General features: G+C 34.8%; 37 protein-coding genes (1 of these 37 cut by a window edge). 11 read left to right on the forward strand and 26 right to left on the reverse strand.

The window, feature by feature from the left end:
• The 8 genes from EG849_RS05360 to EG849_RS05395 form a co-directional block, all read right to left on the reverse strand.
• On the reverse strand, nucleotides 1-807 hold the 5' portion of the coding sequence (locus tag EG849_RS05360) for a carboxypeptidase regulatory-like domain-containing protein (protein ID WP_125012060.1). 678 nt of this gene lie to the left of the window's left edge; the window shows 807 of its 1,485 coding nt (coding positions 1-807); it begins with the start codon at nucleotides 805-807; the stop codon falls past the left edge of the window.
• A 7-nt stretch (nucleotides 808-814) separates the two neighbouring features.
• On the reverse strand, nucleotides 815-2,251 hold the full coding sequence (locus EG849_RS05365) for a CsgG/HfaB family protein (protein WP_125012061.1): 1,437 nt from the start codon (nucleotides 2,249-2,251) through the stop codon (nucleotides 815-817).
• A gap of 1 nt (nucleotide 2,252) precedes the next feature.
• Nucleotides 2,253-2,654, reverse strand: a complete 402-nt coding sequence (locus tag EG849_RS05370) for a curli production assembly/transport component CsgF (RefSeq protein WP_125012062.1) — start codon at nucleotides 2,652-2,654, stop codon at nucleotides 2,253-2,255.
• Nucleotides 2,655-2,670: 16 nt separating this feature from the next.
• Nucleotides 2,671-2,970 carry a CsgE family curli-type amyloid fiber assembly protein gene (locus tag EG849_RS05375; protein WP_125012063.1) on the reverse strand — a complete coding sequence of 100 codons (300 nt, stop codon included), beginning with the start codon at nucleotides 2,968-2,970 and terminating at the stop codon, nucleotides 2,671-2,673.
• Between the two features lie 32 nt (nucleotides 2,971-3,002).
• Nucleotides 3,003-3,407, reverse strand: a complete 405-nt coding sequence (csgH, locus tag EG849_RS05380; protein ID WP_125012064.1) for a curli-like amyloid fiber formation chaperone CsgH — start codon at nucleotides 3,405-3,407, stop codon at nucleotides 3,003-3,005.
• A 4-nt stretch (nucleotides 3,408-3,411) separates the two neighbouring features.
• Nucleotides 3,412-3,933 (reverse strand): hypothetical protein, encoded by a 522-nt coding sequence (locus EG849_RS05385; RefSeq protein WP_125012065.1) that lies wholly within the window; start codon nucleotides 3,931-3,933, stop codon nucleotides 3,412-3,414.
• 64 nt (nucleotides 3,934-3,997) lie between these two features.
• Entirely contained in the window at nucleotides 3,998-5,146 is a 1,149-nt protein-coding gene (locus tag EG849_RS05390) for a hypothetical protein (RefSeq protein WP_125012066.1), read from the reverse strand.
• Between the two features lie 456 nt (nucleotides 5,147-5,602).
• The gene (locus EG849_RS05395; protein WP_125012067.1) at nucleotides 5,603-7,792 is read right to left on the reverse strand and encodes a glutamine synthetase III family protein; all 2,190 of its coding nucleotides are present in this window, start codon (nucleotides 7,790-7,792) and stop codon (nucleotides 5,603-5,605) included.
• Nucleotides 7,793-8,100: 308 nt separating this feature from the next.
• Between EG849_RS05395 and EG849_RS05400 the strand changes: the two genes are divergently transcribed.
• A complete protein-coding gene (locus EG849_RS05400; protein WP_125012068.1) occupies nucleotides 8,101-8,364 on the forward strand; it encodes a hypothetical protein in 264 nt (87 codons plus the stop codon).
• A 57-nt stretch (nucleotides 8,365-8,421) separates the two neighbouring features.
• Entirely contained in the window at nucleotides 8,422-10,785 is a 2,364-nt protein-coding gene (locus EG849_RS05405; protein WP_125012069.1) for a glycosyltransferase, read from the forward strand.
• A gap of 115 nt (nucleotides 10,786-10,900) precedes the next feature.
• Here EG849_RS05405 and EG849_RS05410 read toward each other — a convergent pair whose 3' ends face one another.
• Entirely contained in the window at nucleotides 10,901-11,431 is a 531-nt protein-coding gene (locus EG849_RS05410; protein ID WP_125012070.1) for a membrane lipoprotein lipid attachment site-containing protein, read from the reverse strand.
• A gap of 96 nt (nucleotides 11,432-11,527) precedes the next feature.
• Here EG849_RS05410 and EG849_RS05415 point away from each other — a divergent pair, with 96 nt between their 5' ends.
• On the forward strand, nucleotides 11,528-12,088 hold the full coding sequence (locus EG849_RS05415) for a DUF1543 domain-containing protein (RefSeq protein ID WP_199732256.1): 561 nt from the start codon (nucleotides 11,528-11,530) through the stop codon (nucleotides 12,086-12,088).
• A 276-nt stretch (nucleotides 12,089-12,364) separates the two neighbouring features.
• On the opposite strand, the gene EG849_RS05420 is transcribed toward EG849_RS05415, so the two are convergent.
• The 9 genes from EG849_RS05420 to mobA all read right to left on the reverse strand — a co-directional run bounded on the left by EG849_RS05420 (nucleotide 12,365) and on the right by mobA (nucleotide 24,933).
• Nucleotides 12,365-12,952 (reverse strand): hypothetical protein, encoded by a 588-nt coding sequence (locus EG849_RS05420; RefSeq protein ID WP_233581751.1) that lies wholly within the window; start codon nucleotides 12,950-12,952, stop codon nucleotides 12,365-12,367.
• A gap of 309 nt (nucleotides 12,953-13,261) precedes the next feature.
• On the reverse strand, nucleotides 13,262-14,473 hold the full coding sequence (locus EG849_RS05425) for a GIY-YIG nuclease family protein (protein WP_059333868.1): 1,212 nt from the start codon (nucleotides 14,471-14,473) through the stop codon (nucleotides 13,262-13,264).
• Entirely contained in the window at nucleotides 14,466-16,427 is a 1,962-nt protein-coding gene (locus EG849_RS05430; protein ID WP_078720067.1) for a DEAD/DEAH box helicase, read from the reverse strand. The genes EG849_RS05425 and EG849_RS05430 overlap by 8 nt, the downstream gene beginning before the upstream one ends.
• Nucleotides 16,428-16,430: 3 nt before the next feature.
• Nucleotides 16,431-17,456 (reverse strand): virulence RhuM family protein, encoded by a 1,026-nt coding sequence (locus tag EG849_RS05435; protein ID WP_078720068.1) that lies wholly within the window; start codon nucleotides 17,454-17,456, stop codon nucleotides 16,431-16,433.
• 1 nt (nucleotide 17,457) lies between these two features.
• On the reverse strand, nucleotides 17,458-20,079 hold the full coding sequence (locus EG849_RS05440) for an AAA family ATPase (RefSeq protein WP_078720069.1): 2,622 nt from the start codon (nucleotides 20,077-20,079) through the stop codon (nucleotides 17,458-17,460).
• 20 nt (nucleotides 20,080-20,099) lie between these two features.
• Nucleotides 20,100-22,802, reverse strand: a complete 2,703-nt coding sequence (locus EG849_RS05445) for a class I SAM-dependent DNA methyltransferase (RefSeq protein ID WP_078720070.1) — start codon at nucleotides 22,800-22,802, stop codon at nucleotides 20,100-20,102.
• Complete coding sequence (locus tag EG849_RS05450; protein WP_059333863.1) at nucleotides 22,802-23,008, reverse strand: helix-turn-helix domain-containing protein; 207 nt, start codon at nucleotides 23,006-23,008, stop codon at nucleotides 22,802-22,804. The genes EG849_RS05445 and EG849_RS05450 overlap by 1 nt, the downstream gene beginning before the upstream one ends.
• Before the next feature lie 217 nt (nucleotides 23,009-23,225).
• Nucleotides 23,226-24,494 carry a conjugal transfer protein MobB gene (mobB, locus tag EG849_RS05455; protein ID WP_078720071.1) on the reverse strand — a complete coding sequence of 423 codons (1,269 nt, stop codon included), beginning with the start codon at nucleotides 24,492-24,494 and terminating at the stop codon, nucleotides 23,226-23,228.
• Between the two features lie 4 nt (nucleotides 24,495-24,498).
• Entirely contained in the window at nucleotides 24,499-24,933 is a 435-nt protein-coding gene (gene mobA / locus EG849_RS05460) for a conjugal transfer protein MobA (protein ID WP_078720072.1), read from the reverse strand.
• 541 nt (nucleotides 24,934-25,474) lie between these two features.
• On the opposite strand from mobA, the gene EG849_RS05465 reads away from it, so the two are divergent.
• From EG849_RS05465 to EG849_RS05480, 4 genes are all read left to right on the forward strand, one after another.
• A complete protein-coding gene (locus EG849_RS05465; protein WP_078720090.1) occupies nucleotides 25,475-25,969 on the forward strand; it encodes a DUF3408 domain-containing protein in 495 nt (164 codons plus the stop codon).
• Between the two features lie 510 nt (nucleotides 25,970-26,479).
• Complete coding sequence (locus tag EG849_RS05470; RefSeq protein ID WP_078720073.1) at nucleotides 26,480-26,863, forward strand: hypothetical protein; 384 nt, start codon at nucleotides 26,480-26,482, stop codon at nucleotides 26,861-26,863.
• Nucleotides 26,864-26,963: 100 nt separating this feature from the next.
• Nucleotides 26,964-27,260, forward strand: coding sequence for a helix-turn-helix domain-containing protein (locus EG849_RS05475; protein WP_078720091.1), 297 nt, complete (start codon nucleotides 26,964-26,966; stop codon nucleotides 27,258-27,260).
• The gene (locus EG849_RS05480) at nucleotides 27,257-27,538 is read left to right on the forward strand and encodes a helix-turn-helix domain-containing protein (protein ID WP_078720074.1); all 282 of its coding nucleotides are present in this window, start codon (nucleotides 27,257-27,259) and stop codon (nucleotides 27,536-27,538) included. Before EG849_RS05475 ends, EG849_RS05480 begins: the two co-directional genes overlap by 4 nt.
• A gap of 91 nt (nucleotides 27,539-27,629) precedes the next feature.
• On the opposite strand, the gene EG849_RS05485 is transcribed toward EG849_RS05480, so the two are convergent.
• The 3 genes from EG849_RS05485 to EG849_RS05495 all read right to left on the reverse strand — a co-directional run bounded on the left by EG849_RS05485 (nucleotide 27,630) and on the right by EG849_RS05495 (nucleotide 30,565).
• The gene (locus EG849_RS05485) at nucleotides 27,630-28,097 is read right to left on the reverse strand and encodes an immunoglobulin-like domain-containing protein (RefSeq protein ID WP_125012071.1); all 468 of its coding nucleotides are present in this window, start codon (nucleotides 28,095-28,097) and stop codon (nucleotides 27,630-27,632) included.
• A gap of 95 nt (nucleotides 28,098-28,192) precedes the next feature.
• A complete protein-coding gene (locus tag EG849_RS05490) occupies nucleotides 28,193-29,443 on the reverse strand; it encodes a site-specific integrase (protein WP_078720076.1) in 1,251 nt (416 codons plus the stop codon).
• Between the two features lie 267 nt (nucleotides 29,444-29,710).
• Nucleotides 29,711-30,565: an alpha/beta hydrolase gene (locus tag EG849_RS05495; protein WP_125012072.1), complete on the reverse strand. Its 855-nt coding sequence runs from the start codon at nucleotides 30,563-30,565 to the stop codon at nucleotides 29,711-29,713.
• Nucleotides 30,566-30,714: 149 nt separating this feature from the next.
• On the opposite strand from EG849_RS05495, the gene EG849_RS05500 reads away from it, so the two are divergent.
• Nucleotides 30,715-31,656: an alpha/beta fold hydrolase gene (locus EG849_RS05500; protein ID WP_125012073.1), complete on the forward strand. Its 942-nt coding sequence runs from the start codon at nucleotides 30,715-30,717 to the stop codon at nucleotides 31,654-31,656.
• Between the two features lie 449 nt (nucleotides 31,657-32,105).
• Here the strand turns inward: EG849_RS05500 and EG849_RS05505 are convergent, their stop codons facing one another.
• Together EG849_RS05505 and EG849_RS05510 are read right to left on the reverse strand one after the other, a co-directional pair.
• A complete protein-coding gene (locus EG849_RS05505; protein ID WP_125012074.1) occupies nucleotides 32,106-32,609 on the reverse strand; it encodes a hypothetical protein in 504 nt (167 codons plus the stop codon).
• Nucleotides 32,610-32,727: 118 nt separating this feature from the next.
• Entirely contained in the window at nucleotides 32,728-36,168 is a 3,441-nt protein-coding gene (locus EG849_RS05510) for a methylmalonyl-CoA mutase family protein (RefSeq protein ID WP_125012087.1), read from the reverse strand.
• 378 nt (nucleotides 36,169-36,546) lie between these two features.
• Between EG849_RS05510 and EG849_RS05515 the strand changes: the two genes are divergently transcribed.
• Together EG849_RS05515 and EG849_RS16060 are read left to right on the forward strand one after the other, a co-directional pair.
• On the forward strand, nucleotides 36,547-37,140 hold the full coding sequence (locus EG849_RS05515; protein WP_158611921.1) for an acyltransferase family protein: 594 nt from the start codon (nucleotides 36,547-36,549) through the stop codon (nucleotides 37,138-37,140).
• A complete protein-coding gene (locus tag EG849_RS16060) occupies nucleotides 37,128-37,406 on the forward strand; it encodes an acyltransferase family protein (protein WP_394336485.1) in 279 nt (92 codons plus the stop codon). The genes EG849_RS05515 and EG849_RS16060 overlap by 13 nt, the downstream gene beginning before the upstream one ends.
• 70 nt (nucleotides 37,407-37,476) lie before the next feature.
• Here the strand turns inward: EG849_RS16060 and EG849_RS05520 are convergent, their stop codons facing one another.
• Nucleotides 37,477-38,967, reverse strand: a complete 1,491-nt coding sequence (locus tag EG849_RS05520) for a catalase (RefSeq protein WP_125012076.1) — start codon at nucleotides 38,965-38,967, stop codon at nucleotides 37,477-37,479.
• A 164-nt stretch (nucleotides 38,968-39,131) separates the two neighbouring features.
• Here EG849_RS05520 and EG849_RS05525 point away from each other — a divergent pair, with 164 nt between their 5' ends.
• Nucleotides 39,132-39,887: a DUF4197 domain-containing protein gene (locus EG849_RS05525; RefSeq protein ID WP_125012077.1), complete on the forward strand. Its 756-nt coding sequence runs from the start codon at nucleotides 39,132-39,134 to the stop codon at nucleotides 39,885-39,887.
• Between the two features lie 143 nt (nucleotides 39,888-40,030).
• Here the strand turns inward: EG849_RS05525 and EG849_RS05530 are convergent, their stop codons facing one another.
• Together EG849_RS05530 and EG849_RS05535 are read right to left on the reverse strand one after the other, a co-directional pair.
• Complete coding sequence (locus EG849_RS05530) at nucleotides 40,031-41,059, reverse strand: PorP/SprF family type IX secretion system membrane protein (protein ID WP_125012078.1); 1,029 nt, start codon at nucleotides 41,057-41,059, stop codon at nucleotides 40,031-40,033.
• An 11-nt stretch (nucleotides 41,060-41,070) separates the two neighbouring features.
• The coding region (locus EG849_RS05535; protein ID WP_233581752.1) for a PKD-like domain-containing protein at nucleotides 41,071-43,945 on the reverse strand (2,875 nt) is incomplete at its 5' end.

Consider the following 43,945-nt stretch of genomic DNA (forward strand, 5'->3'; position numbering starts at 1 on the left):
TTGGGAACCATTTGATCTGATAAATGCAATTTTATTTGACTGCGTATTTCTTCTTGGTCTCCAACTGTTTGCATCAGAAGCTGTTAATTGCACTTGATTTCCGGATGCGTCTCCTGCATAAATCACATTTTTTTCGCTTAATTTTTTTACAAAAAGAAATCTAGTTAACGGAAAGCTTGTTGTGGTAAAAGTGCGCACAGTGCTTAATACTGGTGGATTAATTCCGTCATTTGACGATACTTGCCAAAAATATTTTGTTCCAAAAGCTAAGCTGTTGAGCGTAAAAGTTTTTGTTTCGATATCTGAGTAAATTACTATATCATCATTGATATCATTTCTTAAAGTCACTTCATATGTTAACGAATCTAAGTCAATATCTTCTGCAGTCCATGTTAAAATCACCTGCATATTTTGATTAATTGCGTTATCGGCCGGCGAAACCAAAACTGGTGTGTCTGGCGGTCTGTTATTTGAAGTAGAAAGTTTCATTTCAAAAACTACTTCGGTGTTGCTTCCTGAATTAACGACCACGGCTTCGAACTTGGTGATGTATCCATCTTTTTGCGACTGAAATGAATAATTTCCAGTGGCAACGCTTGGCATTGTAAATCTTCCATCATTATCGGTAAATACAGTGCTTGAATTTGGGTTTGAAAAAACTTTTGCGTTTGCTACTGGCTCAAAAGTATTTTCTCGAACCACTCGTCCTGTGACAGAACCAAAATCAACTCCATCTACTTTTTCTTCACTGCAGGAAAACAGAAAAATCAAAAATAGAAAACTAAATTTTATGTATATATTTTTCATAATTGCATTATTTTTTTGGGGCTACCTCTTGTTTTGGTGCTTGATTTAACGGATTTTCTTCGATAATAAATTTCTCGTAAATCTTTTCTTTTTTCTTTGAAAAATAATAGGTTAATCCAAATCCAAATTTGAAATAAAAGTCATCTCTAACACCACTTTTTAAATAATCTATGTTATCGCTAAAGTTCAAGTTGTGCTCTGCGTAAGCTTTTATACCGATATTGCTTGTTGCCAAGTACTCAAGTCCGGCGCCATACTGAAATTTTAAATGTTCATTTTCAAAAAGCCTGTTTGCTCCAAAACCCAAACCGCCGAAAACATAAGGACTCAGTCGATCTTTCGGCAGAATTATGGCTTCGGCATTTAAATCAAAAGTTACATATCCAACATCTAATTTTTGTTTATTCGCCAGGTTTATCACATTTGTGGAAGCACTCAAAAACAGGCTTGGTGACATTCTGAATTTTAGTGCGCCTCTGCCAAATGGTCTAAATAACGCTTCGCCATAGTCGCCGTCAATGAGGGTGGCTCCTCCAGAAACTTCCATTGAAAATTTAGATCTTCTTTCTTTTTGTTCTCTATTATATAAAACTCTGGCTTCGGCAGTTTCTTTTTCATGATCGTATTTTGCCATAATAGAATCTACTTCTTCTTTTGGAGCATCGGCTTTCCAGATATTATCTTTAATTCCTTCCATCACTAGTGATTCTACTGCTTTTTCTATGGCCTCAGTAACAGCCAAGTGAACAGGTTCATTGGTTGTATAACCTGTCTCAACTTCTAGTAGTCTTTTAAATTTTACATATCTAAAAAAGCTCTGATCGATGGCTTGAGAAAAGATAGTTTTTGAGACATAAACTGATTTTAAGATTTTTCCATTTGAAGTAGAAATCATTCTTAAATAGATGGTTACTCTATCTTGTCTGTATTTTGTTGAGCCACCTGCAGCAAAATATCTGGCTCCAAAACCGCCTGTTATAATATTAGAATCATAAGAAATGATTCCTCCTTCTAATAAAACTCCGGCGTATAAAAGAGGCGTTAGTTGCGGATCATTTGGGTTTTGACTTTTTGAGTATTCTTGCCTTGTTGACCTTATGAGGTTTCTTTCTTGTAAAAGATTTCCAATGTTTTCACGTTCGATTGGCACAAACCATTTTGAGTCTTCTAATGCTTTAATTAATATTGATGTGGCTCCTTGTGTTACTGCTGTACTGAATGTACTTCCAACTTCTGAAGCTTTGTATTGTCCTGTTTGATCCCTAAATTTATAAATTCCAACAACCACTGGTTCTTTTGGTTTTGGCAATTGTTTTAAAAGTGGGGTTGCTTGTGTATTCTCGCCAAGTATTGCTTTTTCTACACCTGTTGGCTGATTGTAATAAGCGCCACAGCTTGATAAAAGTAATACCAATACTACAATTGAGTAATGATAAATTCGCATGTTATTGATTTGGGATTATGACTTGTGTTTGTTCTCCAGTATTTGTATCTAATATACTTACAACTAATCCTGCATTTGAAGGATATACTTCTACGTTTAAGCTACCAAAGGTGTAGCTTCCTTCAGAAATTCCGTTTGAACCAAATTGTTGTGTAAATAAAGATCTTGATACTTGCGTGAGCAATTGCGAATTTAAATTTTGAGTAAATCTTTCAAGTTCTGAAAGTTCAGTTTTTGCAGGAGCATCTTCTTTTATTGTATTTTGAGATTCGGCTGAGCTTAATAGCCAAGCATAATTAAAAGTGTCTCCGCCAAAGTTTGGGTTTCTCGGCTTGTACACTAAATCTTGTGCATTTGCTGTCATTGCGAGCAAAGTCACTACTGATGTTAGTAAAAGTTTCATGATGATTATTTGTTGATTAGTACTGCGTGATATATTTGCTTTGTTTTTCAAGATTTTTTAAATATAAGAATGTAGCATTTACTGCATCTTTTGCCACGAGTGTCAGATATTCTTCATCTGGCTTGGCTAAAAATTCATAAATTGTGACATTATCTATTGTTATTATTATCTTGGTGTTTCTTGCAAAACTTAATTCTTCACTTACAGTAACAATCTTATTGGCATTTATATCCTTTTCACGATATTCATAATAATATAAATCGTAAAAATCTTTGCCTGCTTTGGTCTTAGTATCGTTTGATACGACACCCGCCATTTCAATGCCGTCAATGGGAATGACTATTGTTTCTACTTTTTTTTTTCGTCTTCGCCAATAACTATTCTATCTTTTCCAACGAGTTCCTTTGCTTCATTATAAAATAAAAGCAAGATAATTACTTCGTCTTCTTTACCCAGATTTACTTGGGTTGTAGATAATTTTTTAGTTTCACTTGGCTCAAGGGTAAACAGTCCTTCTTGGGCATTATTAGATTGGTTATTGCTTTTTTTATTCTTTTTTATAACTGACAATTTATAAGTCATGCTTTGAATTATATCAGTTAAATTTTCGGCAGTGCCTGTAATTTTAATATTTCCTTCAATTTCTTCAATTTCAATTTTTGCCTTCACCTCTTTATTAGACAATTGTCCATATCCAGAAAAGCTTATGATTGAAAGAAAAAGCATAGTGATATGTTTGAAAGAAATATTCATTTTATTATTGATTGATTATAATTACTCCGGTTCCATTTCCTGATTGACTAATTTTCATGTCTTTCGAAAGCGAATTTGTACCGTAATTTTGAATGTTTTGGTTATCACCTTGTTGAATCATCTGCATATTTACATCATAATTTGTGTAATATGTAAAATCTGAAACTGTGTTATTTGATCCGTTTTGTATGATAGCTTGATTGATTGAATTTGCTTCTTTTGAAACTTCAATCAAGTTATTATTTCCATTTTGTGCAACAGAAAAATTTACATTCGATGATTTAAAACTTGCATTAACCGTATTAAAATCACCAATTTGCTGGATCATAATTCCTGAAGGATTATTTGAAAGTGTATTTAATGACTGGTTAACATTCATTTTTGAAACTAAATTCAAAGCATTTTCTTTTGAATCAAAAACAGATGAACTGTATTGATCAAAACCAGGATTTTCACCTTCTTCCTGAGCAAAAATTGCTTGAGAAAAAAGTGTTATGAAAACTAATTTTATAAATAGTGATTTCATGATTTTTAATTTTAAAATATAAAAGATGAGGCGAATAATCGCCCCATCTTTTTATAAAATAATCTTAGTTAGATTGAGATACAAATGATACGTTTGTATTACCAACTTGAGTAACTGTACTCATGTGACCGTCTCCCATTTGGATAGTCAAAGCACCATTTCCTAATCCTAATTGGTCAATAGAAGATGTATTATCTTCACCATTTTGGTAAGTTGCAGCTACGTTGCTGTTACCAACTTGAACGTGGTTAGCATTGTTACCTTCACCCATTTGCAATTGACCAGAGATATTTGAAGTTCCTGATTGTTTTGAGTAAGCGATGTTATCATCACCTAATTGAACTTGGTAAGATTCGTTATCTCCATGAGGGTAAGCATTGTAAGGAGCTCCTAAATAGTTTTCACCTTGGTCGATAGTAGCTGCGTTACTGTCACCTTCTTGGTATTGTACTGCTAAGTCACCACCGTTGATGGTTGGTTGAACCTCATCTTGCCAAACTGTAGCGCTGTTGCTATCCCCAATTTGATATTGGTAAGCCTCATTGTCTTGGTTACTTTGAGAAATCATTGCATTATTAGAATCTCCATCTTGATCTTGCAAAGCATAGTTGTTTAACGCTTGGAAAGAAGAAGGGTTAATTCCTTGAGTTGCTAAAGCAGTGTTTGAGTGACCTTCTTGTCTTTGGTCAACTTCGTTACCATCACCGTGTTGAGTTGCTGTTGCAGTATTTCCAGCTGATCCATCAGGTCCAGAAGTTTGAAATTGAGTAGCAACGTTATCATCTCCTGTTTGAGTCACAGTACCTGTATTGTTGTCAAAACGTTGAGTTTGAGTTGATTTGTTACCATCACCCAATTGTGTAGCATAAGCTTTGTTATTTTCAGCTTGACCACCGCCATTTCCTTGACTTACAGTTGCTTCGTTATTATCACCATCTTGATTTACATCAGAAATGTTGAAATCACCTCTTTGGTCAACATCTGCCATGTTCTCGTCACCTAATTGGTCAACGATTGAGCTGTTTTCTAAACCACTTGCAACACCTGGAGCAACGTTTCCTTGTTGGTTAACTGTAGCTGTGTTTTCTCTACCTACTTGTACTACAGAAGATCCGTTAGAAGTTCCTTCTTGCGAAACTGTAGCTGAATTCTCTTGAGCGAATGCTACTCCCGTAGCTAGCATAAAAGCTACGCTTAAAATCACTTTTTTCATAATAAAAATATTTAATTGGTTATAATTACAATTTAATACTTGGGGCGAAAAAAGTCTTAAGAGGAAAATTACTATAAATCAATATAGACAAAACTACATTTAATGTAGCTTTTTGTGTTTTTGGAGGTAGCAAGAGTGGTATTTTGCTTTTTCAAAGGTATTTCTTTTTTTCAATAAAAAAAGTCGAGAACAAAGAAAAATGTTGATTTTATCTAACTTTTCTACGAATTGCACAAAAAATCGGATGAAATGCACAAAACTTAAACTTTTAAACTATTACGTTTTCGGGAGTTAACTATAATCTTACATCTTCTTAATATACATAATGTGTTCAGATTTATGCTAATAGGAAAATAACTACTAAAACATAAGAGATTTTTATCAATTCTGACCAAAATCAAAAAAGCCCGCTAAATCAGCAGGCTTTTTCTTTGTTGTGGTAGTTTAGTAGATCTATTATTTAGTAAACAATAATTCTCGATATTTAGTTAGTGTCCAGATTTCATCGTCAACCAAAAGCTCTAGCTTATCACAGTGCGCTCTGATTATTTCAAAATAAGGTTTCACAATATCGCAGTAAGCCGCAGCCATTTCTTCTGAATTAGAAAGGTTGTTCGCTTTTTTGCGTTCTTCAGTCATTTCTTCCACTTTCGCGCTGATGCCTTCAATGTGTCCTGAAATTTCTCTGATTAATGAAATTTGCTCTTTAGCAATTGTTTCATATTCACTTCCAAAGATGTCTTTTAATCCTTTTACATTCTCAATCAAAAGATTTTGGTAACGAATTGCCGTGGGAACAACGTGGTTTCTCGCGATGTCGCCTAAAACCCTTCCTTCAATTTGGATTTTCTTAGTGTATTCTTCCAATTCGATTTCATAACGAGCTTCCACCTCAACGTGGTTCATTACTTTCAATTCAGAAAATAAATCCAATGCTTTTTTAGAGATTTTTGCTTTCAAGGCTTTTGGAGTCGTCTTGTGGTTACTCAAACCTCTTTTTCCTGCTTCAATTTCCCAAGCTTCGCTATATCCATCTCCTTCAAAAAGGATATTTTTTGTTTCCTTAATATATTCTCTCAAAACATTGAAGATCGCATCGTCTTTCTTCATGTCTTTTTCATCGATCAAAGTATCAACCTCTTTTTTGAAATCAATCAATTGTTTTGCAACAATTGAATTCAACGTTGTCATTGAATTTGCGCAGTTTGCAGTTGAACCAACAGCTCTAAATTCAAATTTATTTCCGGTGAAAGCAAAGGGTGAAGTTCTGTTTCTGTCAGTATTGTCTAATAAAACGTCTGGAATTTTTCCAACTACGTTCAATTTAAGGTCTGTTTTTTCTTCTGGAGATAATTTTCCTGTAGAAACTCCTTCTAATTCTTCCAATACTTTAGTCAATTGCTGACCAATAAATACTGAAATAATTGCCGGTGGCGCTTCATTTGCTCCCAAACGGTGGTCATTACTTGCTGTTGCAATAGCCGCTCTCATCAATTCTTCATACGTATTAACCGCTTTGATTGTGTTAATGAAGAAAGTCAAGAATTGCAGGTTGCTCATTGGCGTTTTACCTGGCCCAAGTAAGTTTACTCCTGTATCTGTAGCTAATGACCAGTTGTTATGCTTACCAGAACCGTTAACTCCCTTGAATGGTTTCTCATGGAATAATACTTTAAAATCATGACGTTCTGCCACTTTTTGCATTACATCCATCAACAAAGAGTTGTGGTCAACCGCCAAGTTTGTCTCTTCAAAGATCGGAGCCAACTCAAATTGGTTTGGAGCCACTTCGTTATGACGTGTTTTAACCGGAATTCCTAAAAGCATACACTCATATTCCAATTCTCTCATATAAGTAAGAACTCTTGTTGGAATTGAACCAAAATAATGGTCATCCAATTGCTGTCCTTTTGCAGAAGTGTGTCCTAATAATGTTCTTCCTGTCATCAAAATGTCAGGTCTTGAATTCGCTAAAGCTGAATCAATCAAGAAATATTCTTGTTCCCAACCTAAAGTTGCAGTTACCTTTTTTACATTTTTATCAAAATAACGGCAAACATCTACTGCCGCATCGTCGATTGCAGAAAGCGCTCTCAACAATGGTGTTTTATAGTCTAAAGCTTCTCCTGTATAAGAGATGAAAACCGTTGGAATACACAAAGTTGTTCCAAAGATAAACGCTGGAGATGTTGGATCCCAAGCCGTATAACCTCTTGCTTCAAAAGTATTTCTAATTCCTCCATTTGGAAAAGAAGAAGCATCTGGCTCTTGCTGCACCAACTGGCCTCCGCCAAATTTCTCTACTGGATCACTTCCATCATAAGATGTTTCAAAAAACGCATCGTGTTTTTCAGCAGTAGTTCCTGTTAAAGGTTGAAACCAGTGTGTATAATGTGTTACTCCTTTTGACAATGCCCACTCTTTCATTCCCAGGGCAATATAATCAGCAAGCCTTCTATCAATCTTTTTTCCATGCTGCACGGCATCTTTAACCCCTTGATAAGCATCTTCAGTCAGAAACTGACGCATGGTTTTATCATTAAATACATTACTGCCGAAAATTGCAGATTTTCTCTCCAATTCTTCAAATTTTACAGGTTTTCTACCTGCGATTTGTGCCAAAGCCTGAAAACGAAATGTTGCCATATGAAAGATTTTAAAATAAGAATTCATTCTAATTCGTTACAAAGATATATTTTATTTTTTTTTAAAATCAATCTGCCCTATTTTTTTTAGGGGTAAATTTAAATAATATCTCTTTTTATATCAATACACCCTGTTTATTAAGGTAAAATTCACGGTTTCACACATATTCCAAGAACACTAATAACATTGGTAACAATTTCAAATTAATCCTATAACTAATTATTCAAATTCTATAATACAAATCATTGAAGGGATAAGTACTTTTAATTTTTGACAAATAATAAATAACCATATAATAAATACACAGTATGAGCAACAAAAAAGTAGTATTAGGGATTGCAGCAGGAGTTGCAGCTTTAGCCGTAGTAGGTTTGTTAGTAACCAAGAAAAAATCGAAAAAAGAGAAATTCGCTGACGCAGCCAAAGATGCAAAAGATAATTTCAGAAGCAAACTACAAGAATTGCAGCGCAAAGCAAAAAAAGAATTCAACAGCGCACTAGAAGACAATGGAAGTATTGCCAATAAAGCAAAAGAGAGAGCGAACGAATGGATCGGAAAGACTTCGAATTAATTTCGAAACCAACTGATGAATGAGTAAGGAATTGAGAATTGCAAAAAAAGATTTAAAATGAAAAAGACCAATCAAACCACAAACATTGAGAATTTAAACTCCACAACAAGCATTTTTCCTTCAAGGATTAATTCCTCTTTTTCTGACGAAGATTCTTTGCCAGAAATTTTATTCATTACATCATTCCCGCCCAGAGAATGTGGTATTGCAACTTATTCTCAAGATTTGATGAAGGCTTTGAATAAGCAATTTGTCAGTTCTTTTAAATTGACCGTTTGCGCTTTAGAAAACAATAACGAAAGACATTTATATTCAGAGGAAGAAGTAAAATACACTTTAAATACGTCTGATATCAATTCTTTTGCTTCAGTAGCAGATGCAATAAATAATGATCCAGCTATTAAGGTTGTGGTCTTGCAACACGAATTTGGCTTGTTTGCTGAAAATGTTGCCACTTTCAATAAATTCATTACCGACATTCAAAAACCATTGTCCGTGGTATTTCATACGGTTCTTCCAAGACCTGACGAAGTTTTTAAAGCAAATGTGCAACACATTCTTGACAGAGCCGATTCTTTAATTGTGATGACTGAAAATTCTTCAAATATTCTTTTGGAAGATTATCAAGTCGAAAAAGAAAAAATTACGGTAATTCCACACGGAACACATTTGGTTCCGCATACCGACAAAAATATCCTGAAAGCTAAATATGGCGTAAAAGGCAGAAGAATCCTTTCTACTTTTGGCTTGTTAAGTTCCGGAAAAAGCATTGAAACCACTCTTGATGCATTGCCAAGTATTATCAATAAAAGTCCAGATGTATTATTTTTGATCATCGGAAAAACGCATCCTGGCGTTGTTGTCAATGAAGGCGAAATATATCGAGAGTCTCTTATTAAAAAAATTCAAGAACTTGGACTTGAAAACCACGTTCAGTTTGTCAACAAATATTTGCCATTGAACGAACTGCTCGATTACCTTCAAATGACTGATATTTATCTTTTTGCTTCAAAAGATCCGAATCAAGCCGTCAGCGGTACTTTTTCGTATGCCATGAGTTGCGGTTGTGCGATTGTTTCGACACCAATTCCTCACGCAAAAGAAATGGTTGCTGACAATTGCGGTTTGACTTTTGATTTTGGAGATTCAAAAAAACTGTCAGAAGCCGTAAACTTATTGATTTATGATATCGGACTTCGAAAAAATATCGTGATGAATGGTTTGCATAAAATCATTCACACCGCTTGGGAAAATTCAGCAGTGGCTCATGCGGTTTTGTTCCAAAAAGTTTCTGGAAATCAAATCGAATTGCATTATAGAAATCCAGAATTGAACTTGGATCACGTTAAAAAAATGACGGATGATTTTGCGATGTTCCAATTTTCCAAACTAAATCGTCCTGATCCCAATTCAGGTTATACTTTAGACGACAACGCCCGAGCGATGATTGCGGTTTGCCAAGATTATAAATTGACACGAGACATTGATGATTTGAAATACATCAGCATTTACTTAAATTTCTTGGAATTCTGCCAAAATAATGAAGGAAAATTCTTGAACTACGTTGATGTAAACAAAAACTTTACGCCACAAAATAATGCTGTAAATTTAGAAGACAGCTCAGGCCGTGCGATTTGGGCATTAGGATATTTGATTTCATTAACGCCTCTCCTACCTTCAAATTTTATAAAAAAAGCCGAAAATGTTTTCAGAAAAGCAATGCTTCAAACCGAAAACATGCATTCTCCAAGAGCAATGGCATTTGTAATCAAGGGAGCGTATTATTTCAACCGACAAATAAAAGAACTGGACAATCAAGCTTCTATTAAAACGTTTGCTGACCGATTGGTTCAAATGTACAAGCATGAAACAAAAGACGGTTGGAACTGGTTTGAAAGTTATTTGACTTATGCCAATAGCGTTCTTCCGGAAGCTTTGCTTTGCGCTTTCGCTGTAACCAAAGATGAAAAGTACAGTACGATTGCCAAAGAATCTTTTGATTTTCTGTTAGACAATACTTTTACAGATAACGGAATTAAAGTGATTTCAAATCGTTCTTGGCACATTAAAGGTCAAGAAAAACAAGAGTTTGGCGAACAGCCAATTGATGTGGCGTACACGATTCTTGCGTTGCGAAAATTCCATGATATTTATAAAGACGAAGACTATTTGAATAAAATGGAAATGGCTTTCAATTGGTTTTTAGGAAACAATCACTTGAAACAAATCATATACAATCCTTGCACTGGTGGCTGTTTTGACGGCTTAGAAGAAACGCACGTAAATTTAAACCAAGGCGCCGAATCAACCGTGAGTTATTTAATGGCGCGTTTGACCATTGCCAAATATTTTGGAAACGCAAACACCATTTATTTTCGAAAAAAATTAAAAGCAGCAAAACTATTGCTTTTGAAAGCTTAATTACTAATTCCCAAAAAAGCCAGACTGAAATTGTAGTCTGGCTTTTTTTTATTTAAATATTAGGCATAAAAAAAGAGACTCGAAAGTCTCTTTAGATTATTATTGAAAATTGATATTATCTTTCTCCGATTGTTCTAACGTTTGAAGAATTTAATTTGTAAGCTTGCATAACTGCGTTATAATCTGTTAAATCAACTGAAGCTGTATTAGTTGCCGATTTATTACTTAAAAAACCTGGAATAACTACAACTCTAAATACTTGGTTTACAGAAAAAGCTGGAGCATCTTCTGCTGGAAAAGTACTATCAATGTAAATATTGATGTCATTAACAGAAAAATCAAATGTATACAGCAAATCATCAGCACCATTATTGAAATAATAAGTTTGAGGTAAAGCTTCCCAAACGTCGTTTCCAGCATTTGTCCCTGATAATCTATATACCAAAATCATATCAGAAGAGAAAATTTGTGGACTCAAAGTGTAATTAATTGTGTAACCATTAGCAGCTGTAAAAGTTGTATTTCCGTTAATTTCAAAAACCTCAGCAATCGTATCATTATCGCTATAAATACGATCATCATTGTTTGAACAACCAGTTAGCGCCGTCATTGCGACAACTGTCAATAGTAAAAATATTCTTTTCATAACTTATTTTTTTATTTGTTTATAAATATATTCCAAAAATAAAGCCAAAAAAATATTTTTAGAGAATTTTAGCAAAAATATTTTAATTTTGAACTTATGAAACAAAAACTTTTTATGGTAATCATTGGCTGTACGCCAGAAGGACGACTTACTGAACAACACGATGCTTTTTTTGGAATTGCAAACTCTTTAAAAGATTTGGTTCCAGAAATGATTGCTTTTTGGCCTGAAGCCAAAGGAATTATCCACATCGATTCTTGGAGAGAAGTAACCAATGTTGACGGATATTCTATTGAAGTGATTCAAAAACAACAAACTGCCACAGCTGAAAAATTATTTTTTTTAAACTTGGGAGGTTACAAACCTGGCGAACTTGAAGAATTTCATTATAAACTGCTAACCGTTTCTGAAACGCTTTCTGGTGCTACAAAACGTTCTAAAGAAACTGCGTTTTACAAACATTATGGCTTTAAAGGAGCAACATCACATGTTGATGAGAAATACGGAATTGACATTGATGACGCTCACAAAGTAGAAGATATATTGCCTAAAAATACGAAAGACCAATTTCAATTAAAAATCACGAAACAAGAGATTTTAACAGAAGACGAATTGCATATTGGTTATTTAAAAATCTCCAAGCTTTTAAAATTGTAAATTATTCCAAAATGATCTTATGGATTTGTTGTTTCTTCGTCACAAAAGGTTTTTTTGCAAAATATTCATTGGTTAAAAAAAACGTTTTTCCGTCTTCAGAAGCTATTCCTTCTACTTGATGGAAAGGCAATTTGAGTTTTATTTTTTCACTTTTACCTGAGAAAAAATCATTTTCTTGAAAATCAGAAAACTTATAAATAAACGGTTTCAGTTTTTTGGAATATCCGGATAGAACCAATTTATGGTCTACAAAAATAGCATCTGTAATTAATCCATTTACTTTAAATTTCGTTTTGAACTTTGCTGTATAATTTCCCGGAAGTTTCGACAGGAATATAAATTGGTCTGTTTTGAAGTCCACTGTTTGGTAAAAATATAAATACTGTCGTTGGAAACTATAAAAGCTTCGCCATCGAAATCGGTTGTGTTTGATTTTTTTGGAGTAAAATCTAGTTGATCAGAATACTTAAAATGGATCGTGTCCAATTTTTGAATTCCTGATAAAAGTGCTTCTTTTTCAATTCTTAAGATATTTAAATTAGTTCTGTTTCCTGTAATATTATTTCCAAAATCACCTATGTAAATATAATTTTCATCTTGTGAAATAGATTCCCAATCGTTATTTTTTACATTTTCTAAATGAATGGTTTGAGTGATTTCTCCCGAAAATGGATCCAAAGCATACAAATTGGTATCTCCATCATCATTGTGCGTCCACAATTTGTTGCTCCAAAATAACAAACCTGAAGTTTCCCTACTATTTTCATCTAAAACTTTAGAATATTCCGGCTTCAACTTTTGAGCATTGGCAGTCAAAAGTAAGCTTGAGAAAAAGAAAAAAAGGATATGATATTTTATTTTCATTTGGATAAAAATAAGAAAAGCTACAGACAACTGCAGCTTCTCCTTCTTATTTATTTTAAAGTTTTCAGGAAAAAGCTGTATCGGTTGAATACAAGCCTTTTATAGAGATTATCAAAGAAGTCAGGTAACGATTTGGTAACGGTGCTTATTGCTTTGCTTTTCAACGTGTTTCCGTTAGCTCATAGCAAATATAAATAATTTTAAGTGTTATTTCACAATATCTAAATTCAGATTGCTTTAACAACGTCAGTTTGTGTACTGAACTGACGTTGCATAATTAATAGAAAGCACTGTCCTTGTCTTTTTACTTTATTTCAATTTAATCTTTTTCTCAGCAGGGTCGTATTCGTAGTTTACTATGTTTTCATTTAAAATCAACTGAATTGCCTCTTCAATAACTTCAAAAGGAACTACAAACCATTCTCTCGGATTTAGTCTTTGTCCTTTTTCATTAAACAAGTCAATGTCTAAACAAGCATTGGCGAAAAATCTATGTAAAAGACCTTCTAATTTGTCAGCATTTCTATTATAAACTTTGTAAGTCGCTACTTTCTGTACGTCCGCAAATAAATAGGTCGCTTCATTCTTTGCATTTTTTATTCGCTCATCTACTGAATTTCTGGCAAAACCAACTTTATATAAGTCTTTAATGTTTGCTATTTGAGTGTTGCTTGATTTTGATTTCAGTACATAAATCCAACCTAATTGTATATCTTCTTCCTTTAAAAGTCCCGTATTAACAAATAAGTCTTGTTCGATTTTCTCATAAGTATTGGTAATCAATTTTCCGTTTTTTTGGATTTGTTTACCTAAGGAACGAAAAAGCATATTGCTGTAAGTTCCATTTTCAAAAATTGTTCTCGTACGTCCTTCTGTGCGAACTCTGTTTCCTGAACCTAATTCTTTTTCTTCTGTTTTCAAATTCGCAGATTCCAAGTACAAAAGGATGCCATCCATTAAATAAAAATCACCTACGTGAAGATTTTTTTCAATGTTTTTGAACGGCTTTATCTTCCTTTTTCCCTCTTTAATTTCTTTATGTACTTTTTGAAACAGTACTTCATATTTTTCAAACTCTTTTTCTTTAATTGGCTTTCTTTGTGCAACAAAATCTGTCTCAGCTCTGTCTTCTGGTTTTGGTGTGTGTTTGAATTTGAAAATGTCCAAATCCTTATCCGAATCTAATAAACCAAGTTCATCCTCTTCATTCAGAATATCATCAATTGTTGCTTTTTCCAATTCAACGTAGCCCAATAAGTTATACCTGTCAAATGGTTTTAGAATCTTCTTTTGAGCTTCATTTTCTCTAAAGTTTTTCAATTTTGCCATCAAACCATATTCAGACATACTCGACTTATTTGGCTCTCTATTGTTTTTAACAAAGAATGAATTTATTTCCTCAAAGGAATCAATAAGTCTTTCTTCATCTGTTTTCACAGAGGAAGCTTTGGCTTTAGAATCTAACAAGCCAAAATCGTCATCATCAAAGATATCGTCTATTGTTAGTTTCTTCTTAGCCATTTGCCAATGCTTTTTTACGTTTTAGTTCTCTCAAAAAAACTAGTGCTTCCGCCATTCTTTTTTCCTTATGGTCAAACGATTGAATGTTTGGCTGTTCTCCATTATTATTCTTGACCCATTCTTTGATTTTTGGCCATAACAAAATCGCTTCTTCTTCGGTCATTTCAAATTTAGTAGACTGAATATGCTCGTCAATCAATTTTAGAACTTGAGTAGTTACCGATTTTGATAAAATTTCAAAAGCTTTTTGAAAAGGATTTACTTGGTCTATCAAGTCAATATGAATATCATCAATGTTTACGAAACTACCTGCCATTCTTATAAATTTCTTGTCGCCTTGTTCTTCAATAGTACTATTTTTTATAACAGAATCAACAACCACGTGTTGTCTAACGGCTTCAATATCATCATCACTTAAGTCAGGATAAATTTCGCGGATTATTTTAGGAATTAGAACTGTATTAATAACCTCTGGTTCAACATTGCCCGGCATTGCTTTAAGCATCTGAGGGTCTTGTAATAACTTTGCTTTTAAGTCATTTAGATCTGTTTCAATGATGTCTTTAGCTCTTTGTGAAGTGGGTAATTTAAAACCCCTAATTTTGATAGTTTTCTCATCATCTTCGTCTTCATCATCCTCATCTTTTTTTAGTTTGAACTTGAAGTTTGGGGCTAAAACTTGTTCCATAAGCAGAGACGCGGTAATGGCTTTTAACATATTGTTTACAGACAATTTCACATCATCATCTTGAGCATCAGGCTGAGCAATGAGGTTGGTAAATTGTGCGTGAGATTTGTTATTACTGTCTCTCGTAGCTCTACCTATAATCTGAATAATTTCTGTCAACGAACCTCTATAACCTATTGTTAGAGCGTGTTGACAATAAGGCCAATCAAAGCCTTCTTTTGCCATTCCTAAAGCGATAATAATATCAATATCATCTACCGATTTCACTTCACGTAAATATCCACTTATTTTATCCCTTGATTTTGGATTGTCTTGAACTAAGTCTGCAACTTTCAAAATCTTGCCTGTTTTGTGACTTTTTATGTGAATCACTCCCGTGATTTCGTCTTGATATTCTATTGTTCCCAAAACATCAATAATATGGTCAACTTCATCGTGTTTAAGCTTTGAAGATTCGGCAGAGTTTACACTCGGAATATGAATAATGGTTTTTTGATTCTCATCTAATATTTCTGCTAAAGCAGAAATTCCTGTTTCAGGATTTTTTTTGAAATATCTGCCTGTATAAAAGTGATAGCCAATACCTAACGACTTTAAAAATTCATAGCCGTTTAATTGTTGATAATAAGTATAGGTTACTTTCGTAAATTTCGCTTCATCTTCTGGCATTAAAACTGGTACACTATCACCTCTAAAGTATGAACCTGTCATAGCAACTATATGAGCACTGGAATTTGCCATAATGCTTTTTAACACTTGTCCCAAGATATTGTCACCTTCTGCTGATACGTGATGAAATTCATCAATAGCAACCAAAGTATCATCCAACTTTTTTACGTCTAAACCATCAAATGCAAAACGCAAAGTGGCGTGTGTACACACTAAAATTTGTTCGTCAGATTCTAAAAAGTTTAAGAATGCCGTTACTTTGCTTTTCTCTTCGCCTGGCGTACATAGATTATATCTTGGATTGGGATTCCAATCGGCAAAAAAGCCATACTTTTTCAATTCTGTTGTACCAAAAGATGCTCCAATGGATTTTTCAGGAACAGCAACAATTACTTTTTTTATGCCTTGATTTTTTAATTTATCCAAAGCAATAAACATTAAAGCCCTAGATTTACCAGATGCTGGCGGTGCTTTAAGTAATAAGTATTGAGCAGTTCTCCCTTCGTAAGCTTTTTCCTGCATTTCCCGCATACCCAAAGGATTGGTACTTTTGCTTTTTCCTGTTTGGTCGTATGTTACGTGTACTATATTTGGCATTGGTTATTTCTTTTTCTTGTCTACTAATTTTCTCATTTCCTTATCAAAATCGGAAATATAATTTTGGTCTTGAATCACACGGAATTTATCATACTCACTTTCGGCTTTTAGCTTTGCTTCCAACATTGATATTTTGCCATTGTCTTTCAAAATAGGATAATCTGCCAATTCCAAAAATTGAACTAAAAAGTTATCCCAATCCTTCATATTCATTACCTGCCTGTTCCTTGCTCTGTTTTCTGCTAAGTCTAAGTAAGAAGTGACTATTCTTTCTAACGCTTTTAAATGTTCTACGTTCAAATAATTTTTTGCAATAGTTACATCACTTTTTAAAATCTTTCCGTCAGGGGCTTGTTTCCAAGTTTTTAAACCCATATAAATTTTGGTAGCATCTGCTTCTGTATATATAATCTCAGCAGCCGTTTTCCCTGTTATTGCCCAATGTAGCTTGTTTTGAACCGAAGCAAAAAAGTGTTGAGTTATTTCCGATTTGTTATCATAATCAGCTGATAGTGCATAGATGTCGGTAATTTTTTGATATAAACGTCTTTCACTTAATCGAATCTCACGAATTCGCTCCAACATTTCTTCGAAATAATCTTCTCCAAAATGTTTGATTTGTTTCAATCGCTCATCATCCATAGCAAACCCCTTGATGATGTATTCGTGTAAAATTTCAGTCGCCCATTTTCTAAATTCAATGGCTCTTTGTGAGTGTACCCTGTACCCAACCGCTGTTATGGCTCTTAAATTATAGTATTTGGTTTGATAGATTTTACCATCTTGGGCAGTGTGTCGGAAATCCCGACATACTGAATTTTCATCCAATTCGGCATCTTCAAATATTTTTTTAAGGTGTTCGGTTATAGTAGAACGTCCTTTCTCAAAGAGTTCAGCTATTGTTTTTTGCGTTAACCAAAGCGTTTTATCTTGATAAAAAACGTCTATATTTACTTTACCATTTTCGGTTTTGAAAATAACAAAGTTGCTTATAGGCTGTAAATCGTTATTTTGATTTTCCCTGCTCATATCACTGTCTTCTTTTCCTAATGTCTTTAATGTAATCTTCTAAAATTTTCAAGTCAGCAAGGAATTCATCAGAGTCAGGCATTTCTTCAATCAAAGTTCCTGCTGTATCGTGTCCTGTAAAATAGGTAGAGCATTTGCTCATATTGGCATCAACTAGTTTGTAATCATCGTCTGTTAAGTCGATAACTTTTGATAACCTTTGAGTTTGAATAGCCCTACTAAATCGTTGAATTGCACCATTTAAAAAGACTTCTTCTATAAACCGTTCCCAAGTTTCTCGAAGTTTACCATACAGAACTTTAGCTCGTTCTTTATATACTTCTTCAGTTTCTGTTCTTTCAATTTTCTCTAGTTGTTGATACGCATCTTTCAATAGTCCAATACGTTTACCAACAGGCAAAGCATCCCAAGGTGGGGTACTAGCTATCAGTCCTGTTTCCGTCTTTTTCCTTGTAAGACTCTTTATATCTAAAGCACAATTTAAACTCTCCGAGTGTTCTTGAATCATTAAAAGAAATGAAATATCGTGTGTAAATACTATTACTTGTCTTTCAAGAGCTTCTTCTGTAATTCTTTTCGATATTTTATTTCGCCATTTATGGTCAAGTGAAGAAACAGGGTCATCAAAAATAATTGCACTTTTATGTTCTGAAATTGATAACTCAGACAAGAATGTAGCTAAAGAAATACACCTGTGTTCTCCCTCGCTTAAAATATCTTTTAAAGCAATATTATTTGAGTTGTTTTCATCAAGTCTTAAATAGTGATATTGTTTTCCTCTTTGTCCTTTTGTTTCAGTTTCTATTTTAATGTTTTTGAAACCTAGTTTGTTTAATTCTGTTTTGAAATTTTGTTTAAGATTCTGATTTATATAACGTGTTGTTAGTTCATTGCTTAATGTTGTGATTGTTCGGGTGTTACATTTGCCTACACATTGATTTAGCAAGCCAACTCTTTTTTGTCGATAAATTTCACGAGCTAATTTTGGTTTATGCTCGTAAATTTTCTTTTCACCATTTAATTGATTTAGTTCTTTTAATAAAGGCTTTAAATCTTCATCAATAGATTGAACTTTCAATTTTTCATTCACTTCAGATAACGATTTATTTAATTCGTTAATTAAAGTTTTTGGGGTGCTGTCAACTTCAATTGCATTAATGTCTTCAATGATTTTCATTGAATTAAATAATCCAACTATGTATTCTTTTTGCTCTGAAAGTACATTTAGATATTCGGCTTGTTTTTCCGAATAATTTTCAATTAGCTCATTTAATTCAAGAGAAATAGGGTTTTGTTCTTCAAAATTAAACTCCAGTCTGTTCAAATTTTCAATTGCTGACTCATATTTTTCTTTAGCTTCGTCAAATGATTTTTGAATGTCATTTTTTACGAAATCTTCAAATTTTGTAAATCTTTCTCTGGCTTCATCTTCTAAATGTTGAAGGCAAAGAGGACAACTACTACCATCTGAGACATTGGGAAAACTTTCTGTTTGAGTACTTTCGTTGTAAAATTTTCTTGCACTTTCCCATAAAATTTTCCAAGCATTATTTCCAACACCTTGTATTGGTAAATCTGAAAATGCTGTGTTTGAAGATTCCCTTAATGCTTCTTTAGCTACACAAAAATTATTTAATATCTCCTTCAGATTATTTAAAGCTTGACCTGTTAAGTTGTTTTCCAGATTTTGAAACTTATTTGCTAAAATTTCAAACCGTTTGATTTTCTCTTCATTGGACTTTAAGCTTTTCTTAGGGTCAGTTGCTTTTAATTTATCAATTTCCTTTTCAACAGCTCCAATTCTTGCATTTTTTGTAGAATTCCATATTGATTCTGCTCGCAATTCATTTAAAGTTGAGTTTAAGTTTAGTTTTTCAAGAAATAATTTTGCGGTTGTTCCTTCTGGAACTTCTAATAGTTCATAGTCAAACTTTCGCATTGAGGGATTGGAAAGCTCTATGCTTAATTGTGCTTCAACATTTTTTACAGCTTCAGCCAATTTTTCCACAATAGATAGACCTTGAGGTATAAATGCTATTTCATCTTCTCCCTCGATATAATGATTTGCACTAAAGGTATCGAATACATCAATTTTTTTTAACGTGTTTTCACTTACTGTTTCATTGATAAGATTGACAGTTGTGAAATTTATTCCATCAGAGGTGTATTCTATATCTGCCTTTTTATCATTTCCTGCGCAAGCAGGGTCAAATAAATTGTCATTTATTCTAGGTTTTTGACCTCTTGTTTTACAAGAATGCTTTAAAATACTTACATAACTAGATTTTCCGGAACCATTATCTCCATAAACAATAGTTAGCCCATTTGGTGCAAACTCCAATTCACTAGATTTAGATAAAGCATTAATGTTATCAATGTTTTTGATTTTGGAAAGTATGATATTGCCATCATTTGCAGAGTTATCCGCAAAATCTCTTAAATCATCAAAGTCAACAGCATCAAATTCAAACTCAGAAAGTTTAAAATCAACCTTACAGATTTCCTTTAGTTCAGAAACATCAGTATTCGTTAGTTCATTATTTCGGATTAATCGGTCAATAGCTACTTGCCAAAATGAAGGCTTGTTTTCTACCCAATCTATTATGTCTTTCAGTATTGGCATTTCTACTTATTTAAATATCATTATTTCTTTTTTCTTGATTGCTTCTGCTTCGCAAAAAGCGTGTCTTTCTGCAACATTTCTTCATACTGTTTAAACAGGTATTCCAAACGCTCGGTGTCGTTTTTGAAAGGTTGCAAACGATAACATTGTTCTATAGCAGTATCTAATTCTTGATGTGCTTGTAGCAAACCTTTGGGCATTGTACTTGGATTGTACAATTGCGCCATTGTTTTACTGGGATGCTTGGCTCGTTCATCTAATATGGCAAATACATAAAGATTTAAATTTTCCTTTTGCTTGTTTGTGATGTCTGGAAATGGAAAAGTGTTGTAGCATATTGAAGAGGAGAATATATAGTCTGTTTTAAATCTTCCTCCAACTGCTTTTACCCAAACTAGCATCATTGTTGATGAAATTACACCAAACATATATGGATCAAAATCATACACAGCTTGAGCTGTATTTGAAACTATATGATTTTTATCAAGAATTCCACACGGAATATAATTTCTTCTTACTGAAGTAATTATTGGGACAATGATTGCTTCTTTTTCAAAATAACGTACTTCACCAAATTTATGTGGAGATGAAGCTAACTTATTGGTCGCTGACTTTGTGCTATTTAATCGCATTATGGTAACAGCATCAAATCTTCTTTTAATTTCATTACAAGGAAAAATATTTTCCAAGTCATTATCATTTACCCATAAACAATATTTACTATCCCCGTCAATAAACTCTTTCGTTCCAACAAATGGCTTGATAATTTCCTTAGAGCTTGAACAATTTTCAATCAAATCATCTTTCTCTTTTTGAGACAACAAGAGATTTCCACCATCTGTTGGCTGACTACCTTTCATCATAATTGGAAGTGATGAAATTGGTTTACTTCTTTTTGTTACAATAATATTTTTGGTGTCAGTCAAATAAGGATTTATATTTTTTGCACTTTGTTTTAGATTTTGATTGTAAAGGAATTTCTCTGTACCATCAATATTTCTAACCCCGATTATTACCACTGCGACTCCTGCGTTTCCTTTGGCGTTGTTCGTCCATTTAAAAGATTGGTGTGCAAAGTCAATTTCTTGTCCTTTACTTAAAACTAATGGCCACAATAAGGCTACTTGCTCGCCTTGTGTTATAGAATTGGTGGTTACAAAAGCATATTTAGCTTTTGTATTCTGAATGTAATTGGTTCCCTTATAAAACCAACACGCTATGTAATCAAGTTTTTTATAGTTATTTACTCGTGAAAAGACGATTTTCATATCCTCTTTTTGGGTTTCGTCTTGTCGGATATAACCCAAATAAGGTGGATTCCCAATCACATACACTTCGTCTTTTTCAGTAATTGGGCAAACAGAATTCCAATCTACTCTCGTAGCATTACCTTGTTTTATTTGTCCTGCTTCTTTTAATGGTAATATAGGTTTCGATTTTCCGTAATCAAACAATCGTTCTTCAAACACTTTATTCATTTGATGTTCTGCTAACCAAAGTGAGAGTATTGCCATTTCGTGGGCAAAATCGTCTATTTCAATGCCATAAAATTGCGAAAGCTGTATTTCAGTCCATTTTATAGTAGGACTTTGTCCTTCTAAATCTGTAATCTTTTCTAAAATCTTGATTTCTAGAAGGCGTATTTCCTTGTAGGTAATAATCAAGAAATTTCCACTACCACAAGCAGGGTCAAAGAATTTGATTTTTGAAATTCTTTTGATGAGTGTTCTTAAATGGTTTATTGTAGTCGCATTTTCATACGCTTCATAGAGTTCATCAAGAAAGAGAGGTTTAATCAGTTTTAGGATGTTTTCTACAGAAGTGTAATGCATTCCTAAATCGCTTCGGTATTCAGGAATTACTACTGCTTGTATCATTGACCCAAAAATATCAGGGTTAATGTCTTTCCATTGTAATTCACCTAACTCAATAAGCGTTTTTCTTGCTTTTGTGGTAAACAGGGGCGAGTTTATTGTTTGATTAAACAATCCTCCATTTACATAAGGGAATTTGGCTAAAAAGTCTGGATAATCTTTTCCGCTTTCGCTATCTAAACGGGCAAACAAATCATCTAAAAATGTATGGGTATCTTTTCCGTTTTCGGCAGTATGCTGAGCTAGTGTATTGGTGAAAATGCTGTCTTGCTCAAATATTTCGGTATCTTCTGCAAAAAAACAAAACAACAAACGGGACAAGAAGATATTGAGGTTGTGAATACTTTCTTTTGAATTGTAGATACTCGGATTTTCATCAATCAACAAATCATACAAAGAAGCCATTTTGTACGATGCGTTTCTGTCTGCTTCATTATTGTTGGAAGCGTTATAAACTTCGCTACCTGCTAATGGCAAAAAGAAATCAAAGTAATTGGGTAATTCTTTTAATTGAATATCTAAGTTCTTGCCTAATTTCAGGTCTTTAGCAACTACTTGTTTATGGTCGGTAAGAATTGCAAATCTAGGTTGATGTTTTAAGATTCGCTCTTCTTTTGCAACCTCTTCAATACTACTCAGCAGTTTGTTAGATGCTTCAATTTTAAAGAATATTTTCTTTTTGTATAGTATTTCTCCATCAACTTTGGATAAATTGTAGTCTCCTTTTTTTAGTCGTGTTACAGATGTTTTAGAAATGCCGTATGCAACCAGCAAATCAAAGACAAATTCTTCTTTTGAGAAGTTGTCAATTAGGTTCTCAACGTTATGTTTTATTTCAGTTGATTTCATTAGTTATTTTGTTCAGGTTTGTTGGAAACTAGCAATTCTTTCACGTCTATGTCCAAAATATCCGCTATTTCCATTAAGGTTTCCAATCTCGGTTGTTGCCTGTTCTGAGCATAAGCGTTTACCATATTGTAGCTTTTCCCGAGTTTTTCAGCCAACCAAGTTTGCTTAATTCCCTTTTGTTCCAACACTTCCTTAATTCTGTTCATTGTAATTCGGTTTTGTACCTTTTTAAAAGGTCTCATTGAATTGCTTTGCGTATTTCAAACGTTAATTTGTCTGTCGCTAAATTAGTGAAATTATTTAATTGTATCTCAAAAAACTGTGTATATAATGTGGTTATTTTGTTTAGATGTAGCAGAAAAGGGCGAAACCTATCCTTGGCTCTATAATGACGCATTATGAACAAAAAACGGAACAAGTCGATTATCTTTTTTGACGAGGGTATTGCTTCTTTTTCTTCATCCGATTAGCAAACTGTTCTTCTTCATAGTCCTCACCCAGTGCTTCGGGTAACAAGCTGAACAATCCTATATCGGTATTAGGCAAATGTTCCTGTGAGAGGAACTCGAATAGGTCTTTTGTCGGTAGGTTGTCTATTTCATTTGCTTTGGAAACAGAACTGTCCTGTATCTTCAATTCGGGTTTGTTTCTGTTATTAAACCAATCATTGAATACGTTTGCCGACAAGTTTCTATCTAAAGCCGAACCATTCCAAACACTACGGCTTTCGTGGTCAATAAAGGTCATTCCGTAAATCCGTCCTTCATTATTACGTCTTACAACTGTATTAATACCCTGCTCGGTCAACTGCTTTTTAAAATCTGTTTCGTTGCTTGTGGTATGTATGGCAAGCTCCACCGTGGTTTTCAGAACAGACCTTACAGGCGTGGTTTTCATTTTCTCTTTGGACTGCTCAAAGTGTTTTTGCAGGTGTGCAACGCCTGCATCTTTCCCGAAAAGCGATGCCTTGAACGGATTGCTTGCCTTGTTTCCGTTTTCGTCCAATGCCACATAAACTAATCCATTTACCGTCTGACCGTTCCGCTCGCCTTTGACTTCTTCCGCTGTGATGTTGAAAAGCGATAGTAAAGCATTGTAACTACCCATAGTAGAAAAGTTATAATACTTTGGCAGATGCCGTACTACCGAAGCAATCTGACTTTTGATGTCTCCATTTTTATGATTTACAGGCTTGAAAACTTTATTTACTTGTTTCTGCTCCTGTTCCGTTGCCTTTTTCATATTATATTTCTGTTCCAAATCCCGACAGATAGCCATTGAGCGTGGATGGTCGTAATCATCGGGGATTTTCTTTCCGTCAATGCCCACGCAAGTTGAAACGATGTGTATATGCGTTCTGTCAATATCCGTATGCTTAAAAACAATATAAGGCTGATTGCCGTAGCCCATATGTTCCATATACTCCTGTGCCATTTCTGTAAACTGTTCATCGCTGACCTTGTCTTTCGGGTCGGGGTTCAATGAAATATGCCGTACCGTCTTTTCCGTTTTGATGTTTGCCGACAGATACGGCTCAAAGCACTTATTGAAATACGCTACGGAATACCTGCCGTTCATTGTGTCGGGTATCTTGTTCAGCAACAAAACCACTCCGTTTTCCCTGTCCACTTTCTGCTGATTGTACAAAATCGCTCCGTACATATTGCTTCCTTTTCCGATTTTTGCAATCATAATTTCACTCTTTATTCAGATATTTCTTTTCAAATTCATCGGTAAGAATTAAAACCTTTAGCAACAGTTCTTTCATTTCTGCGGTCTGTTTTTCCAATTTATAGAGGTATGCAGATGCTTTTTTCTCCGAAAAATTGGCGTTCAATAACCTTACAATCTGATTGTAATTGGTTGCTATTCCTCTGAATTGACCGAAAAATTTGGTCAACCCTGCGTGGTATTCTACGGCATTCATATCAATTTTTACAGTCTTTACCGTCTTTTGAAAGATGCAGGCTGTAATAAAATGAGCAATTGCTTTCATTTCTGATTGGTCAAAGAGGGCAAGGAACTTGGCATTGTCCTCATCATTCAGGTTAATGGAATACCGATGTACCGCAGGGTCAATCTTTGGTTTTCTTCCTGTTTTCCTAATCTGTTTTCTGTTTTTCTCTTCCATAATAAATCCATTTTAATTTTTTAAACAAACGAGCGACTTCGGAGCCGTTTCCAGCCCCCTGCAAGGGCAAGTGCTTTTGAGGTGCCGAAATTCATTTCGAGGACCTCAAGAGATAACTTGCTCTGAACATGGGTTCAGAAAAATCCGTTTTGCAAACGGATTGTAGTTAGCAGGGAAAACCCATAGCTTCCATTACAAATTTCGGTAAGACTATTTGAATAACAGCTATTTACAATCACGACAATGAACGCCAAATGATGCCACTGAATACCACCTTAAAGCAGATTGGGACTGCTTTTATTTCCTTTGTATATGGCTAGCTAGCTGATTGGTTATATCCTTAATGAAGTAACTAAACAGCATAAATCCCGACAGCAAATCTGCGTGATAGAATGCAGACGAATTGCAGATTTTTGAGTTAATGAACTAACCAATTAAGGGTCTGCAGGTGCTTAGGTAGATAGGTAGATACAACAGTATATACAGCTGATTGCTTAGTTAACCAAACAGCTAATTGGATATAATATTAAAAATGATAGATATGATACACGAAGAAAACAAAAATCAGCAACCCGAAAAAGAGGATTTCTCTATTGAAAATTTCATAACTGATGAAAATAAACAATCTTTCACGGAACAACAGGAAGTAACACCTCGGGAAGATTTTGTCAAACCCAAAGTAGATGAGGAAGCTATTATGCGTGTAATGGCAGGCGAAGAACCTCCGGAAACTGAAACGGAAAACACAAAAACACCTGCGAGTAATACAAGAAGGATGATTTATAAGCCAAAGAAGCTGACCAAAGAGGACTACTGCGGACGGTTCTTCAAAATTCCCACGACAACGGCAAGCAGGGGGAAATCAGTGTATGTACGGCAGGAACACCACGAAACATTTAACAGGCTTACAAATATTATGGGAATCGACAAACTGACGATTTATGCGTATCTGGACAACATTATCGAATACCACTTTCAGGAGTTCGAGGAATTGATTAGGGAAATCTATAACGAGAAACACAAACCGTTGTTTTGATAACTATACTTGGTGGGTGGTACGTTTCTACCTCTTAAAATTATTTTCCAAAAGAAAAAAACAGAAAAAAAAGAAAGCCATTTTAACAAGGGGGACAGGCGGAAAAACCAAAAGGAAACGGAATAAGTCCCGAAGGGTGGCAGGGGGCACACAACAAACTCGGCGAAGCCACCATATTTGCCCTGCCATTATGCCGTAGTCTTTTGGTTGGGTGGTGCGGTGGCTGTCCGCCTTATCTTTGCTCCCTTTTTTATTCTTTTTTTATTCAATTCCAATCAAAGAAAGGGTACAAAAAACACGTAAGGGCTAAGGATAGGGTGTTTTTTGTATGCTTTCCTTTATCCTTACAAAACTCTTTAAATGTGTGAGGGCTTTGCGAAGAAAATTTAAAGTGTTTTGAGGATTACTTTCTATTCATATTGTGCCAACATAAGCCAAATACTGCAACATAATGCCAAATGAAAACAATACATTCCCTTGTGTTCTATATTGGGTGCAAATTTTGAACCTATGGCACAAAAAGTAATACCTGACAAAGAGCAGAAAGAGAAAGAACAAATCAGAAAAAAAGAACATAGTCCTTTGATACAGGTTGATAAGCAGAGCGACCCGATTTCCAATTTCATCGCTAATTTAAAACGTCAGTTCAGGGAAGCAAAAGGCTTAATAGATTGGAATAGGCTATTCGGGGGAAAACGTACTGAACAACAAAAGCAGACTTCCGAACCTGAAAGCATAATAGGTGCGACAAAAACGCTTATCCGTTCGGACTTCAAAAATGAAGAAAAAAATCAGGCTATACAGACCAATAAAAAGCCTGCTTTAAAAATGGACAATACAATTATAACGCAACAGTCTTGTCCTAAAAGTAAGAAACCAAAGTTAGGATTATAGCCTAGTATTTGGCAACTGTACGCCAAATACCGCCATCGGATGCAACATTAAAATGACCTATGTGAATAGCTTTTATTTTAGAGGTTTAAATGATGCAGATATGGAAATAACAGTTTTAGACATTCAGATTTTAAAGGCATTGCACAGGGAAGTAAAGGAAGTTTCTCTATTGATTAAGGAAATCACTGCACCCTACAAGGCATTGCAACAGGCAACGAAATGGCTCGACCAACAGGAAGCCTGCCAACTGCTTAATATCAGCAAAAGAACGTTGCAGACGTATAGGGCAAAAGGCATTCTTGGAGCAACCCAAATCAATCGGAAAACGTATTTCAGATTATCCGAAGTGGAGTTACTTATGCAGGGAGAGCGAGCATTAAAAAAGCAAAAGAAATGAAACAGATTGGAAATTCAAACGAAGATATGCTTGCCTTGCTCGAAGCTGTGGTAGGCATCAAAAATGAACTGTTGTATATCAGAGAATATTTCCATCCATTACTAAAAGGGGAAATCTACCTGTCAGGCGAACAGGTTTGCAAGATGTTACACATAAGCAAACGGACGTTGCAACAGTACAGGGATGACAAACTGATACCCTTTATCAAGCTCGAACGGAAAATCTTGTTTCGTGAAAGCGATATTGTCAAGGTATTGGAAGATAACTATCAGCGTTAGCTGATTAAATGAATGCTTTGAAACTTAAACATATCGGTAAATTAAAAAAACAGCCCACTGCTTAAATGCGGTGGGCTGTGTTGTTTATATTCTACTTAATCTCAAACTCTCCGTAAACATTATGATTTTCCCTTGTCTTTTGATAGTCGGAGTTCAGATAATATTTGACAATTCTGTATTTGCCTACTTTATAACTGATTTGGTCTTTATATAATTTCTTTTCAAAACTCTCTGTATCGGTTGGTTTTAGTCGCCAACCAAGGTCGTTAAACGCAGTACCCTTTGGCGAAATGTCTTTCCATTCGTTTTTCTCGTAATTTTCAATCTGATAATGCAACCCTGTAGTGATAGTATCATTTGTATTGTTTATTATTGTAACCTTTATAGTATCTGGGATTTCTGAAAGTTTAAAAACATTTGGCTCTATAGATAATGATACAGACTTATCCTCAACATCATTTACTTTTTCTTTTTTGGATGATTGTTCTTCTTCCTTTTTATTTTGGTTACAACTCAATAAAAGTGTTGCTGAAATTATAAGTAGGATAAGTTTTTTCATTATTCTATTTTTTGTCATTGTTTCTACCAATTGCTAAAATACAAAAAAAGCCAACACATAATAACATTGACTTTCTTTGATTACTTTAATAGACTTCATAGTTGAGAAACAAAAGACTGTTCCATTCCTTTAAATTTATGCGATACCTTTTGCATATCCTTTCCGACTTTCTCGTTGAGTATTTTGGCGTAAATCTGTGTAGTGGCAATGTTTTTATGCCCCAACATTTTACTCAAACTCTCCAATGGAACCCCCTCAGTTAAAAATAGTGTGGCAAAGGTATGGCGTGCCAAATGAAAGGTTACTTTCTTCTCTTTAAGACACTCAATTTGTTTGGATATTCTTTTCAAGCTTTCATTGCAGACCGTATTTGAGGGTACAGGGAAAACCCTTCCATCCTTTGAGAATCCTGCATATTTTTCGATAATCATTTTCGGTATATCCAAGAGCATCACGTTTGACGATGTAGCCGTTTTCTTTCTTCGCACAATAATCCACTGGTTACCGTCAAAAAAATCTTGGATATTGCTGTTTTTAAGTCCTTTCATATCCGAATAGGAAAGACCTGTAAAGCAACTGAAAACAAATAGGTCTTTAACTAATTCGTCTTTCTTTTTATCGCAGTTGAACGTTACGAGCTGTTCCAATTCATTACGCAATAGATAACCACGGTCTTTGTCCTTTTTGGTATTCTTGTACTCGCTGAACGGATTAAAGGCAAGATGCTTTCTGCTCATTGCCAATCGGCAAAGTGTAGTAAATCCAATCATATACAGCCAAATGGTGTTGTGCGTCAAACTTTGTTCGTCACGTAGGTAATAATCAAAGTCCTCCACAAAAATAGGTGTAAGGTCGTTAAAAGACACATCGGAATAACCGTATTTTGCAAAGGCGAAATTTCGCAGATGCTTTAAAAGTGTTTTGTACTTACTGTGTGTGCCATTTACCCGAAGTCCACTATTAACCTTTTTCTCATAGTCGGATAGGAACTGTTCATAAAATTTGAAAAAGGTCAGTTCTCCGCTTTCCATACCAAGAACGGCATTTTTAAGTTTAGCACTGTTTACAGTTCCCTCGTTCTTCAGGATTTTGGAATAGCATTCCTCAATACCCGAACGAATTTTGTCAAGTTTGCTGTTCGTGGCTTGGGCTTCTCGGCTTTTGCCTAAAACCCTGCCGTACTTCAAATCCCAATTTGTTGCGGAAATATCCAGCTTTGTACTGAATGCAGACTGTTTGCCGTTTACGGTAATCCTGCACATAACCGTAACTTTTCCGTTTTTCTTTGGGGCGTTCTTTTTAAGGTAAAACAATACCTTAAACGTTGATTTTTTTGTCGTTTCCATACTCACAATTCTTAATGATAAAATTAAACCTATGTGAGCTACGGAACAATATGAAAAACTATGCAGAAAGCTGAAATACAGTATTTTAAAACGATTGTTTCTAATATTTAAAAGTAACGTTTTAGTAACCTTACTTTTGCCAAACCTCGCTTTTTACTGCTTTTCACCTCATTACCAAAAAATCACAAAACGGCTGTAAAGCCTTATTTACAACCGTTTTGCCTGTTATTAATCTTTAATGTATTTTTACTGAAACTTTATTTTAAATTAAGGATTCTCTTTTAGTATTTTCGAAAAAAAGTAAAAATGATAAGGCAATGAATTTTCCCAATATTCCCACGTGTGTGCGCCTGGACGTTCTGTGTATTCGTGCGGAATTCTTTCATACACCAATCTTCTGTGCAACTCCCGATTCGATTCAATCAAAAAATCATCCACGCCAACATCAATAATCAAAGGCATTTTATTGGCTTTAATTTTATCAACCATCCTCAAAACAGCATTGACATCATACAATTCTTGCTTTCCTGAATCAGCACCAAAAACCGGTTCCATCAATTTTTTAACTTGATCTGCTGTATCGCGACGCAACATTGCACCCATATCCAGTGCACCACTCATGCTTCCGGCAGCCAAAAATAATTCAGGATTTCTGATCGAAAGATACATCGCTCCGTGACCGCCCATGGACAGACCTGTGATAACCCGACCTTTTTTCTCTGCAATGGTTCGGTAAGTAGCGTCAATTTTTGGAATCACTTCTTTGATAATGTGGGTTTCAAATTGACTTTCTTTGTTAGTAGGAGAATCTAAATAAAAACTATACTTCTCACCTTCCGGCATTACGATTATCATGTTATATTGGTCCGCCAAATCTTTAACCGCCATTTTATTCGGTGTACTTTTCAACCAATCGCCAAAGTTTCCATAAGCGCCGTGAAGCAAATACATCACCGGATATTTTATTTTTCCTTTCGTGTATGAATTTGGCAAAACAACAGCCGATTTAAGCGTTTTCCCCATCGAAGCGCTTGCAATTGAGAGCGTATCTACTTTTGCTGCGTGCGTTAAGAATGATTGTGATAAAAAGAATAAAAAGAGGATCGCTTTTAAAGATTTCATTTTGTAGTTGTATTGTTTTATTCAAAGAAAAGGTATTTTATCAATATTTAAAAATGGAATATATCAGTAAAAGACTTTCCACTTCTAATTTTATACTTTTACAATCCCTCTTTTTTTAGTATATTTAATAAAAATTGTACTTTTTAATTATGCCAAAAACACTCTTCCTTTTTATTCTCGCTTTATTTTTTTCAAGTTGTGGTGCTAAAAAAGCAGACAAGATTGATGACTATATTTTCAAAACAAAATCAGCAAAAAACGACTATTTAAAATCTTATAATAAGTCTTTGAAACTTTGGAAAGTTCCGTTTAAAGAAGAAGATTTGATAACTAGTTATGGAACTGCGCACGTAATTATTTCAGGACCAAAAGAAGCAGAACCTTTATTATTACTTCACGGAATGGACGCTAGCTCCACAATGTGGTATCCAAATATTGAAGCACTTTCAAAAAACCATCGCGTATATGCCGTTGATTTTTTAATGGAAGCTGGGAAATCAGTTTCGTGCGGTGAAACACTTTCAAAAGAAGAAATAATAACTTGGTATAACGAAATTTTTGAACACTATAAATTCAAAAAAATTAAGGTGATTGGCGCTTCAAGAGGTGGTTGGATTGCAACATTACTTGCGATTCAAGAGAATAGTAACATTTCAAAACTTGCATTATTGAGTCCGGCTCAGACTTTTGAAACCATTGACAGTAAAAGAAAAGCGTTACCAGCCTTGATGCTGAAACTTTTTCCTAATAAGAAAAAATTAAGACGTACACTTAACGCCTTTGCTTATTATCCAAAAAAGATTGATACCATTTATAAAAATCAATTTTATTTAGCAAACAAACATTCTAAAAGCAATACGAGCCTTTTACAGATGACTCCTTTTTCTAAAGAAGAGTTGAAAAGCTTAACTATACCAGTTTTAGTTTTAGTAGGTGATCACGATGTGATCAATTCTGAAGACACTGTGGAAAGAGCAAAAAAATTGATTCCAAATAGCGAGGCTGAAGAAATTAAAAATGCAGGTCATTTTTTAACGATTGATCAATCAAAAATTGTGAATCACAAAATAACTGAGTTTTTAAAAGACTAAATTTCCTCAAAAAATCATACACTCAATTTAAAATGTATACAAAAAAAAGAGATGCATTGCTGCATCTCTTTTTACCCATACATATTCTACTGAATTTAACTATGCAAACTTATAAGCCCCCCAGCCTGTAAATTTCTTACAATATTAAAGCTTTATTTGCGATCGATTCTTATAGAATTATATTAGAATCTTATACTATCCCTATATTTTATAAACTTTAACAATTTAATGCTTCTATTATTGGTTTAATATGAGCCAATAATAAAAATCTTAAAGAAAAACAACAACCTAAAATCCAATCTTTCAATTTTAAAAACTTACTAATTGCGGGATACAGTTTTTCATGATTCAACTGTGGATTATCTTTTATCCATTAAAGTACCACTTAAAACAAAATTGCAGGCATCAAAAAAAATAAGCATTCACTATTGGTTCTATGTTATCACTTTTTATTTTTTCTTATCCTTAAAAATAATCCAATTCTCTTTTGCGAAAAAATATAAATATAAAGCGCCAAATGCCATTGCAAAATAATTTAAAAAAGGAATTTTAAAATCATTAGCCAATCGCAAAGCACAAGCTATAATATTAAATACCAAACCGACATACATCAAAATTGAAACAATTAAAAAAGAATTTTTCTTTTCTCTATAATAACTATATCCAAGATATACAATGCCAATAATTGCCACAGCACATCCTATTTTCATACCGCCTTTTGAATTTAAAACACCATAAATTGCTAATAAAAATAACAAAAGTAAATACATAAACGAAGGAAAGAAATAAAACATATTTGCTACAATTCGATCTTCACCTGCTTCAATTTGCTGAGACATTTCATCATTAATTTCGGCAATATCAAAACCGTCTCGCTCTAATCGCTCGATAATTTCTTTTCTCAAATAATTGTTACTAGAATAGCGTTCAATTTCTTTTTTTATATCTTTCATTTTGATTTATTAAGCCTTGCAAAAATAACACGTTTAAAACAAAAAGACCTCTCTTTCGAAAGGTCTTTTTTATTTAAATCTAAAAGTCTGTAATTCTAAAAATATAAGAAGTCTAAAATTACATATTCCTTCTATATTGTCCGCCGACTTCAAACAATGAAGAAGTGATTTCTCCTAAAGAACAAACCTTTGTTGCTTCCATCAATTGTGCAAAAATATTTTGATTATTGATGGCTACATCTTGAATGATGGTCAGTTGTTCTTTGGTTTTATCTGCATAAAATTGGTGCAGAGAGTCCAACATATCAATCTGAAATTGCTTCTCTTCTTCCGTTGCGCGAATTACTTCCGCAGGAACAACTGTTGGCGAACCTTTTGAACTCAAAAACGTATTCACACCGATAATTGGGAATTCGCCCGTATGTTTCAGCATTTCATAATACATACTTTCCTCTTGAATTTTCGAACGTTGGTACATAGTTTCCATCGCACCCAAAACGCCTCCTCTTTCGGTAATTCTGTCGAATTCTTGCAAAACGGCATCTTCCACCAAATCCGTCAATTCTTCGATAATGAACGAACCTTGAATTGGATTTTCGTTTTTCGCCAAACCTAATTCCTTATTGATAATCAACTGGATTGCCATGGCACGACGAACTGATTCTTCCGTTGGAGTTGTAATCGCTTCATCATAAGCATTGGTATGCAACGAGTTACAGTTGTCATAAATGGCATATAACGCCTGCAAAGTGGTTCTAATATCATTAAAATCAATCTCTTGAGCGTGTAACGAACGGCCCGATGTTTGAATATGGTATTTCAACATTTGCGCTCTTTCGTTCGCGCCGTATTTATTTTTCAAGGCTTTTGCCCAAATTTTTCTCGCCACACGGCCAATCACAGCATATTCTGGATCGATTCCGTTGGAGAAGAAGAACGATAAGTTGGGTCCGAAATCGTTGATGTCCATTCCACGGCTCAAATAATATTCCACGTAAGTGAAACCATTTGCCAACGTAAACGCCAGTTGCGTAATCGGATTGGCGCCCGCTTCTGCAATGTGATAACCTGAAATCGAAACCGAATAGAAGTTTCTGATATTATTCGTAATAAAATATTCCTGAACGTCACCCATCAATCTCAAGGCAAATTCTGTCGAGAAAATACACGTGTTTTGCGCCTGGTCTTCTTTTAAAATGTCCGCTTGAACTGTTCCACGAACTTGCGAAAGCGTTCTCACTTTAATTTGTTCGTAAACCTCCTTTGGCAAAACTAAATCTCCGGTAACACCCAAAAGCATCAACCCTAAACCGTCATTTCCAGCCGGAAGATCTCCATTATATCTAGGTCGCTCTAAACCTTTTTTCTTGTAAATTTCATTGATTATTGCTTCAACTTCATCTTCAAGATTATTTTCTTTGATGTAAATTTCACACTGCTGATCGATCGCCGCGTTCATAAAAAACCCAAGCAACATCGGAGCCGGACCGTTAATAGTCATACTCACAGAAGTCAACGGATGTGCTAAATTGAAACCAGAATATAACTTTTTAGCATCATCTAAACAGCAAATTGAAACTCCGGCATTACCGATTTTTCCATAAATATCAGGACGAATATGCGGGTCATTTCCATATAAAGTCACACTGTCAAAAGCCGTTGACAAACGTTTTGCAGGCAAACCAGCACTCACATAATGGAACCGCTTGTTGGTTCTTTCTGGGCCACCTTCACCAGCAAACATTCTTGATGGATCTTCGCCTTCACGTTTAAACGGATACAATCCAGAAGTAAAAGGAAATTCTCCAGGTACATTTTCTTGCAGATTCCATTTCAAAATATCACCCCAAGCTTCGTATTTCGGCAACGCTACTTTTGGGATTTGAGAATGCGAAAGTGATTCTGTATGAGTTGCAATTTTGATTTCCTTATCACGAACTTTAAACGTATAAACAGGATTTTTGTACATGTTTACTTTTTCGTCCCAAGTCAAAATGATTTCCCAGTTGTAGGGATCCAAATCCATTTTCACTTTATCGAATTGGTTCAAAAGCAAATTCAAGAAGATTCTGTTTTCGTCTTCTCCTTCTGTTACACTTTTATAAACCGTTTCATCATTGATTCCTGTTTTAGTAATCTCCGCTTTTTTACCCGAAACCGATTCGATGGTTTTAAAAATTCCGTATAATTTTTGAGCCACTTGCTGTTGTGTCAAAGCAGTCGCATCATATTTTCTATTGTTTTCAGCTATTTCAGAAAGGTAACGTGTTCTGTGAGGCGGAATCACGAAGATTTTCTCGCTCATTTCACGCGTGATTTCGAACGTAGATTTCAAGTCAGAGTCTGTCTTTTCTACAATCGTATCCATAATGGCTTTGTACAACGTATTCATTCCTGGATCGTTGAACTGCGAAGCAATCGTACCAAAAACCGGCAAATCATCAGGATTCGCATCCCATAAATTGTGGTTTCTTTGGTATTGTTTTTTCACATCGCGCAAAGCGTCCAATGAACCTCTTTTGTCAAATTTGTTGATGGCCACCAAATCAGCAAAATCAAGCATATCGATTTTTTCCAATTGTGTTGCAGCACCAAATTCTGGCGTCATTACATACAACGAAACATCAGAATGGTCCATAATTTCAGTATCAGACTGCCCGATTCCCGAAGTTTCAAGGATAATAATATCATATTTCGCTGCTTTCAAAACCTGAATGGCTTCGGCAACATATTTAGACAAAGCCAAATTCGATTGACGGGTTGCCAACGAACGCATATAAACACGAGGATTATTGATGGCATTCATTCGGATTCTATCACCTAATAAAGCACCGCCCGTTTTTCTTTTGGATGGATCGACAGAAATCAAACCGATAGTTTTTTCTGGGAAATCAATTAAAAAACGACGAACCAATTCATCTACCAAAGAAGATTTTCCAGCACCACCGGTTCCTGTTATTCCAAGAACTGGGATTTTGCTCGATTCATTTTGCTTGTGAATGGCATCTAAAGTTTCCTTTGCTATTTCTGGGAAATTTTCGGCAGAAGAAATCACCCTGGCAATTGCTGTCGGATTTTTTTCTTCCAAATGATTGATTTCTCCATTCAATTTATCTCCAATGGGAAAGTCTGATTTTTGAACCAAATCATTAATCATTCCTTGCAAACCTAATTCACGTCCGTCATCTGGAGCGTAAATTCTGGTAATTCCGTAATCTTGCAATTCTTTGATTTCATCCGGAAGAATTACACCTCCGCCTCCACCAAAAATCTTGATATGTCCGGCTCCTTTTTCATTCAAAAGGTCGTACATGTATTTAAAATATTCATTGTGGCCTCCTTGATAAGAAGTCATGGCTATTGCATTTGCATCTTCTTGAATGGCAGTGTTCACCACTTCTTCGACGCTTCTGTCGTGACCTAAATGGATCACTTCTACTCCGGTTGACTGAATGATTCTGCGCATTATATTGATAGCGGCATCGTGTCCGTCAAAAAGGGCCGCTGCAGTTACAATTCTTACTTTATTTTTAGGTATATAAGGTTTTGCTTGCTCCATATTAAAATATCTGTCGATTTTAGGTGTGCAATTTACGAAATCTTTAAAAATTGCTCCTATAATTTTCAAAACAAAATTCTTTTTTAATCGATTCTACTCCATTTGCGAAAGTCGTTTTTAATTATTTGTATTTTAGCCAATAAATTCTGCCAAATTATGAGCCGCAAAAAGTTCCACACTTTTGACTTTCTTCGTTTTTTTGCTTTTTTAAAAGTTTTTTTGCTGCACTTGCCCATTGTGGCATTTCCATTTTTTAATTTTTTAAAAGCTGGCGGCGAAATTGGTGTTTATTTCTTCTTTTCACTAAGCGGTTTCTTAATTACCTATATTCTTCTATGGGAAAAAAAAGAAACCGAAAGTATTCAAATACGTAATTTTATGTTTCGGCGCATTTTGAGAATCTGGCCATTATATTATGTCATGATAGTATTTGCCTTTCTTACGCCAAAAATTCTAGAACTTCTAAATCTCAGCAGTTCTTCAGAAGGCTATGTCCCAAACTGGTGGGTCTCCATTTTTTTTATGGAAAATTATAAAATGATTTTTTCAGATAGTTTTCCCAATACATCGCCGCTAAGAGTAATGTGGTCGCTTTGTGTGGAAGAACATTTTTATATAATTTGGGGATTGTCCATCTATTTTTTAAAGCGCAAAAACGTGCCTTTCTTGATTATTGGAGCAATTCTTTTAGCCAACATTTCAAGGATTCTTTTTTTTACCAACGGTTTGCCCTTTTTAGACCTCTTAACAAACTTTGATTACTTTGCTTTTGGAGCCATTCCCGCCTTATTATTAGTCAACAGCGAAGAAAAATTGTTGAATAAAATAAAAGAAATCCCTTTACGCCTGAAATACATTGCTTTGGCACTATCTATAACTTACATAACTTTATCTCCTACTTCAATTTTGCATATAAGGTTCTTATTGACCCAACTCTTTATGGAATCATTTTTTGCTCGATTATTTTCATGATACTTCCTGAAAAAAATAAAATTAAAATTAGCGGCCAAAATATTTTCAGCCGGTTGGGAATTTATACGTACGGACTCTATTTGACCCACACTATAGTAATAAATCTTTCTATAAAACTATTTGAGAAATTACAGCTTTCGTTAGATCAGGCCTTGAATGCCGCATTATTTTTCTTCGCAACTCTTTCAATTACCATTTTAGCGAGTATTTTAAGTTTCAATTTAATTGAAAAACCATTTTTAAAAGCAAAAAAATATTTTAGATAATATTCAAATAAAAACCCTTTCGATGTTTCGAAAGGGTTTTGGGTAAAATTCTGGGTATTTAATTTGAAAATTATTGCAGCATATTTGGGTCAATCTGAATTCCCAATCCTTGGGCAATTCCCATTCCTAACCTAGGGTCGGCTCTAAACCAATGGCACAATTGGCGGTTGATGATTTCCATACGTTTTGGTCCGTCAATTCCTGACATCGCACCAACAATATTACTAATCAAATGCTGCTGCTGTTCTGGAACCAACAGCCTAAATAAATTTCCTGGCTGTGTGTAATGGTCGTTTTCACCTTCTGCATTTCGGTCATACCATCCGGCAACATTGCTTTCTAATTCTTGTGCAGGTTCTTTATAAGATGCATCGACCGTTATATTGTCAAAACTATTTGGAAAATAATTCGGGTTTTTTCCGCCATTCCCATCGACTCTCATTTGGCCGTCTCTTTGGTAATTATTTGTAAAATAAGGACATCTGTTTACCGGAATTTGCTCATAATTGGCTCCCAATCTGTAACGTTGCGCATCTGGATACGACAAAATCCTGCCTTGCAACATTTTATCAGGAGAAAAACCGATTCCGTCCACAACATGGGCAGGAGCAAAAGCCGCCTGCTCCACATCTTGGAAATAATTGTCTGGATTTCTGTTCAATTCAATCGTTCCAACCTCCATCAAAGGATAATCTGCGTGAGGCCAAACTTTTGTCAAATCAAACGGATTGATATGGTATGTTCTTGACTCGGCTTCGGTCATCACCTGAATTTTCATGTCCCAGCGCGGGAAGTTTCCAGCATCAATATTGTCTAACAAATCTCTTTGTGCAAAATCGGGATCTTGAGATTTCATGGCAACCGCTTCTGCATCCGTGAAATTCTTGATTCCTTGTTTTGTCAAGAAGTGAAATTTCACATAAAAGCGTTCGTTAGCACTATTTATAAAAGAAAAAGTATGCGAACTGAAACCATGCATATGTCTGTAACCATAAGGTGTTCCGCGGTCAGACATCAAAATTGCAACTTGGTGCAGGCTCTCTGGGTTTAAAGACCAAAAATCCCACATCATCGTTGCCGATTTCATATTGGTGTAAGGATCACGTTTTTGTGTATGGATAAAATCACCAAATTTCTTTGGATCTTTTACGAAGAAAACAGGCGTGTTGTTTCCAACTAAATCCCAATTTCCATCTTCGGTATAAAATTTCAAGGCAAAACCTCTTGGATCTCTTTCAGTATCGGCAGAACCTTTTTCACCTCCAACCGTTGAAAAGCGAAGCAACATATCGGTTTTTTTGCCTACTTCTAAGAAAATTTTGGCCTTTGTATATTTTGTTATATCATGAGTAACGGTGAAAGTTCCGAAAGCAGCTGAACCTTTGGCATGTACTACTCTTTCTGGAATTCGCTCCCTGTTAAAATGCGCCATTTTTTCGTGAAGAATAAAATCTTCTAATAAAAGTGGCCCTCTAGAACCAACAGACTTCGAATCTTCATTTTGCGCATAAGGAGTCCCAGAAGCCGTCGTCAATTTATTGTGATTGTCTAAATCTTTCATAAGGTATATTAGTTTCTTGATTTATCCAAATTTAGACAATTTTTCGTTTATTAAACATAATTAAAATTGATTGTTTTTATATTTTAATAAATTTTAACTATAGTTTAGCGCGTGCAATAAACGGTATAATGTTTGCTTACCTTTGAACATCTTAAATCGATACCATGAAAAAAATTTACATCTTAGCGTTATTTGTCCCTTTATTTAGTTTTGCGCAAATAGGAGATCTGCTGAAAAGAGCCAATGAAAAAGCACAAGCCAAAAAAACAACAACGACTGCATCAAGATCTCGAAATTCCATCACAGATTTATTGGGAACGACGGATATTGGCGCCGGCCTAAAGGAAGCGCTTCAAAAAGGAGTTACAGAACAAGTAACCAAATTAACTGCTGTAGATGGTTTTTATAAAAATGAGACTGTAAAGATTTTATTTCCGGAGGAACTTCAGAAAGTAGATAAAACCTTGAGAAGCATTGGACTCTCCAGTCTTGCAGATGAAGGCGTTAAAGCATTAAATCGCGCAGCAGAAGACGCGGTTAAAGAAGCTACTCCTATTTTTGTCAGTGCCATTACAAGCATGAAAATTACAGATGCCAAAAATATTCTGATCGGAGGCGATACTGCGGCAACAACTTATTTAGAAGGAACAACTTCAACTTCTTTAGCCGCGAAATTTAGTCCGGTGATTCAAACTTCTTTAAGCAAAGTGGGGGCCGACAAAATTTGGGAAACCATTATTGCCAAATACAATAAAGTACCTTTGGTCACAAAAGTGAATCCCGACCTTACCAATTACGTCACTGAAAAAGCAATGGAAGGCGTTTTTAAAATGATTGCCGTAGAGGAAAAAGATATCAGAACCAACTTGTCATCAAGAACTTCTCCTTTATTGAAAAAAGTATTTGCAATGCAGGATTAAAATACAATTTCTGCCTTATATTTTAAAAGTAATACCTTCAAAAAATCAACTGAATAAATGATTTTTTGAAGGTATTTTTTTTCCGAAGACTTCAATTATAGGAATTTAATCATTGGTAAATCTAAAGCTTTGTGCCATAAAAATTAAATTTTATTGTAACCTGGCCCTCCGTTTCTTTTTAGTTTCGTACTATAATATTTGCATTTGTCACAACGCCTGCTGGATTGCCATATCAGCTTTAATTCATGAACGCCTTGTGTTCTTCCTAATTTTGAAACATTCCAATCATAAGAATAGCCTAATGTAAATTCGTTTAACTTAAATGTAGTGACGGGATTTACAGAAGAGACAAAATGACTGTTTGCACTTTTGCCTTCAGGATTTGTTGCTACAATTACACCAAAACCAAGTTGACCAAAATCCATTACAGTACCTAGATCTAATCGGTTATATTGGCCTTGTCTCATATAATTTGCGGTCACTAATAAAGTAGATTCTTGAGGAATTAAATTAGATGGTGAATTTAGAAACTGAAAATAGTACCCACCATGAAGACTTAAAAACATATCTAAAGGTGTATTTCCGTTTTCTGTAAAAGAAATATTTGGTCGGTTTAAATGTTTGACAGCAACCCCAAACCAAGCAAACTCCTGATCAACAGTAAAACCAGCAGACACGTCAAAAAAGTTAATTTTATCGCCATATTCACCAATATTTGGATCTACAGAGGTTGGACTGATTGCACCAGAATTGCCATTAATTTGGTCTTCTAATAATAAATTTTTAAACCCGAAATCTTTTCTACCGGCACCAGCTTCTAACCCTAAACGCAATCGCCAATCGTAATTAATGTCCACACGATAAGACAATGCAGCATTTAGATTAAAATAATTGTAGTTAGTAAAATCTTCATTGTGGTTTTGTACCGTCATACCCAAGCCAATTTCATCACTCACAACGGTATTGGCATAAGCATACTGCGTATCCATTTTTCTGTTGCCGTCAGGCCATTGTCTTCGGTGTACAATTCCTGCATTCCATGTGTTTGCAATACCTGTAAATGCGGGATTTAAGGTTTCAGGAACTAAATAAAACTGTGTAAATATTGGATCTTGTGCTTTCGACTCGATTGTGAAAAGCAGTAGAAAAACGATTATTATTTTTGATTTCATCTTGATGGCGACTATTTGATTAGTACGAAAGTTTGATTGTCATAGACGAAAGTTCCATAAAAGGTTTCTCCTGATACTTTGCCATAATAGTTTCCGTTTTCGGCATTGAATCCTTTTATTTTTGCATCCCATCCTTTAATAACATCCCCTTTTTCTGAATAAATCAAAGAACCCCAACTGTCGTAAATATCCAAAGTCACGTTTTTCAGGTTTCTGGTTACGGGTCGGAAAGCTTCGTTTAAACCATCATTATTTGGAGTAAAAGCCGTTGGAACAACTAAAACATATCCTTTTTCTACGGAAAGCGTAACCACAAATTTATAAACACAACCAAATGGATAGGTGACAGTAAGTGTTGCAACATAGTCTTTTGGAATTAAATAAGTGTGAATTGGATTTAACTCTGTAGAAGTTGTTCCGTCTCCAAAATCCCAGAAAAATGATTCATAATCACCTGTAATTGTACTGTTGAATTGAATTGGATCTTCAATCGCATACATTCCATACGAAGTAGAACCTATTGAAATTGGTTCAAAAGCGATGTCACCAATTTCTATATTATTTACTTCTACAGTGTAAATTTGAGTACAACCTATATAATCTTCTACCGTAAGAATAACGGTTCCGTTCAAATCAGTTGTCATAATTTCATTATTTGGACCACTAACGTTTCCACTTGCCCAATAGTATTGATATGGTGGAACGCCACCCGAAGCTTGGGCAACAAAATTTTGTGTAACTTCTTTCAAATCACAATTAAAATTGGTTTCGGTGGTTACGTTAATACTTAAAGGTTGAGGACGAGTCAATGAAAACTGCGCAGAAGTCGTACAACCATTACTATCGGTAACTGTGACTGAATAATTTCCGGCAACTACATTATTTAAATCTTGAGTGTTTGATCCATTTGACCAAGAATAGGCAAATGGTGGCGTTCCTCCAGAAACTATTAAATCAATTGCCCCACTACTTCCATCATTACAGTCAGTTGGATTGATTATATTGGCAGAAGCCAACAATAATTGCGGTTCTACTATTGTAAAAGTCCTAACAATATGACAAGGTGTTCCGTCAGAAATGGTTGCGGTATATGTTCCGGGAGGCAGATTGTTTCTGGTTAATCCAGCTGTGCTTCCGTCATTCCAAGTTAAAGTAACAGGTGCAATTCCTCCAATTAAATTCAGTTGAATATTACCATTATTTGCACCAAAACACGTTATGTTTCTCACAATTGGATTAACCATAAAAATGGGAGCTTCGGGAATGTTGATCGTTTCTGATTTGACACAACCTAAATTATCTGTAATCGTAATCGTATAATTTCCCGCAGCTAGATTGTTCTGATTTAAAACCGTTGATAAATTGCTCCAAGTGAATTGATACGGTGCGTTTCCACCTGAAATTGTTGCATTAAAAGAAGCATCATTTGCGCCATAACAAGTAATTACTGTTGTTGTGTAAGTCAAAATTATTGGAGTCGATTCTGTTAAAGTTACCGCAGTTGTTTTTTGGCATCCGTTATCGTCAGTCACAATAAGATGATACGTTCCTGCTAAAAGACCCGTTAAATTTTGATCGGCACTTGTAAAGCCATTTGGTCCCGTCCAAGAAAAGTTGTAATCTGTTGCAATTGTTCCACCAATTACCTCAACATTTATAATTCCTGTTGATGCTCCAAAACAATAGATATTCGTTTGATTAAGAACCGAAATAACAAGTAAAGGCGGTTCTGTTATTGTAAATGAAAGTGTTTTTGGTCCACAATTATTTTCATCAGTAACGTTTACGATATAATCTCCCGGACTTAAATTTTCCAAATCTTGTGTGGTTGAAAAAGGCGAGTTATTTTTTGTCCAGATATAAGAATAAGCTCCTGTACCACCCGAAACTGAAATATCAATAGCGCCATTATTACTTTGAAAACAACTACTATTATTTTGACTAATAACTGAAATCAAAATATCATCGGGTTGCGTGATCGTGTAAGAATTTGTAAACGGACAATTTCCTGCATCTTCAATTAAAATCGTATAATTTCCTGGTTCTAAATTTGAAATAGTACTTGCTGTTGAAGTAAATCCGTTTGGACCAGTCCAAGTAATTATATAGGGTGCAATTCCTCCCGAAATATTTGTAGCAATTGAAGCATTACTCACTCCAAAACAAGTATTATTGGTTACCATTATATTGGGATCAATTGCTGGATTAACCGTTATGATTACTGTAAAACTATCACCTGTACAAACTCCTGAAGTTGGCGTAACGGTGTAAGTAACCGTGGCCGGATTTGTGGTATTGTTTAGTAAATTTTGACTGATTTCTGTTTGAGGCGTCGATTGCGCCGAAAATCCTGAAATGGTCCCAACAGAATTTACGACAGGTAATGTCCAAGTGTAAGTTGTACCTGAAGGAATTGAATTTCCATTTCCATTCAAAGGAATTATTGCAAAAGAATTATTACTGCAAATAGTTGCCGTTTCAGCAACAACTATTGGAAACGGATTAACCGTAATCAAGGCTGTATTTGAGGTAATAATTTCACATCCTCCTGACAAACTCGAAAACGTTATACTGCTGTAATAATAAATAGTTCCTACCGTATTTGTTGGCGGTACATAAGTTGCGTTTGTGGCATCATTAATTGCAGTACCAGTTGTATTATCATTTATCGAATTTGAATACCATTGATAGGTTGGCGTTCCCGTTCCATTAGCATAAGTAACCGATAAATTTGAAGCTACTTGATTCAAACAATATGAATTTGATAACGGTTGAGCGTTAATTGTTGGCGAAGGATTAATAATTATTGAAGCCGTATTTGAAGTTACATTACAACCTGAACCACTCGCTTGTGTAATCATACAATAATAATAAATGGTTCCAACC

This window comes from Flavobacterium macacae, assembly GCF_003865365.1.
Lineage (GTDB): Bacteria > Bacteroidota > Bacteroidia > Flavobacteriales > Flavobacteriaceae > Flavobacterium > Flavobacterium macacae.

What these genes read in the sequence shown, in the direction of transcription:
- EG849_RS05365 (WP_125012061.1), bottom strand. Translation starts at nt 2,251, where the DNA reads ATGCGAATTTATCATTACTCAATTGTAGTATTGGTATTACTTTTATCA.
- EG849_RS05370 (WP_125012062.1), bottom strand. Translation starts at nt 2,654, where the DNA reads ATGAAACTTTTACTAACATCAGTAGTGACTTTGCTCGCAATGACAGCA.
- EG849_RS05375 (WP_125012063.1), bottom strand. Translation starts at nt 2,970, where the DNA reads ATGGCGGGTGTCGTATCAAACGATACTAAGACCAAAGCAGGCAAAGAT.
- csgH (WP_125012064.1), bottom strand. Translation starts at nt 3,407, where the DNA reads ATGAATATTTCTTTCAAACATATCACTATGCTTTTTCTTTCAATCATA.
- EG849_RS05385 (WP_125012065.1), bottom strand. Translation starts at nt 3,933, where the DNA reads ATGAAATCACTATTTATAAAATTAGTTTTCATAACACTTTTTTCTCAA.
- EG849_RS05390 (WP_125012066.1), bottom strand. Translation starts at nt 5,146, where the DNA reads ATGAAAAAAGTGATTTTAAGCGTAGCTTTTATGCTAGCTACGGGAGTA.
- EG849_RS05395 (WP_125012067.1), bottom strand. Translation starts at nt 7,792, where the DNA reads ATGGCAACATTTCGTTTTCAGGCTTTGGCACAAATCGCAGGTAGAAAA.
- EG849_RS05400 (WP_125012068.1), top strand. Translation starts at nt 8,101, where the DNA reads ATGAGCAACAAAAAAGTAGTATTAGGGATTGCAGCAGGAGTTGCAGCT.
- EG849_RS05405 (WP_125012069.1), top strand. Translation starts at nt 8,422, where the DNA reads ATGAAAAAGACCAATCAAACCACAAACATTGAGAATTTAAACTCCACA.
- EG849_RS05410 (WP_125012070.1), bottom strand. Translation starts at nt 11,431, where the DNA reads ATGAAAAGAATATTTTTACTATTGACAGTTGTCGCAATGACGGCGCTA.
- EG849_RS05415 (WP_199732256.1), top strand. Translation starts at nt 11,528, where the DNA reads ATGAAACAAAAACTTTTTATGGTAATCATTGGCTGTACGCCAGAAGGA.
- EG849_RS05420 (WP_233581751.1), bottom strand. Translation starts at nt 12,952, where the DNA reads ATGAAAATAAAATATCATATCCTTTTTTTCTTTTTCTCAAGCTTACTT.
- EG849_RS05425 (WP_059333868.1), bottom strand. Translation starts at nt 14,473, where the DNA reads ATGGCTAAGAAGAAACTAACAATAGACGATATCTTTGATGATGACGAT.
- EG849_RS05430 (WP_078720067.1), bottom strand. Translation starts at nt 16,427, where the DNA reads ATGCCAAATATAGTACACGTAACATACGACCAAACAGGAAAAAGCAAA.
- EG849_RS05435 (WP_078720068.1), bottom strand. Translation starts at nt 17,456, where the DNA reads ATGAGCAGGGAAAATCAAAATAACGATTTACAGCCTATAAGCAACTTT.
- EG849_RS05440 (WP_078720069.1), bottom strand. Translation starts at nt 20,079, where the DNA reads ATGCCAATACTGAAAGACATAATAGATTGGGTAGAAAACAAGCCTTCA.
- EG849_RS05445 (WP_078720070.1), bottom strand. Translation starts at nt 22,802, where the DNA reads ATGAAATCAACTGAAATAAAACATAACGTTGAGAACCTAATTGACAAC.
- EG849_RS05450 (WP_059333863.1), bottom strand. Translation starts at nt 23,008, where the DNA reads ATGAACAGAATTAAGGAAGTGTTGGAACAAAAGGGAATTAAGCAAACT.
- mobB (WP_078720071.1), bottom strand. Translation starts at nt 24,494, where the DNA reads ATGATTGCAAAAATCGGAAAAGGAAGCAATATGTACGGAGCGATTTTG.
- mobA (WP_078720072.1), bottom strand. Translation starts at nt 24,933, where the DNA reads ATGGAAGAGAAAAACAGAAAACAGATTAGGAAAACAGGAAGAAAACCA.
- EG849_RS05465 (WP_078720090.1), top strand. Translation starts at nt 25,475, where the DNA reads ATGATACACGAAGAAAACAAAAATCAGCAACCCGAAAAAGAGGATTTC.
- EG849_RS05470 (WP_078720073.1), top strand. Translation starts at nt 26,480, where the DNA reads ATGGCACAAAAAGTAATACCTGACAAAGAGCAGAAAGAGAAAGAACAA.
- EG849_RS05475 (WP_078720091.1), top strand. Translation starts at nt 26,964, where the DNA reads ATGGAAATAACAGTTTTAGACATTCAGATTTTAAAGGCATTGCACAGG.
- EG849_RS05480 (WP_078720074.1), top strand. Translation starts at nt 27,257, where the DNA reads ATGAAACAGATTGGAAATTCAAACGAAGATATGCTTGCCTTGCTCGAA.
- EG849_RS05485 (WP_125012071.1), bottom strand. Translation starts at nt 28,097, where the DNA reads ATGAAAAAACTTATCCTACTTATAATTTCAGCAACACTTTTATTGAGT.
- EG849_RS05490 (WP_078720076.1), bottom strand. Translation starts at nt 29,443, where the DNA reads ATGGAAACGACAAAAAAATCAACGTTTAAGGTATTGTTTTACCTTAAA.
- EG849_RS05495 (WP_125012072.1), bottom strand. Translation starts at nt 30,565, where the DNA reads ATGAAATCTTTAAAAGCGATCCTCTTTTTATTCTTTTTATCACAATCA.
- EG849_RS05500 (WP_125012073.1), top strand. Translation starts at nt 30,715, where the DNA reads ATGCCAAAAACACTCTTCCTTTTTATTCTCGCTTTATTTTTTTCAAGT.
- EG849_RS05505 (WP_125012074.1), bottom strand. Translation starts at nt 32,609, where the DNA reads ATGAAAGATATAAAAAAAGAAATTGAACGCTATTCTAGTAACAATTAT.
- EG849_RS05510 (WP_125012087.1), bottom strand. Translation starts at nt 36,168, where the DNA reads ATGGAGCAAGCAAAACCTTATATACCTAAAAATAAAGTAAGAATTGTA.
- EG849_RS05515 (WP_158611921.1), top strand. Translation starts at nt 36,547, where the DNA reads ATGTTTCGGCGCATTTTGAGAATCTGGCCATTATATTATGTCATGATA.
- EG849_RS05520 (WP_125012076.1), bottom strand. Translation starts at nt 38,967, where the DNA reads ATGAAAGATTTAGACAATCACAATAAATTGACGACGGCTTCTGGGACT.
- EG849_RS05525 (WP_125012077.1), top strand. Translation starts at nt 39,132, where the DNA reads ATGAAAAAAATTTACATCTTAGCGTTATTTGTCCCTTTATTTAGTTTT.
- EG849_RS05530 (WP_125012078.1), bottom strand. Translation starts at nt 41,059, where the DNA reads ATGAAATCAAAAATAATAATCGTTTTTCTACTGCTTTTCACAATCGAG.